Raw genomic sequence first — 56,768 nt, 5'->3', positions numbered from 1 at the left:
GCGACGTGACGAGGGTCGCCCTGCAGCGATAAATCCCTGAACCAGCTGTGCAATACCCTGTTCCAGCGCCATGAAAATTCCCTTTTACTGTATGGATGAACAGTTTTATAGCCTGGTTTGATTCAAAAGAAAACAAGAATATTGTTGCGGATAACAATCTGGAAAGCAGCCCGCAAACAGAAGGCAAACTATTGGCTGGGGCTTTAACCCTACTGAGAGAAAGTGTATGTTGCCTTGAAAATAGACAATAATGATATACTGAGGTGATATATGAGTTTACTGGCGGAGCTTAACATGGGCAGAATTCTGATCGATTTGTCGGATGACGTTATTCAACGTCTCGATAACCTCAAGCAGCTGCGCAACCAACCTCGTGCCGAATTACTGCGTGAAGCAATTGAGCAGTATCTCGATCAGCAAAGCTCATCCGTTATCCGTGATGCGCTTGGTCTGTGGGGGAACCAGCAAGAAGACGGTTTAGAGTATGAACGCAAGCTGCGTGAGGAGTGGTAGCTATGGAACACATGGCGGTTTTTGATACCAATATCCTGATCGACCTTTTCAACAATCGCGTCGAGGCAGCAAATACGATCGAAAACACAGCGTCGCACCGGTCAATCAGTCTAATCACATGGATGGAAGTCATGGTGGGGGCACGCAAACATGGCCACGAAGCGAAAACAGCGTCGGTAATGGGCGCATTTGAGATTATCGATGTAACCCGAGAGATCGCTGAAAGAAGCGTCGTGCTCCGTGAGAAGCATGGCATGAAACTGCCGGATGCCATTATTTTAGCGACTGCCCAAAGCAGAAATTGCCCGTTAATCACCCGGAATACCAAAGACTTTCAGGGCATTCCTGGGGTTGTTTCACCGTACCAGCTGTAGGCCGGGCAAGCACGCGCCGCCCGGCACTGTCACAGGAAATTACTCCCCTTCACCCGGGAACAGGAACGGGTTGATCGAGCTGCGGGCAAAGCCCTCCTGCTCCATCTTCGCGTCCAGAATCAGCGAGGCGAGATCGTCGGCCACCGCTTCGACTTTCGGGTCTTTTTCCTGATACAGAATCTTCAGGTAAGTGCCGCAGTCGCCGCAGCTTTCGGCTTTCACCGCCGCGTCTTCATTTTCCAGCGACCAGTAGTTCAGATCGCGGGTCTGCTCGCAGTTGCTGCACTTGATGCGCACCACGTGCCACTCGGTTTCACACAGGTTGCAGTGCAGGTAGCGCAGCCCCTGCGTGGTGCCGATTTGCACCATGCTCGATACCGGCATGGAGCCGCAGACCGGGCAGAACTGGCGCGCTTCGCCGTATTCTGCGCGCGCTTTGCCCGGGATCAGGCTTGCCATTTGCGCCCAGTAGAGCGACAGGGCAGCCCAGATAAACGGCGCTTTATCGCTGCTCACCAGCGAGAAGTCAGAGGCAAACAGCGCGCTTGCCATCTCTTCCAGCTCTTGTTCGGACGCTTTTTCCAGATTCTCAATGACCGACAGCGCGGTACCGCTCATCTCGGGCTTCAGCTCGGCAATCAGCGAATGCAGCAGCTTCTGCCAGTGCTTGTCGCGCGGCAGGACGTGAATGTCCAGCGGCGGCTTGCCCTGCGCGTTGGCTTCTTTGATGCGCGCGGTCAGGTCCATTTGCAGGGGATGGTCGTACAGCACCACTTCCTGCGCGTGGGCGACCAGCGCGGCAAAGCGCAGAAAATCGCCCAGCGGGTTGTTCTCTGCCAGCTCGCGCAGACGCTCTGCGCGGCGGTTGTAGAGGTTCTTGAGTCTGGGGAATAACAACGGCGGAATATAATCCGCCGTGCGTTTCTCGCTCGACCCCAGCTCATCTTGCGGGATTATGCGAATACTCATTCAGATGACTTTTCCTGTTTCTGGCGGACTTCACGGTACCAGCGCGGGTGATGTTTCTTCGCCCACGTACTGGTTACCCATCCTTCCACCATCGCGGTAATGGTGCCTTTCACCCAAAGGGCGGCGTAGATATGCACCATGATAACCACAATTAACGCCACTGCGGCAAATGAATGCAGCATCAGCGCGAATCGGATCACCGGGATTGAGAAAGCAGGCGCAAAGTACGGACGCCAGATGATCACGCCGCTCACCAGCAACAGGACCAGGAAGATAATCGCCGCCCAGAATACGCATTTCTGGCCGAAGTTATAACGCCCGGTATCACCCACTTCCTCGTTGACGACGATCTTACGAATATTCTTCGCCCAAAAGATATCATCCCGATTGATTAGGTTATGGTGCCAGTAGCGGAAAAACATGATGATGAACGACGCGAACATGATGACGCCCACAAACGGGTGCAGGATGCGCGCCAGCTGTGGTGTCCCCATGATCTGCATCAGCCAGTTGAAGGACGGGAAGAAGAACCCCAGCCCGCTTATCGCCGCCAGCATGAAGCAGAAGGCGGTGACCCAGTGGTTGATGCGTTCCGGCGCGGTGTAGCGCACGATGGTGTCACGTTTTCTCATTTGCGCACCTCGTCTTTCTCTTCATGCAGGTTGTCGTCTTCCTCTTCCGCGCGGTTCGGACCAACGCCGACGTAGTGGAAGATGCTCGCTGCGAAGGTGGCAGCAAAGCCTACCGCTGCCAGCGGTTTCCAGATGCCTTTCCAGAACTTCACGGTAGCGCTGATTTCCGGGTTCTCCGGCAGGCCGTGATACAGATTCGGCTTGTCGGCGTGGTGCAGCACGTACATCACGTGCGTACCGCCAACCCCGGCCGGATCGTACAGGCCCGCGTTGTCGTAACCACGGGTCTTCAGCTCGCCCACGCGCTCTGCCGCCAGCGTTTTCATATCCTCTTTGGAGCCAAAGTGGATCGCGCCGGTTGGGCAGGTCTTCACGCATGCAGGCTCCTGGCCGACGGTGACGCGGTCCACGCACAGGGTGCATTTGTAGACGCGGTTGTCTTCCGGGTTCAGGCGCGGTACGTCGAACGGACAGCCCGCGATGCAGTAGCCGCAGCCGATGCACTGTTCGGACTGGAAGTCGACGATGCCGTTGGCATACTGAATGATAGCCCCTTCTGACGGACATGCCTTGAGGCAGCCTGGATCCGCACAGTGCATACAGCCGTCTTTGCGGATAAGCCATTCCAGTTTGTCGTTCTGCTCCACTTCCGAGAAACGCATCACCGTCCAGGACTTGGCGGTCAGGTCCGCTGGGTTGTCGTACACCCCGACGTTGTGACCCACTTCGTCACGCAGATCGTTCCACTCTGAACACGCCACCTGACAGGCTTTACAGCCGATACAGGTGGTCACGTCGATAAGCTTCGCCACTTCCTGCTGGTGGTCCCGCGCCTGAGGCGCGGGCGTGAAACCATTAGTCGCGGAACGACGGATAATGTCTTGAGATTGATAAGCCATAAGTCGTCTCCGTTACACCTTTTCCACGTTCACGAGGAAGGCCTTAAACTCCGGCGTCTGCGTGTTCGCATCGCCGACGAACGGCGTCAGGGTGTTCGCAATGAACCCTTTCTTCGCCACGCCCTCATAGCCCCAGTGAATCGGAATACCGATGGTATCCACCTGCTGACCGTGAACGTTCAGCGTGCGAATACGCTTGGTCACCACCGCCTTGGCTTTAATGTAGCCGCGGTTAGAGGAGACCTTCACGGTATCGCCATGGGCAATCCCGAGCTTGTTCGCCAGCTTCTCGCCGATCTCCACAAACTGTTCCGGCTGCGCGATGGCGTTAAGCAGCGCGTGCTTGGTCCAGTAGTGGAAGTGCTCGGTCAGACGGTAGGTGGTGCCCACGTACGGGAACTTGTCTTTTTTACCCAGCGCTTCGAAATCGCCCTTAAAGATACGGGCTGCCGGGTTAGAGACCACGTTCGGGTGCAGCGGGTTGGTGCCCAGCGGCGTCTCAAACGGCTCGTAGTGTTCCGGGAACGGACCTTCCGCCATCTTATCGATAGCAAACAGACGTCCCATCCCTTCAGGCTGCATGATAAACGGCCCAACGTCGCTGCCCGGTGCGGCAGTGCTGTAGTCCGGAATATCCACGCCGCCCCATTTCGCGCCGTCCCACTTCAGAAGCTGACGCTTCGGATCCCACGGGTTGCCCTGCGGGTCAGCGGATGCGCGGTTATAGAGGATGCGGCGGTTAAGCGGCCATGCCCATGCCCAGCCCAGCGTATTGCCGAGGCCCGACGGATCGGCGTTATCGCGGTTGGCCATCTGGTTGCCCTTCGGCGTCCAGCTACCGGCAAAGATCCAGCAGCCGCTTGACGTGGTACCGTCATCGCGCAGGTGGGCGAAGGTACTAAGCTGATCGCCTTTCTTCGCCAGCACGGTGCCGGTGGCCGGGTCGATAACGTCCGCCAACGCCTTACCGTTGCTCTCCATCGCCACTTCTTCTGGCGCAGGGTTTTCCGGCGTCGAGTAGTTCCAGGTCATGTTCAGGACCGGTTCCGGGTTCGCGCCGCCTTCTTCCGCGTACATCTTACGCAGGCGCAAGAAGATTCCGGCCAGGATCTCGCCGTCGTTCATGGCGATGCCCGGGGCGTCCGCGCCTTTCCAGTGCCACTGCAGCCAGCGTCCGGAGTTAACGATAGACCCGTTCTCTTCCGCGAAGCAGGTAGACGGCAGACGGAACACTTCGGTCTGAATCTTCGACGGATCGACGTCGTTCGATTCACCGTGATTCTGCCAGAAGGTCGAGGTCTCGGTATTGAGCGGGTCAATCGTCACCAGGAACTTCAGCTTCGACAGAGACTCAACAACCTTGTTCTTGTTCGGGAACGAGGCCACCGGGTTAAAGCCCTGGCACAGATAGCCGTTCACTTTGCCCTGGTGCATCATCTCGAAATACTGCAGAACGTCGTAGCCTTTGTCCCACTTCGGCAGCCAGTCAAAGCCCCAGCTGTTTTCCGCCGTCGCTTTATCGCCGAAGAAGGCTTTCATCATGGAGACGAAGAACTTCGGATAGTTGCCCCAGTAGTTTACCTGGCCTTCGAGCAGCGGTTTCGGCGTACTGGCCGTCAGGTAGGTTTGCAGGTCGGTCTGTTTTTCGCTTGGCAGGTTCATGTAACCCGGCAGGCTTTGAGACAGCAGGCCGAGGTCGGTCAGACCCTGAATGTTGGAGTGACCGCGCAGGGCGTTCACGCCGCCGCCTGCCATCCCCATGTTGCCGAGCAGCAGCTGAACCATCGCCATGGTGCGGATGTTCTGCGCGCCGATGGAGTGTTGCGTCCAGCCGAGGGCGTACAGGAACGACGCGGTTTTATCTTTCGCGCTGGTTTCGGCGATCAGCTCGCACACCTTCAGGAAGTCCGCCTTCGGCGTACCACAGATGTTTTCGACAACTTCCGGCGTGTAGCGGGAGACGTGCTCTTTCAGCAGGTTCCACACGCAGCGCGGGTGTTGCAGGGTGGTGTCGCGCTTCGCAAAGCCTTTCTCATCCAGCTCGTAGTTCCAGCTGGTTTTATCGTATTTGCGTTTTTCGGCGTCGTAACCGCTGAACAGGCCATCTTCGAAGTGGTAATCCTCACGCACGATCAGGCTGGCGTTGGTATAGGCTTCGGTGTATTCGCGGTTGTATTTTTCGTTGGTCATCAGGTACAGCAATACGCCTGACAGGAAAGTGATGTCAGTACCTGAACGAATAGGGGTGTAGAAATCCGCCACTGACGCAGTACGCGTAAAGCGGGGATCGATCACAATCAGTTTCGCACCGTTGTGGATTTTGGCTTCCATCGCCCAGCGGAACCCGACAGGGTGCGCTTCAGCGGCGTTACCGCCCATCACCACAATGAGGTTGGCGTTCTTGATGTCGACCCAGTGGTTGGTCATCGCACCGCGACCAAATGTTGGAGCAAGACTTGCTACCGTTGGTCCGTGTCAGACACGCGCCTGGTTGTCGACCGCGAGCATACCGAGTGCGCGCGTAAATTTCTGGGTTAAATAACCGGTTTCGTTGCTGGAAGCAGAGGCACACAGCATCCCGGTGGAGAGCCAGCGGTTGACCGTAACGCCGTCGGCGTTCTTCTCAACAAAGTTGGCATCGCGGTCTTCTTTAATGTGTTTTGCGATGCGATCAAACGCCTCTTCCCAGCTGATATGCTGCCATTTGTCGGAGCCAGGCGCGCGATATTCAGGGAATTTGAGGCGGCTTTCGGAGTGGATAAAGTCCACCAGACCGGCCCCTTTCGGGCACAATGCGCCGCGGTTGACCGGATGATCCGGGTCGCCTTCGATATGGAAAATAGACGCTTTGGCGTTTTTAGCACCGTCGCCGAGGCTATACATTAACAGCCCGCAACCGACAGAGCAGTACGTACAGGTATTACGGGTTTCACGGGTGCGCAGCAGTTTATACTGCCGCGTTTCCGCCAGCGCTACGCCGGGCGCAAAGCCCAGTGCCGCTGCCGTGGTGCCTGCCATACCGCCAGCGCAGATCTTAAAGAACTGCCTTCTGCTGACCTGCATGGGTCACTCCTTGTTTCGACATTGCTTACATATGTAGTTTTGACTTCGCGGTTGAAGAATGACCGCAAAGGAGAAAAATTTGCGTTAATCCCTCAATTCCACGAGGGATATCATCAGAATACCACATTGTCGGTACCGCTGTTCTAATGGCGTTAATACAAAGTGAACGTATTATCACCATGTTGATTATAAAGTGTGATATTGATCACATTAACAGCTCTGCATGTTAAAGCGGTGTAGCCGGTGGCAGGTTGCACCCCTGCTAAATGAGTAGGAGAATGGTTGTCGAAAAGTTGATCCATACTATGCGTAACGCCTGTGGATTATGCTGCAATAGCAGGCTCACCTCCGTGGTTGTTCAGGAATACCGCTGTGTCTAAACAAAACCGTGCTCCCCACTCGTCACCACTGCCTGCGGGCATTGTGGAACTGTCGGTACACAGACCGCCCCACATCACCCATGCCACGCCGGATTTTCTGGCGGAAGAGGTGCCCGTTGCGCTCGTTTACAACGGTATCTCGCATGTCGTGATGATGGCTTCGCCAAAAGATCTTGAGCTGTTCGCCATCGGTTTTTCCCTCTCGGAAGGCATCATCGAGCATCCGCAAGACATCTACGGCATGGACGTGGTGCAGGCCTGCAACGGTCTCGAAGTGCAAATCGAACTCTCCAGCCGCCGCTTTATGGGGCTGAAAGAGCGCCGCCGCGCGCTGGCCGGGCGTACCGGCTGCGGCGTCTGTGGCGTTGAGCAACTCAATGATATTGGTAAACCCGTTGCGCCATTGTCGTTTACTCAGACCTTTAATCTGGCTCACCTCGACCATGCGCTTGAGCACCTGAACGATGTACAGCCCATCGGCCAGCTGAGCGGCTGTACGCACGCGGCGGCATGGGTGTTGCCGTCGGGAGAGATTGCCGGTGGGCATGAGGACGTTGGCCGCCATGTGGCGCTGGATAAGCTGCTGGGGCGCCGGGCGCGTGAAAGTGACGTCTGGAAGCAGGGGGCGGCTCTCGTTTCCAGCCGGGCCAGCTACGAGATGGTGCAAAAATCCGCGATGTGCGGTGTGGAAATTCTGTTTGCGGTCTCAGCCGCAACGACGCTGGCGGTAGAGGTAGCGGAGCGCTGTAACCTGACGCTGGTGGGCTTCTGCAAGCCGGGAAGGGCAACCATTTATACCCATCCACAGCGATTAATACTCAATCAATAATTTTGAATGATAATAGCAAATCCTTCCGCTTTTAGTTGTTCATGATGAGGTCTAGTATTTATCTCATCAAGGCACGGTGCCTTACCTAAACAACTTAATGAAAGGGTTTATATTATGAAAAGCATCAAAACTTTTGTCTCTGTAATCGCTCTGGCTACTTCTTTCGGTTCTTTCGCTGCTCAGACCGTGACCGCAACCGCGTCAACCATTGACGGCGCAGAAGCGAAAATCGCGGCTCAGGCTCAGGAAGCCGGCGCGTCATCTTACAAAATTACCCAGGCGTTCTCAGGTAACCGCGTACACATGACCGCTGAACTGACGAAATAAGCTGTCACACCGTCGAAAGAGCGCCCCCGGGGCGCTTTTTTAGTTTATGCCCGCCACGCGCAGCAGTGCGGTTACCACTGCCGCCGCCACGATCACCACAATTAACGGCATTTTCCGCCAGGCCAAAAACACCGCAAACGCCACGCCCAGCACGCGCGCCATTCCTGCGAAATGTTCGCCTTCATAAAACGTGGTCGCCAGCGCCACGGAAAAAAGCAGCACTGTTGCCGCGTCCGAAAGCAGCGCCTGAGAGCGTTCTGACAGTGCCAGCCTGCTGCCCAGTTTCGCCCCGCCAAGACGCATCAGATACGTTCCCGCAGACAAAATGGCGATGCCGAGAATAAAAAACGTCATATTTCCCATTATTTTTTCCTCGCAGCAAGACCCAGTAAAGAGAGCAGCACCGGTAATCCTACCGGGGCAAACGGCACGGCAGCCAGTGATAGCGCGGCACCGCTGCAGGCGCGGATTAGCGTGGTACGGTTTTTAAATGCGGGAACCACCAGCGCCAGCAATATGGCCGGAAATACCGCGTCCAGCCCGATGGTTTCCGGGTCAGGTAACAGTTTGCCAACCATTGCGCCCAGCAGCGCGCCGAGCGGCCAGACGATGGCGACGCCTAAGCCGCACAGCCAGTAGGCGGCCTTACGCTGCTCGGCGGTTTTTTGCGACAGGCCAAACACCACGCTTTCGTCGTTCATAATGTGGCAGCCCAACAGGCTCAGACCGCGTTTGCCTACCAGTTCACGCACCGTCACGCCAAACGGCACGTGCCGCGCGTTGACCAGCAACCCCGCGGCCGCGGCCGCCAGCGGGTTACCGCCGCTTGCCACAATGCCTATAAACATAAACTCTGACGCGCCCGCGAGTACGGTGATGGAGAGTACAAACGGTACCCAGACCGGAAAACCGTAGGCCATCGCCAGGGAGCCGTATGACATCCCGACCACGCCCACCGCGAGGCAGACCAGGATGATTGCTTTTATGGTATCGCCTTTCAGGCAAGAGAGATGATGCTTCATACATTTTTAGCCATATCGAACGTGTATCCATTATAATGAACGCAACGAAACTGATTTTCAAGACGAACGATTCGTTCGTTTTATAGAACAAGAGGCCGTTATATGACGCAGCCGATCAGCCTGATCGCCAAAAGTCTGGTGCGAGAACGCCTGCGAACCGGGCTTTCACTGGCGGAAATTGCCCGCCGTGCCGGGATCGCAAAATCCACCCTTTCCCAGCTGGAGTCCGGCAACGGTAACCCTAGCCTGGAAACGCTGTGGTCGCTTTGCGTGGCGCTGGATATTCCTTTCGCCCGCCTGCTTGAGCCGCAGTTGCCGACCACACAGGTGATCCGCCGCGGCGAAGGGACGAAAGTGGTCGCCGGACAGGCTAATTACGAGGCTATTTTACTGGCCGCATGCCCCCCCGGCGCGCGCCGCGATGTTTATCTTCTGATGACCCAGCCGGGGGCAGACCGTATTTCCCAGCCGCATCCGCCAGGCTCGGTTGAGCATATCATTGTCACGCAGGGACGGGCGCTGGTTGGCCTGCTTGACGCGGCGGAAGAGCTCGGCGCAGGGGATTACATTTGTTATCCCGCCGACCAGCCGCACATCTTTAAAGCCCTGGAGCCAGACACTTACGCGCTGCTGGTGGCGGAACAAAACTAACCCGACAATGCTGTCGTCTTCGCGACAGCATCTTCCGTTAACCTCCTGAGTGAATTACCCATTTTGGCTTTTGTCAGAATGTGAATAACCTTATAAAAACTACGGCATTGATAATCATTTTCAATATCATTTAATTAACTATAATGAACCAACTGCTTACGCGGCATTAACAGCTGTGCCGCCCGACAATAATGGAGAGGATTATGAGTTATACACTGCCATCCCTGCCGTATGCCTACGACGCACTGGAACCGCATTTCGACAAGCAGACGATGGAAATCCATCACACTAAACACCACCAGACCTATGTGAACAACGCGAACGCCGCGCTGGAAAGCCTGCCAGAGTTCGCTAACCTGCCTGTTGAAGAGCTGATCACCAAGCTGGACCAGCTGCCAGCAGACAAGAAAACCGTTCTGCGTAACAACGCTGGCGGCCACGCTAACCACAGCCTGTTCTGGAAAGGCCTGAAAACCGGTACCACCCTGCAGGGCGACCTGAAAGCGGCTATCGAGCGCGACTTCGGTTCCGTGGACAACTTCAAAGCGGAATTCGAAAAAGCCGCCGCTACTCGTTTCGGCTCTGGCTGGGCGTGGCTGGTTCTGAAAGGTGATAAACTGGCGGTGGTTTCTACTGCGAACCAGGACTCCCCGCTGATGGGTGAAGCAATCTCTGGCGCATCCGGCTTCCCAATCCTGGGTCTGGACGTGTGGGAACACGCTTACTACCTGAAATTCCAGAACCGTCGCCCGGACTACATCAAAGCCTTCTGGGACGTGGTGAACTGGGACGAAGCTGCAGCACGTTTCGCCGCTAAAAAATAAGGTTGCGTTGACGCCTGTGAGAAGCGAGTCTTATGACTCGCTTTTTTTGTATCTGCGTAATGGAGGCAGCAATGCATTACCCGGTGAACGTGTTTACAGGCAAGGTAAGGGAGTACGACGGCAGTCGCCCGAGCGCCATCGCTAAAATTCAGGTCGACGGTGAGCTGACGCTTACCGACCTCGGGCTGGCGGGTGACGAGCAGGCCGAAAAGAAAATCCACGGCGGGCCCGAGCGCGCGCTGTGCCACTACCCGCGCGAGCACTATCAGCACTGGAAAGCCGAATTCCCCGAACTGGCGGATCTGTTTGTCGCGCCCGCGTTCGGTGAGAACCTCTCGACCGAAGGGCTGACCGAGCAAAACGTCTTTATCGGTGATATTTACCGCTGGGGCGATGCCCTGATTCAGGTGACGCAGCCACGCTCGCCGTGCTTCAAGCTCAACTACCATTTCGGCATTCATGACATGTCGGCTCAGATGCAAAACGCGGGTAAAACCGGCTGGCTGTACCGTGTGGTGCTGGCTGGGCAGGTTTCAGCGGACGCACCGCTTGAGCTGGCATCACGCCTGAGCGATGTGTCTGTTTATGACGCCTGCGCCATTGCCTGGCATATGCCGTTTGATGACGAACAGTATCACCGCCTGCTGTCAGCGGCGGGGTTGTCGACCAGCTGGACGCGCACCATGCAAAAACGGCGGCTCAGTAACAAAATTGAAGACAATGCCCGTCGGTTATGGGGTAAATAGGTTTCTCTTTCGTTCGTCTCCCCCGTGCTAACGGGGGATGCTCCCTTCTTTTACACCGTACTCAACCTTTCCTTGCTTCATTCCTGATACATGGCCCACAAAAAAAGTGTTGGCCATGTAAAAACACTTGAGAATTCTTCCGGCTCAAATATCTTATGATCAAATTGGTTTAAACCAGATGGTGTGGAATGAAAGAAAAAAACTACGTGGATGTGCTCAGGGAGCGTTTTGAACGCTGGCTGAGTGAACAAAACTTACCGGCTGGCTCGAAGCTACCGTCTGAGCGCGAGTTGTGCGAACTGCTGGATGCCAAACGCATGACCTTACGGCAAGTGCTGATTGAGCTGGAGGTGGGTGCACGGATATTTAGAAAGAACCGCAGCGGCTGGTTTATTTCTGCTAAGCGCTTTATCTATAACCCAAAATCCCTCTCCAGTTTTAATGCGGAAGCCCGTGCCCAGGGGCGAAATCCTTCCTGGGGCTATTTATCCCGTGAGAGCATGGAGAGCGTACCGCATCAGGTTGAGAGGGTGTTTCCCGCGTCTGAGAATTGCTATCGGGTAACAGGATGGTGTGGGCTCGATGAACATAAGGTCTTTTACCACGAGTCATATATTGATGCAGAAACCGCGCCGGGATATATCCATAAACTGGAGAACCAGTCGTTTGCCAGCGTCTGGGAAGATGAATTCGGTCATACCTTAACCATTAAAGAGATGATCTTCAAACCGGTCAATATGCCGGAGCTGGCCTGCAAAGAACTGGGTGTGGCACCGAATACTTACGGAATTTTGGTGGAAAAACACCGAGCGACACGGGATAAAAAAGTGGTGCAGGTCGATTTTGAATACTGGCGCCTTGAATCAGTGGAACTCGTTATTCATGATGAATGAGAAGAAAATGAAAAATATTGATAAAGTGCGGCTGGCAGAACGTGCGAGAAATATACCTCTCTATCTGCACGCCTACGCGTTTCATTTAAATATGCGCTATGAACGCGTATTGCCGGGTGATTTGTTAGATATAGCGTATCAGCAGAAATTAAAAGGGGTAAAAATTCATGTCGAAGACGGTGAAACGCAATCCCTGCAAAAATTAAATGACCAACAGTTACGCACGTTTAAAGAAAAAGCGCAAGGCTATCATCTGGATATTCATATTGAAACCAGCGCTTCGGATAAAGCGACGCTGGATGATGCGATCCGTATCGCCCTGGCGACGGGAGCGACCTCGGTGCGCTTCTACCCGCGTTATGAAGGGTATCTGAAAGACGTGCTCGATAAAATTGCCAGTGATATTGCGTACTTATCTCGTTATGACGATTGCGGCCTGAGTTTTACTATTGAACAACATGAAGATTTACAGGGCCATGAACTGGTGACGCTGGTGAAAAACAGCGGGATGAAAAACCTCTCCATTCTGTTCGACTTTGGCAATATGATTAATGCTAACGAAGAGCCGCTGGCGGCATTAGAGGTTATGGCCCCCTTGATTACCCAGGTGCATATTAAAGATGCGCGGATTATTAACGAGGGGAAAGGTTGGGGGCATGAAGCCTGTCGTACCGGATACGGTGATCTACCTGTGGAGGAGATGCTAAAAAGATTACTACTTTTAGGTGATGAGCAACCCCAGGTCACCTCTTTTGGCTTAGAAGAAGAGGTGGAATATTATGCTCCTGCGTTCCGTTTCGACGATGAAGGGAATAACCCCTGGATACCGTGGCGAAATGCGAGCTATACCCCATTGCCCGACAGCACGATGGTAGATACCCGTCTTGCGGAGGAAAAACATCACGCCCTTTCTCAAATTCAGTATATACGTAACGTGTGTCAAAAATTTATAACAATCTGACTAGTATTTAGGTCGTTAAAAAAGAACGTCAACATGAAGGCCATTTCATTTTGAGCTGGCTGAGGATTATTGCATTCATTTTCTGATTGAGAACGTTTTCTCAACCTACGCTAAGGGTGTTAATTATGTTCATGAATAAATGGGCACGACTCTGCTTTTTGATTTTAGGCGGCGGAACGATATTCAAACTTTCCAGTATGAAAGATGTCTTTTATGTACCTATGCAAAATGACTGGGGATTAACCAATACCCAAATTGGTTTAAGCTTTACGGTATATACTATTGTCCAGACAACGGGCCTGTTCCTTTCTCTGTATATTGCCGATCGTTACTCTAAAAAAATACTGCTGCCGTTTGGTTTAATCGGCGTGGGATTGTGCGGCCTCTACTTATCCACGCTGCCGTCATTTACCGGGTATCTGCTCTGTTTTGCGGCGATGGCCTTTTTCGCTGACGTAGTTTACTGGCCAGTATTGCTGAAAGCGGTGCGTCTGCTGGGAACGCAGGAGGAACAGGGGCGTATGTTTGGCTTTCTTGAGGCTGGCCGCGGCGTGGTGGACGTGGTTGTTGCCTCCGGGGCACTGTTCGTCTTTGTGCACTTCGGGGAAGGCAAAGCGGGCATGCAGGCGGGGCTGTTATACTACACGCTGATTACCCTGGTCGCAGGGGTGATCACCTACTTCATTGTCGATGACGACAAGGTCAAAGGCAGCGAAAAGGGGAATGCCAACATGGAGGTGCTCAAGGGGATCAAACATATCCTCTCCTGCGCCAACGTCTGGCTAGCCGCGTTTGGCATTTTCTTCGTGTACGCTGCCTACTGCGGGCTGACATACTTTATCCCTTTCCTCAAAGATATCTATATGCTTCCGGTTGCGCTGGTGGGTGCCTACGGCATTATCAACCAGTATGCCCTGAAAATGGTGGGGGGACCGGTGGGCGGTTTCCTGGCGGATAAAGTGGCAAAATCGCCTACTGTCTACCTGAAGTGGACCTTCCTGATTGCCGCCGCGGCGATGATTGTCTTTATGCAGCTACCCCACCAATCGATGAACGTCTATATCGGGATGGCGGCAACCTTAGGTTTTGGAGCGATTATTTTCTCGCAGCGCGCCATTTTCTTCGCGCCGATGGATGAGATAGGCACCCCGCGTGAGTATGCCGGCTCGGCAATGGCGTTTGGCTGCATCATCGGTTACATGCCCGCCATGTTTGCTTACACGCTTTATGGCTGGCTGCTGGATACCCACACCGGTATCGCAGGCTACAACTATGTTTTTAGCGTGATGATCGCGTTCAGCCTGATGGGATTCGTCTGCTCAACGCTGCTGGTGAAACGGATCAAAAAGCAGAACCGCGCGGCAGTCACCGCGGAGGTGTAAGGTAAGCTGTCCCCGGCAAACGCCGGGGACAGGGCGTTATGAACGTTTATACAGCGGCAGCCAGAGGGTCAATCGCAATCCACCCAGCGGACTGTCATCGGCTTTCACCCAGCCACGGTGCTGCTGCATGGCGGTTTCCACAATCGCCAGGCCCAGCCCCGTACCACCTGATTCCCGGTCACGCGCCTCATCGGTACGATAGAACGGACGGAAAATCTGCTCGCGGTCTTCCGGGCTGACGCCAGGACCGTCGTCGTCGACAATGACGGTGATCCCGTCTTTATCCACCGAGAACGCCACCTCAATCTTCGTGTGCGAGTAGCGCAGGGCATTACGCACGATATTCTCCAGCGCGCTTTCCAGCGTGTTGGGGTTACCGTACAGCGGCCATGGACCCGGTGGGAAGTTGACGGTGAAGGATTTACCCATCTGTTCCGCTTCGAACGCCGCGTTGTCCAGCACCTCGTGCCACAGGTGATTGGCTTTCACCGTTTCGCTGACCAGCGCGTTTTTCTGCTGATTACGCGACATGACCAGCAGGTCGTTGATCATGCTGTCCAGGCGGTGAGCTTCTGTTTCAATACGCTCCAGCTCTTTGCTCTCACCGCTGCGGCGGCGCAGCAGCGCGGTGCCAAGCTGCAGGCGCGTAAGCGGGGTACGCAGTTCGTGCGAGATATCCGACAGCAGACGTTGCTGTGCGGTCATCATGCGATCGAGAGCGCTCACCATCTGGTTAAAACTGGTCCCGGCGGCAAGGAATTCCTGCGGTCCGGCTTCCAGCTCAGGGTGTTGTCGCAGGTTACCCTGCGCCACTTCATCGGCGGCATTTTTCAGCTTACGCGCCGGTTTTGCCAGGCTCCACGCCAGCCATAACAGCAGCGGCGAGCTGACCAGCATGGTGACAATCAGCAGCAGGAGAGGGCGGTCAAACAGCAGGTTGATAAAATCAGACTGGGAGTTGCTCGCCGGACGGATCAGGTAGAGCTGATAATTATCCTCTCCGTCTCTGACGGAGAAAGGCCCTACCATTTCTACGCGGCCATATTTCTTCTTCTGGGGATGATCGGCGTTATCCGCCTGGCCAATGAAGTTGCGGATAATCTGCATTTCATTGCGATCGGCCCCAATGACGCGGCCTTCGCTGGTCACCAGCAGCAGGCGTTGTCCGGGCGGCGCCCACTTGTCGATAGCGCGAAATAATCTGCGCCACCACATTAAATCGTTCGGCGGGTCGTTTGCCAGCTCGGCTTCCACGTGCTGCTCGATCATCACGCCCTGACGTTGCTCGCTGTCGAGAAGCTCCGTCATCTGGCGTGAGTCGAGTTTTGGCAACATCAGTACGAGCATTAAAACCAGTGCCAGCGTCAGCCAGAAGATGGCGAAGATGCGGGCGGTTAAGCTTCCTATCATGAAGCGGAAACCATCAGATAACCGCGACCACGCAGGGTTTTAAACCATGGGTGACCGTCTTTACGCTCTGGCAGCTTACGGCGCAGGTTAGAGATGTGCATGTCGATGGCGCGGTCAAACGGGGTCAGACGTTTGCCCAGCACTTCCTGACTTAAATGTTCACGCGAAACCACCTGGCCGAGGTGCTGCGCCAGCAGATACAGCAGGGTGAACTCCGTGCCGGTCAGTTCCAGCGTCTGGCCATCAAAGCTCGCTTCCTGACGGCCCGGGTTCAGGCTCAGGGAGTCGACTTCAAGGGTAGGTGAGCTGTTGTCGGTATTCTGCTGCTGCTCGCTCCAGTGGGAACGACGCAGGATCGCGCGAATACGGGCGACCAGTTCGCGGTCGTTAAACGGCTTCGGTAAATAGTCATCCGCGCCCAGCTCAAGGCCGAGTACGCGATCGAGTTCGCTGCCGCGTGCGGTCAGCATGATAACGGGAGTCTGGTGTGTCTGGCGAAGCTCTTTCAACGTATCAATGCCGTTTTTCTTCGGCATCATCACGTCGAGCAAAAGTAAATCGATGCTGTCGTCAAGGAGACTCAGCGCCTGCTCGCCATCATGGGCAACCAGGACGTTGAAACCTTCCATGTCGAGCAACTCCTTTAAAAGGGATGTGAGCTCTCGGTCATCATCAACTAACAGGATTTTATTCATTGTTTAAATACCTCCGAGGCAGAAATTACGACATCAAGGCTGTCTAATCCATGACTTTACGTTGTTTTACACCCCCTGACGCATGTTTGCAGCCTGAATCGTAGACTGTCTCTCGTTGAATCGCGACACGAAAGATTTTGGGAGCAAGTGATGCGCAAAGTTACCGCTGCCGTCATGGCCTCAACGCTGGCGTTCAGTGCGTTTAGCCAGGCTGCTGAAGCTATCATCAGCGATAACAGTCCCTTACAAGAGGGCGCAACGCAGAACAGCAGCCAAAGCCATATGTTTGACGGCATAAGTTTAACCGAACATCAGCGTCAACAGATGCGAGATCTGATGCAGAGGGCGAGACACGACCAGCCCCCTGTTAATGTTAGCGAAATGGAGACAATGCATCGCCTTGTCACCGCAGAAAATTTTGACGAAAGCGCTGTACGCGCTCAGGCCGAAAAAATGGCACAGGAACAGGTTGCCCGCCAGGTCGAAATGGCGAAGGTCCGCAACCAGATGTTCCACCTGCTAACGCCCGAGCAGCAAGCGGTTTTGAACACCAGACATCAGCAGCGAATGGACCAGCTGCGTGAGGTTGCACGGATGCAGCGAAGCTCAGAAACGACGTTTTTCAGTAGCAATAGCAGTACCCGTAGTAACCAGTAAACCCTGTTTTCCTTGCCATAGACACCATCCCTGTCTTCCCCCACATGATGTGGGGGTTTTTTTTGCCCCGCATTCTGATTTGTTAACCGTTTATTCATCCTTCGACTCCACATGCTTCCGTTATACTAGCGGCATGACATGACAGGAGCGTTTATGAATCAATCCTATGGAAGACTGGTGAACCGGGCCGCCATGGCCGCGACGGTAATGGCGTCGTGCTTGCTGGTCATCAAAGTTTTCGCGTGGTGGTATACCGGTTCGGTCAGTATTCTGGCGGCGCTGGTGGACTCGCTGGTGGATATTGCCGCCTCGCTGACCAACCTGCTGGTGGTGCGTTACTCGCTGCAGCCAGCGGATGAAGAGCACACCTTTGGGCACGGTAAAGCGGAGTCGCTGGCCGCGCTGGCGCAAAGCATGTTTATATCCGGTTCTGCGCTGTTCTTGTTTCTCACCGGCATTCAGCATCTCGTCTCGCCAACACCGATGAACGATCCCGGCGTCGGCGTCGTTGTGACGATTGTCGCGCTTATATGCACACTTGTTCTGGTAACGTTCCAGCGCTGGGTTGTTCGCAAAACGCAAAGTCAGGCTGTACGGGCAGATATGCTTCATTATCAATCTGATGTTATGATGAATGGGGCTATTCTTATTGCGCTCGGTCTGGCCTGGTATGGCTGGCATCGGGCCGATGCGTTGTTTGCGTTAGGGATTGGTATCTATATTTTATATAGCGCCCTGCGGATGGGGTATGAAGCGGTGCAATCACTGCTTGACCGCGCCCTCCCGGACTCAGAACGTAATGAAATTTTTTCTATCGTGACCTCCTGGCCCGGCGTCAGCGGTGCACACGATCTTCGAACGCGGCAGTCAGGGCCGACCCGCTTTATTCAGATTCACATTGAAATGGAAGACAACCTGCCACTGGTTCAGGCTCACGTGATAGCTGAGCAGGTCGAGCAGGCGATTTTGCAGCGTTTTCCTGGTTCAGACGTCATCATTCACCAGGATCCCTGCTCGGTTGTACCCGGTCATGTTGGGCTTTCGTAATTCGTTGTAAAAAAGTGAGCCAGGCCAGCATTTTGTGTATAAATTACCGCCATTTGGTCTGACCTGAATCAATTCAGCTGGAAGGGATTGATATACTATTTGCAGTATTCGTTGGTCGATAAGTTTCTTCCGGCAACAGATTTCAATTTTGCATTCCTAAGTTCAGAGGTAGTCATGATTAAGAAAATCGGTGTGTTGACAAGCGGCGGTGATGCGCCGGGCATGAACGCGGCAATTCGTGGTGTTGTCCGTGCAGCGCTGACGGAAGGCCTGGAAGTTTTTGGCGTTTATGACGGTTATTTGGGCCTGTATGAAGATCGTATGGTTCAGCTCGACCGTTACAGCGTGTCTGACATGATCAACCGTGGCGGTACTTTCCTCGGTTCTGCGCGCTTCCCGGAATTCCGTGATGAACACGTTCGTGAAGTGGCTATCGAAAACATGAAGAAACGCGGCCTGGACGCCCTGGTGGTTATCGGTGGTGACGGCTCCTACATGGGTGCAAAACGTCTGACCGAAATGGGTTTCCCGTGCATCGGTCTGCCGGGCACCATCGACAACGACATCAAAGGTACTGACTACACTATCGGCTTCTTTACCGCGCTGGGTACCGTTGTTGAAGCGATTGACCGCCTGCGTGACACCTCGTCTTCTCACCAGCGTATCTCTATCGTTGAAGTGATGGGCCGTTACTGCGGCGACCTGACGCTGGCGGCAGCCATTGCGGGCGGTTGCGAATTTATCGTCGTGCCAGAAGTCGAATTTAGCCGTGAAGATCTGGTGGCTGAAATCAAAGCGGGCATCGCGAAAGGTAAAAAACACGCGATCGTGGCTATCACCGAGCACATCTGTGACGTTGACGAGCTGGCGAAGTACATTGAAGCCGAAACCAAACGCGAAACCCGCGCGACCGTACTGGGTCACATCCAGCGTGGCGGTTCCCCAGGCCCTTACGACCGTATTCTGGCGTCTCGTATGGGCGCGTACGCTATCGATCTGCTTCTGCAGGGTCACGGCGGCCGCTGCGTCGGTATTCAGAACGAAAAACTGGTTCACCATGACATCATCGATGCGATTGAAAACATGAAGCGTCCGTTCAAAGGTGACTGGCTGGACTGCGCGAAAAAACTGTACTGATCGGCGTTTGGTTTGTGCCGGGTGGCGGCTTCGCCTTACCCGGCCTACAAAAGCACGGTTCGTAGGCCCGGTAAGCGAAGCGCCACCGGGCTTTTTTCTCCGCACCATTTGCCTTTTTATTCCACTACGTTATAGCCAATCTTTTTTTATTCTTTAATCCTCGATTCGCTTTCTGGCACGCTGCATTCATCAAAACACTACACAAGAGAGCTGGGCGATGAATAAATGGGGCGTGGGTTTAACATTATTGCTGGCATCGACCAGCGTTCTGGCTAAGGACATCCAGTTACTGAACGTGTCATACGACCCGACGCGTGAACTGTACGAGCAATACAACAAAGCGTTTGCGGCACACTGGAAACAGGAAACCGGCGACAACGTCGTGGTTCGCCAGTCCCACGGTGGTTCTGGCAAGCAGGCGACCTCCGTCATCAACGGGATTGAAGCCGACGTGGTGACCCTGGCGCTGGCCTACGATGTTGACGCGATCGCCGAGCGTGGCCGTATCGACAAAAACTGGATCAAACGCCTGCCGGATAACTCCGCGCCATACACCTCGACCATCGTTTTCCTGGTACGTAAAGGCAACCCGAAACAGATCCATGACTGGAATGACCTGATTAAGCCGGGTGTGTCAGTCATCACGCCTAACCCGAAAAGCTCTGGCGGCGCTCGCTGGAACTACCTGGGCGCATGGGGCTACGCGCTGCACCATAACAATGGCGACCAGGCTAAAGCGCAGGAATTCGTGAAAGCGCTATATAAAAACGTTGAGGTGCTGGACTCCGGCGCACGTGGCGCCACCAACACCTTCGTCGAGCGTGGGATTGGCGACGTGCTGATCGCATGGGAAAACGAAGCCCTGCTGGCCACTAACGAACTGGGTAAAGACAAATTCGAGATCGTGACCCCAAGCGAATCAATTCTGGCTGAACCGACCGTCTCCGTGGTCGATAAAGTGGTTGAGAAGAAAGATACCAAAGCGGTGGCGGAAGCCTACCTGAAGTATCTGTACTCGCCAGAAGGCCAGGAAATTGCGGCGAAAAACTTCTATCGTCCACGCGATCCGGCCGTTGCGAAGAAATACGAAAGCGTATTCCCTAAACTGAAACTCTTCACCATTGATGACGAGTTCGGTGGCTGGACCAAAGCGCAGAAAGAGCACTTCTCTAACGGCGGCACCTTCGACCAGATCAGCCAGCGCTAACTCATTAGCCCATGACACGGTGACCCGGCGTGAGAAATCCGCCGGGTTTTTTATTTGGTCATCATTTTGCGTTACTCTTTTGCCTCTATTGAAAACAGGGAACGCGTTGTGAAAAAAATTATCTTATTGCTCCTCATTGTCATCGCCCTGGCCGCTGGCGGTGTGTACTGGATGAAAGCGGGTAATCCGAATGCGTTGCGACATATCGTTCTCGACCAGTGTGTGCCGAATCAGATCCAGAACCGTAACCCGGCACCGTGTGCGCAGGTGAAAACGGACGCAGGCTACGTGGTGTTTAAAGATCGCAACGGGCCGCTGCAGTACCTGCTGATGCCAACCTACCGCATCAACGGCACCGAAAGCCCGCTTTTGACCGAATCTCATACTCCGAACTTTTTCTGGCTGGCCTGGCAGTCACGCAGCTTTATGACTCTGAAGCGCGGCTCCGAGGTGCCTGACAGCGCCATTTCGCTGACGATTAACTCGCCGACAGGGCGCACGCAGAACCATTTCCATATTCATATTTCCTGCCTGCGCCCGGACGTGCGCGAGAAGCTCAACGCGGCACAGGGAGAAATCAGCACCCAGTGGCTGCCTCTTCCCGGAGGGCTGGAAGGACATGAGTATCTTGCTCGCCGGGTGACGGAAAATGAACTGGTGCAGCGCAGCCCGTTCATAATGCTGGCTGAAGAGCTGCCGGAAGCGCGCGACCATATGGGGCGCTTTGCCCTGGCGATGGCGCAGCAGTCGGATGGCTCGTTTGTGTTGCTGGCGACCGAGCGCAATCTGTTGATGCTCAACCGCGCGTCGGCAGAGGAATTGCAGGATCATCAATGCGCTATCCTGAAGTAACCCCACCATAAATCGCGTTTACTCGGGCTGCCTGTCACCGTAGACTTGCTGAAAAATTCTACAGGAGACAGGTATGTCGCTCTGGTTAACGTATCCTCTGCTGCTACCCTCACTGATTGTTGGCGTCACCATCGTTCTGTGGGCGACGTCGCTATTGCCGGAATTCATCACCGCGCTGCTGTTCTTCACGGCGGCGATGACCGCCAGAATCGCCCCGCCGGAGGTCATCTTCGGCGGTTTTGCCTCGTCGGCTTTCTGGCTGGTATTCAGCGGCTTTGTGCTCGGCGTGGCGATCCGTAAAACCGGACTGGCGGACAGGGCCGCCCGGGCGCTGTCGGCAAAGCTCACCGACTCCTGGGTATTAATGGTAGCGAGCGTGGTGCTGCTGAGCTATGCGCTGGCGTTTGTGATGCCGTCGAACATGGGACGTATTGCGCTGCTGATGCCGATTGTCGCGGCGATGGCAAAACGCGCCGGTATCGCCGACGGCTCCCGCGCCTGGTTTGGTCTGGCGCTGGCGGTAGGGTTCGGGACTTTCCAGCTTTCGGCGACGATTCTGCCCGCTAACGTCCCTAATCTGGTGATGAGCGGTGCGGCGGAAGGCTCGTACGGCATCCATCTGAACTATGTCCCGTATCTGCTGCTGCACACGCCGGTGCTGGGCATTCTCAAAGGCCTGATCCTGATTGGCCTGATCTGCTGGCTATTTCCCGGTAGCCCGAAACCGCCGAAGGAACAGGCGCCGTCTGAGCCTATGGGGCGGGACGAAAAGCGTCTCGCCTGGCTGCTGGCGGTGGTGCTGGGGATGTGGGTGACGGAGAGCTGGCACGGCGTGGGACCCGCGTGGACGGGGCTGGCTGCGTCGATCATCGTTATGCTACCGCGTATAGGTTTTATCACCGGGGAGGAGTTTTCTGCGGGGGTGAATATGCGCACCTGTATCTACGTTGCCGGTATTTTGGGGCTGGCGATCGTCGTGACCCAAACCGGCATCGGAACGGCGGTGGGCGAGGCGTTGCTCCGCATTATGCCGCTGGATGCAGACCGACCGTTCACCAGTTTCCTGGCGCTGACCGGTATTACCACCGCACTCAACTTCATTATGACCGCCAACGGCGTGCCGGCGCTTTACACCACCCTGGCGCAGAGCTTCTCGGACGCGACCGGCTTCCCGCTGCTGTCGGTGATCATGATTCAGGTGCTGGGCTATTCTACGCCGCTGCTGCCGTATCAGGCGTCGCCGATTGTGGTGGCGATGGGGCTCGGGAAGGTGCCTGCAAGGGCGGGGATGGTGCTTTGTCTGGCGCTGGCGGTGGCAACTTATCTGGTGCTGCTGCCGCTGGATTATCTGTGGTTTAGCGTGTTAGGTAAGTTGTAGCGTTTTTGTAGGGCGGGTAAGCGCAAGCGCCACCCGCCACAAAGGCAATTACGCCTGTTTAGCCGCTTCTGCCGCTTTAACGATCACCGCGAAAGCGTCCGCTTTCAGGGATGCACCGCCAACCAGTGCGCCATCGATGTCTGGCTGGGTGAACAGCTCAGCAGCGTTGGAGGCGTTTACGGAACCGCCGTACTGGATGATCACTTGCTCAGCGACTTTGGCGTCAGCTTTCGCAATGTGGTCACGGATGAATTTGTGAACCGCCTGAGCCTGCGCAGGGGTTGCTGATTTGCCGGTACCGATCGCCCAGACTGGCTCGTAAGCGATTACCGCGCCTTCGAACGCTGCCGCGCCCTGGGTTTTCAGCACGGCGTCGATCTGACGTGCGCACACTTCTTCGGTTTTGCCCGCTTCGTTTTCTGCTTCGGTTTCACCGATGCACAGAACCGGGATCAGACCCTGCTCTTTCAGCACGGCGAATTTCTTCGCGATGAACTCATCAGATTCTTTGTGATAGGTGCGACGCTCGGAGTGGCCGATGATGATGTATTTCGCGCCGATATCTTTCAGCATTTCAGCGGAGGTTTCACCGGTGAACGCGCCAGACAGGTTAACGTCAACGTTCTGCGCGCCCAGAATGATGTGGCTGCCGTCAGCGGCGTGTTTAGCCAGATCCAGGTACATATCCGGCGGAGCGATAGCAACCGCGCAGCCCGTCACGCCAGCCAGCTCTTTACGCAGGTTCGCAACCAGTTCGTTTACCATGTGGCGGCTGCCGTTCAGTTTCCAGTTACCCATCACTAAAGGATGTCGCATTTCAATTCTCCACGCTCAATAAGCGAATTAAGGAATATGGCCACCCTGTCGGGCAGCATGGTCTGTGAATCAGTATAGAGATTTTCCCTCGAAAGGCTTTGCTTTTTGTCATTAATTCGCCCCGTCGAGAGTGTCAGATAGTGCCAGCTTAATCGGTTCAACAGCGAAGGTCAGTCCTTTTTCGCCGTTGTCCGCTACAACATAGCGGATCGCGCCTTCGGTATCGGCGTAGTAACGCTTGTTTTTCCCGGCGGTAAGGAGTTTTTGCAGCTTTTGCTGACTTTGCTTTTTCGTCAGCGCAGGGGTAAAGGCCTGCAATACCGCGCTCATGTACTCCAGCGCTTTCGCCTTAGCGGCTTTCTGCTCTGGCCCCTGTATTGGCAGCCAGGTGATTTGCATGCTTTTGATTTTTAACGTCCCGCGCTCCAGCGCCGTGGAGGCATACAAATTCTCGTTAATCTTGCTTGCCGCACGGGTCAGGGTAGGCGTGTCGCGGGGGCCATCGATGGCGCGAAACTCATCCAGCGGCAGCGTAGGGTTGGCCTGATTGAAGGTTTCACGAAACTCGCTGATGGACTGATCGAATGACGGCGCGCCCGCCAGCAGATACGGAGCTGTGGTCGGGGCAGTGGTTTCGGCGGCGTGCAGGGGATAACCCACGCTGAGCAGCGCTAAACACAGGAAGAGAGAACGTGCCGAACTTTTCATCAACATTGCCCCTGGCCGTAAGTGCTCATGATTAAAACGATATCTGGTCGGCTTGTCAAAAGGTCACAACTCCAGGGTAAAATGCGCGCTATACGATAATAAGGAACCTTACATGACCATACAGCAGTGGCTGTTTTCGTTCAAAGGGCGTATTGGACGCCGTGATTTCTGGATCTGGATGGTGACGTGGATTGTCGCCATGCTGCTTCTGTTTTTCGTTGCCTATAACGCATGGCTAAGCACGCAAACGGCGGCCTTCGCGCTGGTCTGTCTGCTATGGCCAACGGCGGCTGTCGTCGTGAAACGGCTGCACGATCGCGGACGTTCCGGCGCGTGGGCATTTCTGATTATTCTGGCGTGGATGCTGGTGGCGGGAAACTGGGCGATGCTGCCGTCCATCCTGCCGTGGGTTGTGGGCAGGCTGCTGCCGTCGGTCATCTTCGTGATGATGATTGTCGATCTGGGCGCGTTTATTGGCACCCAGAGCGAAAACAAATACGGTAAAGACACCGTTGAGGTGAAGTACCGCTGATCACCAGTAGTGTTCGGCGGTCATATGGCCCGGTCGGCGGCGAAGATGTTTCGTCATCTGCCGGGTATCCTTCAGAAGCTGCTGCGTGTCGCGAACCATCTGCGGATTGCCACACAGCATGACGTGGCTGGTTTCAGCGTTCAGCGGCAAACCTACCGCGTCTTCCAGGGCTCCACTCTCAATTAACGCCGGCACGCGACCGGTCAGCGCTCCTGCTACGGTTTCGCGGCTGACCACCGTCTGAATCTTTAACTTTCCGCCGTACTGCTGTTCCAGCGCCCGCATCTGCGGCAGGTAGCTCAGGTCTGCAGCGTAGCGTGCAGCGTGCACCAGCACGATGTTTTTAAAGCGCTCCAGATCTTTGCCGTACTGCAAAATAGAGAGATAAGGGCCGATGGCCGTGCCGGTTGCCAGCATCCAGAGCGTGTCACAATCAGGGATCTCTTCGAGCACAAAGAAGCCTGCCGCTTCACTCACAATTTGCACGTCGTCGCCGGGCTTGAGGGCGGCAAGGCGCGGGCTGAGCTTACCGTCCGGAACGGTGACCAGATAGAACTCAAGATCCGGGTTATCAGGCGCGTTAACGTAAGAGTAGGCGCGCTGCACGCGTTCGCCGTCGACATCCAGCCCCAGCTTGGCGAATTGCCCGGCTTTAAACGGGTGTACGGGAGCATGGACGGTGAGACTAAATAGCGCATCGGTCCAGAACTCTATTTTCGTGACTTTACCTGTTACCCAGTCCGCCATGATCTTCTCCTGTGCTGTTTCTCTGTTCTATCTTCCGTACTTGTGGTGACAATTTCCAGCCCGTCAGGGCCGGAAAGCTCTATCGATCAAACGGTTTTACAGAATGTGCGTCTGTACGTCCGGGTCTTTGCGGTCGAGATAGTGGATAGACTGGATGCGGCGAATGGTGCGCGATTTACCGCGGATCAGCAGCGTTTCGGTCGTCGCCATATTGCCCTTGCGGGTGATACCGTTCAGCAGATCGCCTTTGGTGATGCCGGTCGCGGAGAAGACAACGTTATCGCTACGGGCCATCTCGTCCAGCGCGAGCACTTTATTGGCCTCGATGCCCATCGCTTCGCAGCGCGCCAGCTCGTTTTCTCCGATACGGCGGTTCTCTTCGCTGTCGCCTTTTACCTCGTGACGGGGCAGCAGACGAGCCTGCATGTCGCCATCCAGCGCGCGGATCACTGCCGCAGAGACGACACCTTCCGGCGCGCCGCCGATGCCGTACAGCACGTCTACTTCGCTGTCCGGCATGCAGGTCAGGATCGAGGCGGCAACGTCACCGTCAGGAATAGCAAACACGCGCACGCCGAGCTTTTGCATCTGCGCGATGGTGGCGTCGTGGCGCGGTTTGGCCAGAATCGTCACGGTCAGTTCGCTAAGGGGTTTGCCCAGGGCTTTGGCGATGTTGTGCAGGTTCTCTTCCAGCGGCAGGCTGAGGTCGATTGCGCCCTTTGCGCCAGGCCCGACAATCAGCTTTTCCATGTACATATCTGGCGCGTTAAGGAAGCAGCCCTTATCGCCTACGGCCAGCACCGCCAGGGCGTTGGCCTGACCCATTGCCGTCATGCGCGTACCTTCGATCGGGTCGACGGCGATATCCACGGCATCGCCTTTGCCGGTACCGACTTTTTCACCAATATAGAGCATTGGCGCTTCGTCGATCTCGCCTTCGCCGATCACGATGGTGCCGTCGATGTTGACCTGGTTAAGGACAATGCGCATGGCATGGACGGCTGCGCCGTCTGCGGTATTTTTGTCGCCACGACCCAGCCATTTATAGCCTGCAAGGGCGGCCGCTTCGGTGACGCGGGAAAACTCGATAGCAAGTTCACGTTTCATGAGGTACTCGTGCAATCAAAAGGAATTGCACGAAGTTTATCACAGAGTGGGGAGGGGGGTTTTAAGTCCCCTCTCCCCTTTGGGGGGCTTACTCGTCGTGCTCTTCCCACGCCAGGGCGCGTTTCACCGCTTTCTTCCAGCCGCTGTAGCGGAAGTTACGCTCGGTGGTTTCAATGCCCGGGCGGAATTCGCGTTCGATCACCGCTTTTTCCTGCAGCTCGTCCAGGTTCTGCCAGAAGCCTACCGCCAGACCGGCAAGATACGCCGCGCCCAGCGCCGTCACTTCACGCACTTCAGGACGCTCAACGCGGGTGCCCAGAATGTCGGACTGGAACTGCATCAGGAAGTTATTCGCGACCGCACCGCCGTCCACGCGCAGGGCGTGCAGACGAATGCCGGAGTCAGCCTGCATCGCTTCCAGCACGTCGCGCGTCTGGTAGGCGATGGATTCCAGGGTGGCGCGAATAATGTGGTTAGAGTTCACACCGCGCGTCAGGCCGAAAATTGCGCCGCGTGCATACGGATCCCAGTACGGTGCGCCCAGACCGGTGAACGCAGGTACCACGTACACGCCGTTGGTGTCTTTCACTTTGGTCGCGAAGTACTCGGAATCGAACGCATCGCTGATCAGCTTCATCTCGTCGCGCAGCCACTGGATAGACGCACCGGCCATGAACACCGCACCTTCCAGCGCATAGTTCACTTCGCCGCGTGGACCGCAGGCGATGGTGGTCAGCAGGCCGTTTTCTGATTTCACCGCTTTCTCGCCGGTGTTCATCAGCATAAAGCAGCCGGTGCCGTAGGTGTTCTTCGCCATCCCTTCTTTGACGCACAGCTGGCCGAACAGCGCCGCCTGCTGGTCACCAGCAATACCGGCGATAGGAATACGGGTGCCGCCTTTACCGCCGATGTTGGTCTGACCGTACACTTCTGAAGACTTGCGCACTTCAGGCAGCATCGCGCGTGGGATATCCAGGGCGTCCAGCATCTTGTCATCCCACTCCAGGGTGTTGATGTTGAACAGCATGGTGCGCGAGGCGTTGGTGTAGTCGGTGACGTGAACGCGTCCCTGGGTCATCTTCCAGATGAGCCAGGTGTCAACGGTACCGAACAGCAGCTCGCCGCGTTTAGCACGCTCGCGTGAACCTTCCACATGGTCGAGGATCCATTTCACTTTGGTGCCGGAGAAATACGGGTCAACCACCAGACCGGTGGCGCTGCGCACGTACTCTTCCATGCCGTCGCGCTTCAGCTGTTCGCAGATCTCAGAGGTACGGCGGCACTGCCAGACGATGGCGTTGTAAATAGGCTTACCGGTTTCACGTTCCCAGACAATCGTCGTTTCACGCTGGTTAGTGATACCAATCGCGGCAATCTCGTCGGAACTGATATCGGCTTTCGCCAGCACTTCGACCAGCGTGGAGCTTTGTGACGCCCAGATCTCCATCGGGTCGTGTTCTACCCAGCCTGGACGAGGATAAATTTGCTCAAATTCGCGCTGTGACACGCTGACGATGTTCGCGTCATGATCCATTACGACAGCGCGGGAGCTGGTAGTGCCCTGGTCGAGCGCAACGATATATTTTTTTTCGGTCATGGTATGTGTCCCGTAGTCAGATTACAGCGAAGCTTTTTGTTGTGCGGTAGAAGTCGTTTCCTTCTCCTCTTCCACACAGGTGTCGCACGGTAAATGGCGACCAATTAATTTGCGGTAGCTGAACGCACCCAGCGCAGCCCCGACAACCGGCGCAAACAGCGGTACCAGGAAGTAAGGAATGTCTTTGCCTCCGGTGAAGGCGACGTCGCCCCAGCCTGCGATGAAGGCGAACGCTTTTGGTCCGATATCACGTGCCGGGTTCATCGCGAAGCCGGTCAGCGGGCCCATGGAGGCGCCAATCACCGCAATCAGCAGGCCAATCAGCAGGGGGGCCAGCGGGCCGCGCGGAATGCCGTTTCCGTCGTCGGTCAGCGCCAGGATAACGCCCATCAGAATAGCGGTAATCACCATTTCAACTGCGAACGCCTGCACAAAATTGATATGCGGGTTTGGGTAGGTTGAGAAGATGCCTGCCAGATCCAGACTTTCGACGCTGCCGCGTACCATATGATGCGTCTGTTCGAAGTCGATGAAAAGATTGTAATAAAGCCCGTAAACTAACGCCGCTGCGCAAAACGCGCCGGCAAACTGAGAAAGAATGAAAGGAACAACTTTGCGTCCGTCGAAGCACGCGAACAGCCACAGTGCGATTGTCACCGCCGGATTAAGATGTGCACCAGACACTCCTGCGGTCAGGTAGATGGCCATCGCCACGCCCAGACCCCAGATGATACTGATTTCCCACTGACCAAAACTGGCACCTGCCACTTTCAGTGCAGCGACACAGCCCACTCCGAAGAATATCAACAACCCGGTACCAAGGAACTCGGCAATGCACTGGCCTTTTAAGGTTGATGTCTGACTCATAATCGGAATCCTGAAGAAATTGATGTTTATTGTTAGCATGGCCGCCCGTGACAGCCACGATGCCCTGTAGACATAGTGTTAATTTATCGTTAACGAGCAAAAACGAGAAATATCGAAATCAAAATGTGTGGTCTGCGTCAATAAAATGAGCGTTTTCGCGCCATAAAGCACATTTTTGCAGCAGTGCAGGATCGGTACAGGAATGTGAGCTGAATCATTTCATTAACGAATCAGTTAACAATTTAGGGGTATATGACGCGAACGCACCAGGACCAGACCTAAAAGTGTTGCAAACCGCGATCTGCGCGGTGTGTCGCTGGACACAGAGCGCCGCGCTCCATACAATCGACGGTATATGTCGTGCGCGTTTATGTTAAAGCGTCGCCTTGCAATTCAGGAGAGGTAGCATCATGTCTTTAGAAGTGTTTGAGAAACTGGAATCGAAAGTACAGCAGGCGATTGACACCATCACCCTGCTGCAGATGGAAATTGAAGAGCTGAAAGAGAAGAACAACAGCCTGGCGCAGGAAGTTCAGAACGCGCAGCACGGCCGCGAAGAACTGGAGCGCGAAAACAACCAGCTGCGCGAACAGCAGAACGGCTGGCAGGATCGCCTGCAGGCGCTGTTGGGACGTATGGAAGAAGTCTGATTCCCATTGGGATGAACTGAACAGGCCGGGTAAGGCGATGCCGCCGCCCGGCTTTTTTTATGGTTCTCGCTGACTGACATCCAACCATAAAAAGCCCTGGTGTTAGCCTGCTTTACGGTAGTGAATACACCTTTCCCTGGACCGATGCCCATTTGCGAGATGGCGGAAAGGGACGCTGTATCATAAAGAGCATCAACCATAGCGTTAAGGTTTTCATAGACAATTAGGATTTTATAAAGGTTCTGAGGGGTTGCCCAAGGTTTAGACGAGAGTATGATGAAGTTCCTTGGTGTTAGTCTGTAAGACTTCCCAACGGACCGCGAATCCCGAGGGACAAAAAAACCGCCACATTGCTGTTGGCGGTTTTTTTATGGTTCACGCTTACGGTTTTACTACTCGATATCCAGCGGATCTTCGGAAAGGATAATGCCGGTATTATCGGCGTAGAGATGGTCGCCGGAGAAGAAGGTCACGCCGCCGAAATTGACGCGCACGTCGCTTTCGCCGATACCGTCACCCGCCGCCCCTACCGGTATGGCCGCGATGGCCTGAATCCCGATATCCAGGTCTTCCAGATCGTCCACCTGGCGCACGGAGCCGTACACCACAAGGCCTTCCCATTCATTCTGGACGGCAATGCCGGCCAACTCAGCATCAATCAATGCACGGCGCACGGAACCGCCGCCATCGACCACAAGAACGCGGCCGCGGCCGTTCTGTTCGAGCAGATCGTACAGCAACCCGTTGTCCTCGAAACATTTCACCGTGACGATCTGTCCGCCAAACGACGACCGCCCACCAAAGTTGGAGAACAGCGGTTCAACGACGTTGACATCTTCCTGGTAGATGTCACAAAGCTCGGAGGTATCGTATTTCATAGGTTTAACGCTCAGTTGCTGCGAATGTGTTCAGTATATCGTGCGAAATGCGTTGTTGGCAAAATCATCAATTGTTAATTGATATTTGTCAGCTAACTGAGCGTCTGGCTTAAGACAATCCCGATGACGAACAACAGGTTAGTCAGCAGCGCGCCTTTTACCGTGCGCTCCAGCATCGGCGGCATGGCGGACGGGCTGAGCTCACGCATCACAAAGCGAGCCTGCTTAATCAGCAGCGGCGCGGCAAGCACAAACAGCCAGCCCCACACGCTCTGCAACGAAATCAGGTTAAACAGCGCCAGGCACACCAGCGCGCCAGTGAGCAGGCAGGCATGATAGCGGCGCGCATTCACCGGCCCCAGACGCACGGCCAGGGTATTTTTGCCATTCTCGCGATCGCTGTCGATGTCGCGCAGGTTGTTGATGTTGAGCACTGCCGTCGCCAGCAGGCCGCAGGCGGTCGCGGGCAGGAACAGGGCAGGGATCACCGTATGCGCCTGCAGGTACCAGCTTCCCATCACGCTCAGCCAGCCGAAGAAAACCAGTACGGAGATATCACCGAGCCCAATATAACCGTAAGGACGCGTGCCGACGGTGTAGGTGATGGCCGCGATAATGGCCAGTAAACCCAGCACCAGGAAGCCAATGAAATCGCTGGGAGTCTTAGACGCCACCGTCACCAGCGCCAGGCCGGATGCGCAGATCAACACCACGGTGATAATCAGCGCGCGCTTCATCTGCGCCTGGGTAATCACCCCTTTCTGCATTCCGCGCAGTGGCCCTATGCGGTCCGGCTTGTCGCTGCCTTTTACCGCGTCACCGTAGTCGTTGGCGAGATTGGAGAGGATTTGCAGCAGGCCGGCGGTAATCAATGCCAGCGCGGCGACCAGCGGATCAAAATAACCCTGCCACCAGGCAAGGGCGGTGCCGACGATAATCGCGGCAAAGGCCAGAGGAAGTGTTTTAGGGCGCAGACTTTCGAGCCACGCCTGAGTACGGCTGATGTCAGTCATAAGTATTTAGCCAATAAAAATGGGGGCATTAGCCCCCATTAAACGTGATGAGAATCCAGTAACCGCGATTATAGGATAAAACGGCTCAGATCTTCATCTGCCACTAACGCATCCAGATGTTTACTCACATATTCTGCGTCAATGGTAACGGTTTGACCGTTCAGGTCGCTCGCGTCGTAAGAGATATCTTCGACCAGGCGTTCCAGCACGGTATGCAGACGACGCGCACCAATGTTTTCGGTGGTTTCGTTCACCTGCCATGCAGCCTGAGCAATACGTTTGATACCGTCTTCGGTGAACTCGAGGTTCACGCCTTCGGTCGCCATCAGCGCTTTGTACTGTACGGTAGCAGAGGCGTTTGGCTCAGTCAGGATACGTTCGAAATCTTCGGTGGTCAGCGCCTGCAGCTCAACGCGGATAGGCAGACGGCCCTGCAATTCCGGGATCAGATCCGACGGGCTGGCAACCTGGAAGGCACCTGATGCGATAAACAGGATGTGGTCCGTTTTCACCATGCCGTGCTTGGTGGAGACGGTGCAGCCTTCTACCAGCGGCAGCAGGTCGCGCTGAACGCCTTCGCGGGACACATCCGGGCCGGAGCTGTTGCCGCCGCGCTTACAAATCTTGTCGATTTCGTCGATAAACACGATACCGTGCTGCTCAACCGCGTCGATAGCGTCCTGCTTCAGCTCTTCCGGGTTCACCAGCTTCGCGGCTTCTTCTTCAATCAGCAGCTTCATTGCGTCTTTAATTTTCAGCTTACGCGCTTTCTGCTTCTGGCCGCCCAGGTTCTGGAACATGGACTGCAGCTGGCTGGTCATCTCTTCCATGCCCGGAGGCGCCATGATTTCCACACCCATTGGTGCGGCAGCGAGATCGATCTCAATCTCTTTGTCGTCCAGCTGGCCTTCACGCAGTTTCTTGCGGAACGCCTGACGCGCAGCGGACGGTTCCGCCTGCTGTTCTGCCTGGCCCCAGTTGTTTTTTGCCGGTGGGATCAGCACGTCGAGAATACGCTCTTCGGCCATCTCTTCCGCGCGATAGCGGTTTTTCTCGATCGCCTGGACGCGCACCATTTTGATCGCCGAGTCGGTCAGATCGCGGATGATGGAGTCCACTTCTTTACCCACGTAGCCCACTTCGGTGAACTTGGTGGCTTCAACTTTGATGAACGGCGCGTTGGCCAGCTTCGCCAGACGACGGGCGATTTCGGTTTTACCGACGCCGGTCGGGCCGATCATCAGAATGTTCTTCGGCGTGACTTCGTGGCGCAGCTCTTCGTCAAGCTGCATACGACGCCAGCGGTTACGCAGGGCGATAGCCACGGAGCGCTTGGCGTTATCCTGGCCGATAATGTGTTTGTTCAGTTCGCTGACAATTTCGCGTGGGGTCATTTCAGACATGGGAGATCCTTACGCTTTGGAGGTCAATTCTTCGATGGTGTGGTTGTGGTTGGTATAGATGCAGATATCACCTGCAATATCCAACGCCTTCACCGCGATATCACGCGCGTTCATGTCGGTATTTTCCAACAGCGCGCGGGCTGCAGCCTGGGCATAAGGGCCGCCAGAGCCGATGGCAATCAGGTCATTTTCCGGCTGAATCACGTCACCGTTACCGGTGATGATAAGCGATGCGGTCTCATCGGCTACCGCCAGCAGCGCTTCGAGCTTGCGCAGCATGCGGTCGGTACGCCAGTCTTTCGCCAGCTCAACGGCAGCTTTCACCAGATGACCCTGGTGCATTTCCAGTTTGCGTTCAAACAGTTCAAACAGCGTGAAGGCATCCGCCGTGCCGCCTGCAAAACCGGCGATCACTTTGTCGTTGTAGAGACGGCGCACTTTCTTCACGTTGCCTTTCATGACGGTATTACCCAGCGTGGCCTGGCCATCACCGGCGATTACCACATGGCCGTTACGGCGTACACTTACTATTGTTGTCACGAGCAGACCCCCTGGTTACAGAATCGGGAAACAGAAGCCCTGAGCCTGTGCTCAGGGCTGAATTAAATGATAGATGGGGGGGATTTCGGGGGTTTCAACCCCCGGAGGCGAGTCGAATGCAGTTTGTGTGGCCGGCGACTTTCAAACGCGAAATGGTGCCATCGGCATTTTCTTTGCCTTTGACCGGACCAATCACCACGCGATTCCAGCCGTTATTGGTGGTAATACGCGAATCAAACCCTTCAAAGGCCAGCTGAGCACGTACCGTTTCCGCCTGCTCGGCACCTTTGAACGAACCGCACTGTACCATCCAGCGGCGCTCATCTTTTTTCTCGGTCGTCTGCTTCGGCGCTTCGGTCTCTTTGGTGACCGGTGCGGCCTGCTGCGTTTTCGGCTGCTGCGCGGTGGTATGCGCTGGCGTCTGGAGCAGATCCTGATACGGCTGAGCCGCCTGTTTCTGCGGCTGCGTTTTCGGCTGCTGTTGGACAGGCTGAGACTGCACCGTACGCGTCTGCTGCTGGTATGGTTGTTCCGTTACCCGCGGCTGCGCTTTAGGCTGCTGCACCGGCTGGGTTTGCGCCCACTGCTGCTGCTGTTGCTGCTGAATCTGCTGTTGTGCCTGACGTCGCTGCAGCGTTTGCTGGCGCTGCGCTGGCGTCTGTTCATTCCACGGCACTTCGTTCAGCTGCGTAGGCTGCTGGCGCATATCGGCCTGCATTTGTGCCAGCAGCTGACGCTGTTCATCCGTCAGCTGATTCGCATTCTGTACTTCACCACCCGCAGAAGGTTCGGTTGGCGCACGTACCCCAGGCTGACGGCTTTCCAGCTCTTTGATATAGCGCCAGCGCTCTTCAGGCTTCGGAGGAAGGCCGTTTCCGGCGACTTTACTGGCCTGAAGCGCCTCAGACTCTTCTTTTTTATGGTGCGTGATAAAGTACAGGCCACCAATAAAGGCGACGACTACAGCCGCAGCAATAGCGACCATTGCTGGCGAGACAGCAGGCAGGTTACGTTGCTTTTTCCTTGAGCTACTCTTTTTGCGTCGCGAAGGTGCCGGCTGGCCGCGACGTACATAATCTCGTTGTGCCACTATCGTTTCGCTGTATTTATTCGTTCGTCAGCCCGCCATGTTACTTAAGCGGCGGGGCTTTGACCAGATAAGGGTATCCGAAAGACGTTTACTTTAAGTCAATGCCTGGGTCGTGCCGCGAACAATCAGTTCGCAGTCCAGCAACCGCGAGCCGCTGCTAACTGTTTGACCGTGAAGCTGATCCAGCAGCAGAAGCATTGCTTCGCGGCCGATTTGATAGCGCGGCTGAGCGACCGTTGAGAGCGGCGGATCGCAAAATTCCGAAAGCGAAATATTATCGAATCCGATGATCGATAAATCTTTCGGTATGCGAAGGCCGCGGCGTTTGGCATACGATAATGCACCCAGCGCCATCACGTCGCTGTGACAAAATACGGCGGTTGGCGGCTCAGGCAGGTCCAGAAGTTTCTCCAGCGCCTGTCCACCCGCAGCGAAGGTAAAATCACCGCGCGCAATATAGTGTGGATCGACGGTGACGCCGGTACGGCGCAGCGCCTGAACGTAGCCCTGTAAGCGGTAGTGACACAGCGGCATCTCTTCCGGTCCGGCAATACAGCCAATACGCTTATGCCCCAGTTCCTGGAGATAGTTTACGGCGTTGAATGCGGCGGTGAGGTTATCAATGTGGACCGTCGGCAGCTCTAGCTCTGGCGCAAACTCGTTGGCCATGACCATCGGCGGTAAATTACGCTGCTCTTCAATGCTGGCATCAAACGGCAGGCGAGAGCCAAGCAGCAGCATGCCGTCGATCTGCTTGGTGATAATGAGATCGATGAAGGTTTTTTCCTGCTGGTTCTGGTGAGCACAGTCGCCAATCAGCACCAGATAACCCTGTTCCGCTGCGGTGACTTCAATACCGCGGATAATCTCGCTGAAGAAAGGGTCACAGATGTCCGGTACGATCACCAGGATGGTGCGCGACTCATTGCGTTTGACGTTACGCCCCATCGCCTGTGGGAAATAGCCCACTTCAAGCGCAGCCTGCTCCACCCGGTTCCGGGTCGCCTGGGAGACTTTATCCGGGTTCATTAATGCGCGGGATACCGTTGCCGTAGAGACCTGCGCTTTCTGGGCAACGTCTTTCATGGTCGCCGGTGCAACCTCTTTCCTGGACTTCAACGTCTTCTCCTCGCCTGAACACCGAACTTCTGACATCACCATTTTTACAGATAGTTAATGGAATCGGTTACAGAATTTTCATAAAAAGTGTGAGGAGCGTTAAATTTTTCGATCCGTCTTCAGCCTTCGATGGGATCGACGTCCAGTACCCACTTCACTTTTCGCGCTTCGGGCAGGGTGTTAATCAGCACCAGCGCGCCGCTGACGATGTGCTGAAGACGAACGCGAGAGGGGTGCTGGAGCAAAATTTGCCAGCGAAAACGTCCGCTGCGTTTTGGGGCGAGTGCCGGCACCGGGCCCAAAATCCACAGCTGATTATCCACCAGCGGACTGGCCTGCAGGAGGTTTCTCAGCTGCTGCAGGAAAAGCGGCGCCTGCTGGTTGTTGTGGTCTTCCGCGCGGATGATGACGTGGCTGGTCCACGGCGGCAGCTGCATGGTCTGGCGTTCGGCCAGCGCCTGCTCGGCAAAGGCGTCATAGCCTTTGTGCAGAAGGGTTTGCAGCAGCGGGTGCTCCGGGTGGTGCGTTTGCAATACCACTTCGCCCTGTTTACCAGCACGCCCGGCGCGCCCTGCCACCTGGGTATAAAGCTGAGCGAAGCGCTCGGCTGAGCGGAAATCTGCCGAGAACAGCGCGCCGTCCACGTCCAGCAGGGCGACCAGCGTCACGTCCGGGAAGTGGTGGCCTTTTGCCAGCATCTGAGTGCCAATCAGGATGCGTGCGCCGCCGCGATGCACTTCCGCCAGCTGCTGTTCCAGCGCGCCTTTGCGGCTGGTGGTGTCCCGGTCGATGCGGGACAGGGGCACGTCGGGGAAGAAGGGCGCAAGGGCCTGTTCCAGCTGTTCCGTTCCCAGCCCCACCGGCACGATATGCGTTGAGCCACATGACGGACACTGGCGCGGCACCGGACGCTGGCTGTCGCAGTGGTGGCAGCGTAAATGCCGCTGGGCCTGGTGGAAGGTATAGTAGTGGTCACAGCGCGGGCACTCGGCAATCCATCCGCAGTCGTGGCACAGCAGGGCAGGTGCAAATCCGCGACGGTTAAGAAACAGGATCACCTGATTGCCCGCCTGCAGGTGCTGGCGCATGCGGGTAATCAGTGCAGGCGCAAGCCCGGCCTGGACCTGCTGACCTTTCAGATCCAGTACGTGCTGAATGGCCGGACGGGCATTCCCCGCGCGACGCGTCAGGCGCAGCATATGGTATTTACGCTGGCGCACGTTGTGCAGCGTTTCGAGCGCAGGCGTGGCGGAGCCGAGAATAATAGGAATTTGCTCGCTGTGGGCGCGATAAACAGCCAGATCGCGGGCGTGATAGCGCCAGCCTTCCTGCTGTTTATAGGAGCTGTCGTGTTCTTCGTCGATCACGATAACGCCAAGATTTTTAAACGGCGTAAACAGCGACGAGCGGGTGCCGATCACAATCGCCGCTTCGCCGTTTTTCGCTTTCAGCCAGGCGCTGAGGCGTTCGCTGTCGTTCAGGCCGGAGTGCAGCACCTCAACCGGCGCGTTAAAGCGTTCGCGAAAGCGGGCGATGGTTTGCGGCGTCAGGCCAATTTCCGGCACCATCACCAGCGCCTGTTTGCCCTGCGCAAGCACGTTTTCCAGCACGCTCAGGTAGACTTCCGTCTTGCCGGAGCCCGTCACGCCCGCCAGCAGCCAGGCGGAGAAATGATCGGAGGCGCTATGAATCGCGCCCACAGCGGTGGCCTGTTCGGTATTCAGACGCAGGCGATCCCCTGAAACGGAGAAACTCTCGCGCCAGTCGTAAAGGGCAGGCGCTTCGCTTGCCAGGTCGCTCAACCCTTTCTTTCTTAATGCCTGTAGCGCCGTTTCGCTGACTTCAAGTTCGTCGATCTGATGCCGCCAGATTTTCCCCTGACGCAGCGCCGCCAGGGCCTGCTGCTGTTTCTGTGAGCGCTTGAGGCTGTTAATGTCGACGGCCTGTCCATCTTCCGTAGCAAACCAGTACCACATCGGCGCATGGCTGGCGCTTTTGCCCTGGCGCAGCATGATGGGCAGGGCGTGGAACAGGACGTCGCCAATGGGGTGATGATAATAATCCGCCGCCCACAGCAGCAGTCGCCAGGTGCTGGTGGAATAAACGGGCTCGCTGTCGAGCACCTCAACCACCGACTTCAGTTCATTGAGCGGCAGTTCGCTTCGATCGCTGACGGAGACAACAATTCCCACGCGCTGCTGTTTGCCAAACGGCACGGTCACGCGACAGCCCGCTTTGGCGCTCATGCTGTCGGGCAGCAGGTAGTCAAAGGTGCGGGGAAGCGGAACGGGAAGGGCAACGTGAGCGACGGGCATCGAATCTTCCTGACTTGAAAAGTGGCGCGTTAGTATACACATTAGTGAAAGCGGCGTGCGGATCAGTTTGCATACGTTGGTCAAATTCTGTATGATTCGCCGCCTTTGGTGTACTTTACGCCAAAGAACTTACAATCAACATCGCGTGGTGTCTGGCGTTAGGGCTGGAAGAGCGACGCGGCCTTAACTGAGGTTCTCCCATGAAAAAAGATATTCACCCGAAATACGAAATGATTACTGCAAACTGTTCTTGCGGTAACTCTATCCAGATCCGCTCTACCGTGGGTCACGATCTGAACCTGGACGTGTGCGGCAAATGCCACCCGTTCTACACTGGTAAGCAGCGTGATGTTGCAACCGGTGGCCGTGTTGACCGCTTCAACAAGCGTTTCAGCATCCCGGGCGCTAAATAAGTTTCCCGAAAAAAAGGCACCGCAAGGTGCCTTTTTTGTATCCGCTTCTCAGTATTCCCACGTCTCCGGGTCGATACCCAGTTCACGCATAATCACCTTCGCCTCTTCCGGGATTTCATCACTGCGCTCTTTACGCAGATCTTCATCGTTCGGCAACGGTTGACCGGTAAACGCATGCAGAAACGCTTCGCACAGCAGCTCGCTGTTGGTTGCGTGGCGCAGGTTGTTCACCTGACGACGCGTACGTTCATCGGTGAGGATCTTCAACACCTTCAGAGGAATAGAAACCGTAATTTTTTTTACTTGTTCACTCTTCTTACCGTGCTCAGCGTATGGGCTGATATATTCGCCGCTCCATTCAGCCATGAGATACCTTTAATCCTCTCAGTCATTTATCTAAAGGTGCAAAACCTGTAACCACTCGTTTTGAACCGCAATCTTGCCTAGTTTACCGTAGAGACGATACCGTGGCACGGATATTGCCGCTGCAGCGTGCACTAAAGCATATAATTTTAACGGCTATTTGCGCATTGCTCAATCTATACGCAAAGAAGTTTAGATGTCCAGATGTATTGACGTCCATAATTTCAATGTTTACTCTGGTGCCTGACTTTTCACCTCATTCGCCAGGAAGCCCTCACCATGACGCGTAAACAGGCCACTATCGCAGTGCGTAGCGGATTAAATGATGACGAGCAGTACGGCTGCGTTGTCCCGCCCATTCATCTTTCCAGTACCTACAACTTCACCGGATTTAATGAACCCCGCGCGCATGATTACTCGCGTCGTGGCAACCCTACGCGTGACGTGACCCAGCGCGCGCTGGCCGAGCTGGAATGTGGCGCAGGCGCCGTATTAACCAATACGGGGATGTCCGCCATTCACCTGGTGACCACTGTGTTCCTGAAACCAGGTGACCTGCTGGTTGCGCCGCACGATTGCTACGGCGGCAGCTATCGCCTGTTTGATAGCCTGGCAAAACGCGGCTGCTATCGCGTACTGTTTGTCGATCAAAACGATGAACAGGCGCTGAAACAGGCGCTGGCAGAGAAGCCAAAGCTGGTTCTGGTGGAAAGTCCAAGCAATCCATTGTTGCGCGTTGTCGATATTGCGAAAATTTGTCAGCTCGCAAGGGATGCGGGAGCGATAAGTGTAGTGGATAATACGTTCCTCAGTCCGGCCCTTCAGAACCCACTCGCACTGGGTGCCGATCTGGTATTGCATTCATGCACTAAATATCTGAACGGCCATTCTGATGTGGTCGCGGGCGTGGTGATTGCCAAAGATCCCGACGTTGTCACCGAACTGGCATGGTGGGCCAATAATATTGGCGTCACCGCGGGCGCCTTCGACAGCTATCTGCTGTTGCGCGGCATTCGCACGCTGTCGCCGCGCATGGAAGTGGCGCAACGCAATGCCCAGGCGATTGTCGATTTCCTGAAAACCCAGCCGCTGGTGAAGAAGCTCTATCACCCGTCGCTGCCGGAAAATCAGGGGCACGAGATTGCCGCGCGCCAGCAGAAAGGGTTTGGCGCGATGTTAAGTTTTGAACTGGACGGTGACGAGCAAACGCTGCGTCGCTTCCTGAGCGGGCTGTCATTGTTTACGCTGGCGGAATCCTTAGGTGGGGTTGAAAGCTTGATCTCCCACGCCGCGACCATGACGCACGCAGGTATGGCACCGGAAGCACGTGCCGCCGCCGGGATTTCTGAGACGCTGCTGCGGATCTCAACCGGTATTGAAGATTCTGAAGATTTAATTGCCGATCTGGAAAATGGCTTCCGGATCGCAGCCAAGGGGTAATCATGAGTGTGATAGCGCAGGCAGGGGCGAAGGGTCGTCAGCTGCACAAGTTTGGTGGTAGTAGTCTTGCTGATGTGAAATGTTACCTGCGTGTCGCAGGGATCATGACGGAATATTCACAGCCGGGTGACATGATGGTTGTCTCGGCGGCGGGCAGCACCACCAACCAGTTGATTAGCTGGCTGAAACTAAGCCAGACCGATCGCCTTTCTGCGCATCAGGTGCAACAGTCCTTACGCCGTTACCAGAGCGAGCTGATTGCTGGCCTGCTGCCTGCGGACGTAGCGGACGGGCTGATCAGCGCCTTTACCCATGACCTTGAGCGTCTGGCCGCCCTGCTGGACAGCGGGATCACCGATGCGGTGTATGCCGAAGTGGTGGGCCACGGTGAAGTGTGGTCCGCGCGCCTGATGGCCGCCGTGCTGCAACACCTGGGCGTGGAGGCGGCCTGGCTCGACGCGCGTGATTTCCTGCGCGCCGAACGCGCCGCGCAGCCGCAGGTGGATGAAGGCCTGTCCTACCCGCTGCTGCAACAGCTGCTGGTGCAGCATCCGGGCAAACGCATTGTGGTTACCGGCTTTATCAGCCGCAGCAACGCGGGTGAAACCGTGCTGCTGGGCCGTAACGGCTCCGACTACTCGGCAACGCAAATCGGTGCCCTGGCAGGCGTGTCCCGCGTCACCATCTGGAGCGACGTGGCCGGTGTTTACAGCGCAGACCCGCGCAAAGTAAAAGATGCCTGCTTGCTGCCGCTGCTGCGCCTGGATGAAGCCAGCGAGCTGGCGCGTCTGGCCGCACCGGTGCTACACGCGCGCACGCTGCAGCCGGTTTCCGGTAGCGATATCGACCTCCAGCTGCGCTGCAGCTACACCCCGGATCAAGGCTCTACCCGTATTGAACGCGTACTGGCGTCCGGCACCGGGGCGCGTATTGTCACCAGCCACGACGACATCTGCCTGATTGAGTTCCAGGTGCCTGCGGGCCAGGACTTCAAACTGGCGCATAAAGAGATTGACCTGGTGTTAAAGCGTGCTCAGGTACGCCCGCTGGCCGTTGGCGTTCACAATGACCGCCAGCTGCTGCAGTTCTGCTATACCGCTGAAGTGGCCGACAGCGCCCTGAAAATTCTGGATGAAGCGGGCCTGCCGGGCGAGCTTCGCCTGCGTCAGGGGCTGGCGCTGGTGGCGATGGTGGGCGCGGGCGTCACCCGTAACCCGCTGCACTGCCACCGCTTCTGGCAGCAGCTGAAAGGTCAGCCGGTGGAGTTCACCTGGCAGTCGGAAGAGGGCATCAGCCTGGTGGCCGTTCTGCGCAAAGGGCCAACCGAAAGCCTGATTCAGGGTCTGCATACCTCCCTGTTCCGCGCGGAAAAACGCATCGGCCTGGTGCTGTTTGGTAAAGGCAACATCGGTTCCCGCTGGCTGGAGCTGTTCGCCCGCGAACAGGTCACGCTCTCGGCGCGTACCGGGTTCGAATTCATTCTCGCGGGCGTAGTGGACAGCCGTCGCAGCCTGCTGAACTACGAAGGGCTGGACGCCAGCCGCGCGCTTGCCTTCTTTAATGATGAAGCCGTAGAGCAGGATGAAGAGTCGCTGTTCCTGTGGATGCGCGCGCACCCTTACGATGACCTGGTAGTGCTGGACGTGACCGCCAGCGAACAGCTTGCCGATCAGTATCTTGATTTTGCCAGCCACGGCTTCCACGTCATCAGTGCGAACAAGCTGGCGGGAGCAAGCAGCACCGATAAATACCGTCAGATCCACGACGCGTTTGAAAAAACCGGTCGTCACTGGCTCTACAACGCCACCGTTGGTGCGGGGCTGCCGGTTAACCACACCGTGCGTGACCTGATTGAAAGCGGCGACAGCATTCTGGCGCTGAGCGGTATCTTCTCCGGCACGCTCTCCTGGCTGTTCCTGCAGTTTGACGGCACCGTACCGTTCACCGACCTGGTGGATCAGGCGTGGCAGCAGGGCTTAACGGAACCCGATCCGCGCGTTGATCTCTCCGGTAAAGACGTGATGCGCAAGCTGGTGATCCTGGCGCGTGAAGCCGGTTATGACATCGAACCGGATTCCGTACGCGTCGAATCACTGGTGCCTGCCGGCTGTGAAGAAGGTTCTGTTGACCATTTCTTTGAAAATGGAGAAGAACTTAACGAGCAAATGGTGCAGCGTCTGGAAGCGGCGAACGAGATGGGGCTGGTGCTGCGCTACGTGGCGCGTTTCGAGGCCAACGGAAAAGCGCGAGTCGGTGTCGAGGCGGTGCGTCCTGAACATCCGCTGGCGGCGCTGCTGCCGTGCGATAACGTCTTCGCCATCGAAAGCCGCTGGTACCGCGATAACCCGCTGGTGATCCGCGGTCCGGGCGCGGGGCGCGATGTCACCGCCGGGGCCATCCAGTCCGACATCAACCGTCTGGCTAAGCTGCTGTAACCCCTCACCCTAACCCTCTCCCCAAAGGGGAGAGGGGACTGCTCAGTGCGGTCTTTTTCCCCCTCGCACCTTTGGGGGGAGGGCCGGGGTGAGGGGCCTTCTCACCCTCATCTTGAATTTTTCTCATATTCCCTGAGCAAACCTCACCGTTATTGTTGATTATTTCTATTGACGTCCCTCCGCTTTTCCGTCATTTTTGCATCTGGACGTCTAAACGTATAGAAGTTCACAACACAACAGACAATGACACGCGATTGATAGAGGTAAGGTATGAGCTTTTTTCACGCCAACCAGCGGGAAGCACTGAATCAGAGCCTGGCCGAAGTAAACGGCCAGATTAACGTCTCTTTTGAATTTTTCCCGCCGCGCACCAGTGAAATGGAGCAAACCCTGTGGAGCTCTATCGATCGTCTCAGCAGCCTGAAACCGAAGTTTGTCTCCGTGACCTACGGTGCGAACTCCGGCGAGCGTGACCGTACGCACAGCATCATTAAAGGCATCAAAGATCGCACCGGTCTCGAAGCGGCCCCACACCTCACCTGTATCGACGCCACCCGCGACGAGCTGCGCGCCATCGCCCAGGATTACTGGAATAACGGTATCCGTCATATTGTCGCATTGCGCGGTGACCTGCCTCCTGGGAGCGGTAAGCCGGACATGTATGCCGCCGATCTGGTGGGGCTGTTGAAGGGGGTGGCGGACTTTGATATCTCCGTGGCCGCTTATCCTGAGGTTCATCCGGAAGCGAAAAGCGCTCAGGCCGATCTGCTTAACCTCAAGCGTAAGGTGGATGCCGGCGCGAACCGCGCCATTACTCAGTTCTTCTTTGATGTGGAAAGCTACCTGCGCTTCCGTGACCGCTGCGTCTCCGCGGGCATCGACGTTGAAATTATCCCGGGTATTCTGCCGGTCTCTAACTTCAAACAGGCGAAGAAATTTGCTGATATGACCAATGTGCGTATTCCTCTCTGGATGTCTAAAATGTACGAGGGGCTGGACGATGACCCGGAAACACGCAAGCTGGTGGGCGCAAATATCGCGATGGACATGGTGAAGATCTTAAGTCGTGAAGGGGTGAAGGATTTCCACTTCTACACGCTGAACCGTGCTGAGATGAGTTACGCCATATGCCACACGCTCGGCGTTAGACCAGGCGTGTAACAAAAAAGAGCCCTCTTCGGAGGGTTTTTTGATTTATAAGGGTTTTATTTTCCTGCCATATCAGCAATGCTGCCTTTGACGTACAAAACTCATGTATTTTCCATGGGAAATTAAACGGATTTAACTATCGAATCTGTGGGTTATCTCAACTATACCTTATCAACAAGGGCGTATATCGTAACGGTAACACTGTAAAAGGGAGCATAGCGATGAGCACGTCAGACGAAACCAATAAAGCGGCATCAGTCGGCAAATGCCCGTTCCATCAGGGCGGCGTCGATCACAGCGCGGGCGCAGGTACAGGCAGCCGCGACTGGTGGCCAAAACAACTCCGCATCGATCTTCTTAACCAACATTCCAATCGTTCGAACCCGCTGGGTGAAGACTTTGACTACCGCAAAGAATTTAGCAAGCTTGATTACTCCGCGCTGAAAGGCGATCTCAAAGCACTTTTAACCGACTCCCAACCGTGGTGGCCTGCCGACTGGGGCAGCTATGCGGGCCTGTTTATCCGTATGGCCTGGCATGGCGCGGGTACCTATCGCTCCGTTGACGGACGCGGTGGCGCAGGACGCGGTCAACAGCGCTTTGCGCCGCTGAACTCCTGGCCGGATAACGTGAGCCTGGATAAGGCGCGCCGTCTGCTGTGGCCCATCAAGCAAAAATACGGACAAAAAATTTCCTGGGCTGACCTGTTTATCCTCGCGGGTAACGTGGCGCTGGAGAATTCGGGCTTCCGCACCTTTGGTTTCGGTGCCGGGCGTGAAGACGTCTGGGAACCGGATCTGGACGTAAACTGGGGTGATGAAAAAGCCTGGCTGACCCACCGCGATCCGGAAGCGCTGGCGAAGCGTCCTCTGGCCGCCACCGAAATGGGCCTGATCTACGTGAACCCGGAAGGGCCAAACGCCAGTGGTGAACCGCTGTCAGCGGCGGCAGCGATTCGCGCGACCTTCGGCAACATGGGCATGAACGATGAAGAGACCGTGGCGCTGATTGCAGGCGGCCACACCCTCGGCAAGACTCACGGTGCGGGTGAAGCCACCCACGTGGGTACCGACCCGGAAGCCTCACCAATTGAAGCGCAGGGCCTGGGCTGGGCGAGTACGCTCGGCACGGGCGTGGGTGCTGATGCCATTACCTCCGGTCTGGAAGTCATCTGGTCACAAACCCCGACGCAGTGGAGCAACTACTTCTTCGAAAACCTGTTCAAATACGAATGGGTGCAGACCCGCAGCCCGGCAGGGGCGATTCAGTTTGAAGCCGTAGATGCACCGGAAATCATGCCCGATCCGTTCGACCCGTCGAAAAAACGCAAACCTACCATGCTGGTCACCGACCTGACGCTGCGTTTTGACCCGGAATTCGAGAAAATTTCCCGCCGCTTCCTGAACGACCCGCAGGCCTTCAACGAAGCCTTCGCGCGTGCCTGGTTCAAGCTGACCCACCGTGATATGGGGCCAAAATCGCGTTACCTTGGCCCGGAAGTGCCGAAAGAAGATCTGATTTGGCAGGACCCGCTGCCGCAGGCGGTGTTCAACCCGTCGAAAGAAGACATTGAAAGCCTGAAGGCGGAAATTGCGGCCTCTGGTCTGTCCGTGAGCGAACTGGTTTCCGTTGCCTGGGCGTCAGCTTCAACCTTCCGCGGTGGCGATAAGCGTGGCGGCGCTAACGGCGCGCGTCTGGCGCTGGCGCCTCAGCGCGACTGGGATGTGAACGCCGCGGCGGTTCGCGCGTTGCCGGCTCTGGAAGCTATTCAGCGCACCACCAACAAAGCCTCACTGGCCGATATCATCGTGCTGGCGGGCGTGGTAGGCGTTGAGCAGGCCGCAAAAGCCGCAGGCGTGTACGTCACCGTACCGTTCGCCCCAGGCCGCGTGGATGCGCGTCAGGATCAGACGGATATCGAGATGTTTAACCTGCTCGAACCGGTTGCCGATGGTTTCCGCAACTATCGTGCGCAGGTGGATGTGTCTACCACGGAGTCACTGCTGATCGACAAGGCCCAGCAGCTGACGCTGACCGCACCGGAGCTGACGGTGCTGATCGGCGGCCTGCGCGTGCTGGGTGCCAACTTTGATGGCAGCAAGAATGGCGTGTTCACTGACCGCGAGGGCGTGCTGAGCAACGATTTCTTCGTGAACCTGCTGGACATGAACACGCAGTGGAAGGCGACCGACGAATCCAATGAGCTGTTTGCCGGAAGCGATCGCGCCAGCGGTGAAGTGAAATATACCGCCACCCGCGCCGATCTGGTCTTCGGTTCGAACGCCGTTCTGCGCGCGCTGGCAGAGGTTTACGCCAGCGATGATGCGCATGAGAAGTTTGTCCGCGACTTCGTTGCCGCATGGGCGAAGGTGATGGATCTGGACCGGTTTGATCTGCAGTAACCCTTGTGCCGGGTGGCGCTAACGCTTACCCGGCCTACGGGCAAAAAAATCCCCGCTGATGCGGGGATTTTTATTCACGCTATTTACTCCCACTCCTGCAGGAACCGTTGCCCATACTGGTCGGCTACCAGCAGTGCCGCATACACCTGATCCGGCGTTACGCCGCCGGGCATGTTGTGGATGGTTTCTCCTTCCGCACAGGACGCTTCCGCGATCAGACGCATTTTGGCCGGAATATCCTCTTTGATGTTCAGCTGTGCCAGGGTGATCGGCAGCCCAACGCTGTGACAAAGCGCGGCGACGGTCTCTATTTCTTCTACCGGCGCGTTTTCCAGTACCAGCTGCGTCAGCGTACCAAACGCCACTTTTTCGCCGTGATAGAAGTGATGCGCGTCCGGCACTGCCGTCATGCCGTTATGAATAGCGTGTGCTGCCGCCAGCCCGCCGCTTTCAAAGCCTACGCCGCTGAGATAGGTGTTGGCTTCGATAATGCGTTCCAGCGCCGGTGTAACCACATGCTGTTCCGCCGCCAGCATGGCTTTTTCACCCTCTTCAACCAGCGTGTTGTAGCACAGCTCGGCCAGCGCGAGTGCTGCCTGCGTACATTTGCCGCCCGCCATGGTGGTCGCACCGCTGCGTGAGCAGGCGCGTGCTTCAAACCACGTCGCCAGCGCATCGCCAATCCCGGCGGCCAGCAGACGTGCCGGCGCACCCGCCACCACTTTGGTATCGACGATAACCATGTTCGGGTTGTGCGGCAGCATCAGGTAGCGATCGAACTCACCGCTGTCGGTGTAAATGACGGAAAGGGCGCTGCATGGCGCATCGGTGGAGGCGATAGTTGGCGCAATGGCGACGGGTACGTCCATGAAATGGGCCAGCGCTTTGGCGGTATCCAGCGTTTTACCGCCGCCAATGCCCAGCACTGCCAGGCAGTCGGCGCTGTCGGCCAGCTTTTTCAGGCGATCGATTTCATTTTGTGAACATTCACCACCAAACGGCGCGATTTCAGCATGCAGTTCGGCTTTTTTAAAACTCTGACGCAGGGTCTCTTCGGCAAAACCCAGCACAAATTTATCGCCGACCACCAGCCAGCGATTGGCCAGGGGTTTCAGGTAGTCGCCGAGACGGGTAAGCACATCAGCGCCCTGGATATATTTCCCCGGCGATTGAATGATACGGTCCATAACAGTTCTCCCTTAGAGGTTGAGGTTACCAAACGCGTTTTTCCAGTCCTGCTCAAACTTCTCTATGGCTGACTCTACCGCTGGCGTGCCGAGCATGTGTTGCGCTACGTCTAAGGGAAGCGTGATTGCCTCGCATCCCGCCAACAGACAGTCCAGCGCCTGACGCGGCGTTTTGAAGCTGGCGGCCAGCATCTTGCTTTCCGGCGCGTGCAGTTCCAGCAGAGACTGCAGCTCCTGCACCATGCGAATGCCGTCACCGCCCTGCGCATCAACGCGGTTTACGTACGGCGCGACATATTTCGCCCCGGCCAGTGCGGCGAGCAACCCCTGTGCGGCGCTATAAACGGCGGTCCCCAGCGTGATTATCCCCTCTTTTTTCAACGCCTTGATCGCGGTAAGGCCCTCAGCCGTGACAGGGATTTTCACCACGATGTCCGGTATGGCATTACTCAAACGTTTGGCTTCCGCCACCATGCCTTCGGCATCGCGGCTCATGGTTTGAGCAAACAGCGTGCCTTCCGGTCCAATGGCTTTTTGCAGACGCGGCAGCACGTCCCAGATGGATTCGCGGCTGGCGGCGATAATGCTTGGGTTAGTGGTGACGCCCGCAATAGGAAAGATGCGCGCCAGACGTTCAACTTCCGCCACGTTGGCGGTATCCAGATACAGTTCCATTATTTTTCCTTAAGTCAGAAAGGTTGAATAAAGGATACGGCGCACCCAGGCGCGGCGAATACAGGTCAATTTTGCCAAATACTGGATAAATGTAATGTCCTTAGCGAAGTGAGAGAGCGATCACAATGCTACTTTTTGGCGATCAGCTGGCTGTGGTACTGGCGTCGATATTCGGAAGGGGAACGTTCGGTGTGCTTGCGAAACAGACGGCAAAAGTAGTTGCTGTCCGTAAATCCGCAGCGTGTGGCGATATCTTTAATTTTGAGATCGTAGCCTTTCAGCAGCTGACGCGCATGTTCCAGGCGCGTTTTTGTTAAATATTCATTGAATCCGACGCTGCCGACTTTCTGGAATAGATGGGAAAGGTAGTTTGGTGAGATGTAGAACGCCTGTGCCACGGATTCGCGAGTTAACAAAGAGGCATAATTTTCTTCGATATAGCTCCGAACGGCTTCGAACAGTGCCCGGCTGCGGCTGTCGGTGTGAATTTCGCTGCCAAGCAGATCCCGGCAGTGGCTGAGCAGGCTTAAAACCACCAGCCTTGCTGTGTCTTGTTCCTCAGGCTGCATCTGTAATTCGGTGAGCGTTTGCAGTAGAAAAGCCCCCGTTCGCGGACCACGTCGGGCAACCTGGAGTTGTTGTAAGAGCACATTGTCACGCTGTAACTCGATTGTAAGCTGCTGCTTACCGAAATGTATGCTCAGGACGTGAGGCGCAGGATGCGTGATTTGTCCAAAAAAAGAAAAAAACGCCTCGCAGGGAGTGCCAAGGGTAATGCCGAGGCAGGGAGAGGTTCGGGGATGCTGTTCAGCCAGCGCTGAGAAACGAATCTGACCCAGCGGTAACGTGCGGTTCACCAGGTCAGTCAAAATCTGGGTGATATCGGAATGCATAAGGAGGCTACCGAAATTTGCCGGGTGGCGCTAACGCTTACCCGGCCTACTTAACGTAGGCCCGTGCAAGCGCAGCGCCGCCGGGCATAAAGCATTAGCCGGTGTTACGCATACCCGCCGCAACGCCCGCAATCGTCACCATCAGCGCCTGTTCAACGCGTGGATCCGGTTCTTTCCCTTCTTCTTCCGCCAGACGCGAACGGTGCAGCAGCTCTGCCTGCAGGACGTTCAGCGGGTCGGTGTAAATGTTACGCAGCTGAATAGACTCGGCAATCCACGGCAGGTCCGCCATCAGATGTGAGTCGTTGGCGATGTCCAGCACTACTTTGATGTCGCCTTCCAGCAGTTCGCGCAGCTCTTTACCCAGCGCCCACAGTTCAGGTTTCACCAGACGCTGGTCGTAGTATTCCGCCAGCCACAGGTCAGCTTTCGAGAAGACCATCTCCAGCATCCCCAGACGGGTAGAGAAGAATGGCCAGTCGCGGCACATGGTTTCCAGCTCGTTCTGTTTGCCGTCTTCCACCACTTTTTGCAGCGCAGCACCGGCGCCCAGCCAGGCGGGCAGCATCAGGCGGTTCTGCGTCCAGGCAAAGATCCACGGGATCGCGCGCAGAGACTCTACGCCACCGGTTGGGCGACGCTTCGCAGGACGTGAGCCCAGCGGCAGTTTACCCAGCTCCTGCTCAGGGGTGGCTGAACGGAAGTAAGGGACGAAATCTTTGTTTTCACGCACGTAGCCGCGGTACAGATCGCAGGAGATAGCCGACAGCTCGTCCATGATATGGCACCAGGAGGCTTTCGGCTCCGGCGGTGGCAGCAGGTTGGCTTCCAGGATCGCGCTGGTATAGAGCGACAGGCTGCTGATGGTCACTTCCGGCAGGCCGTATTTGAAGCGGATCATCTCGCCCTGCTCGGTGACGCGCAGGCCGCCTTTCAGGCTTCCCGGCGGCTGTGACAGCAGCGCCGCGTGCGCCGGTGCGCCGCCACGGCCAATTGAACCACCGCGTCCGTGGAAAAGGGTCAGTTCAATACCGGCTTTCTCGCAGGTTTTGATCAGTGCGTCCTGCGCCTGATACTGCGCCCAGGATGCCGCCATCACGCCCGCGTCTTTCGCGGAGTCGGAATAGCCGATCATCACCATCTGCTTGCCCTGAATAAAGCCGCGGTACCAGTCGATGTTCAACAGCTGGCTCATGACGTCGTTGGCATTGTTCAGGTCGTCGAGGGTCTCAAACAGCGGGGCGACCGGCAGGGCGTAGTCGATTCCCGCTTCTTTCAGCAGAAGGTGAACGCCAAGCACGTCGGACGGGGTCTTCGCCATGGAGATCACATAGGCGGCCACCGATCCTTTCGGCGCATCAACGATCGCTTTACAGGTGTTGAGCACTTCGCGGGTTTCGTTGCTTGGCTCCCAGTTGCGAGGCAGCAGAGGGCGCTTCGAGTTCAGCTCGCGGATCAGGAACGCCTGCTTGTCAGCTTCGGACCAGCTTTCATAATCGCCGATGCCGAGATAGCGGGTCAGCTCGCCCAGGGCTTCGGTATGACGGGTACTTTCCTGACGTACGTCGATACGCACCAGCGGCACGCCGAAACACTTCACGCGACGCAGGGTGTCGAGCAGTTCGCCGTTAGCGATGATACCCATCCCGCAGGCCTGCAGTGATTTATAACAGGCGTAAAGCGGCTCCCAGAGCTGTTCGTTCTGGCTGAGCAGGCCTTCTGGTTTTGGCAGGCGCTGGCCTTTCAGGCGCGCTTCCAGCCAGGCCTGAGTGGCCATCAGCTGACCACGCAGCTTTTTCATCAGGAAACGGTACGGCTCGCTGGCGCCTTCTTCGCCGGCCAGCGCGCGCAGTTCCGGCGTCGCTTCTACCATCGACAGCTCGGAGATCAATACCTGAATGTCTTTCAGGAACAGGTCGGTCGCTTTCCAGCGGCTCAGCAGCAGGACGTGGCGGGTGATTTCCGCGGTCACGTTCGGGTTACCGTCGCGGTCACCGCCCATCCAGGAGGTGAAGCGCACCGGAACAAAATCAACCGGCAGGCGGTAGCCGAGGTTCTCTTCCAGCTGTTCGTTCAGCTCGCGCAGGTAGTTCGGTACCCCTTCCCACAGGCTGTTTTCCACCACCGCAAAACCCCATTTGGCTTCGTCGACCGGGCTTGGGCGATGCTTACGAATTTCATCGGTGTGCCAGGACTGGGCAATCAGCTGGCGCAGACGGCGCATCAGCTGGTTGCGTTCGTAGTCGGCAATGTCTTTGTTATCCAGCTGCTTGAGGCAGTTGTTCACTTCCACCATTTTGTGGATCAGGGTGCGACGGGTAATTTCGGTTGGGTGTGCGGTCAGCACCAACTCCAGCGAAAGCGACTCCACCGCTTTTTTGATGGTGGCTTCGTTGAGGTCTGGCTGGTCTTTCAGTTTACGAAGGGTGCGGGCAATGACTTCCGGGTTGCTGGCCGCTTCGCCGTTTGGCGAAATGCTGTGGTATTGCTCAGCGGTGTTGGCCAGGTTCAGGAACTGGCTGAATGCGCGTGCAACGGGCAGCAGCTCATCGTTAGAGAGGTTCTGCAAGGTGGTGAGCAGCTCCTGACGACTGGCCTCGTTACCGGCGCGGGAAGATTTAGACAGCTTGCGGATGGTTTCAACGCGGTCGAGGATGTTCTCCCCCAACGCATCTTTGATGGTATCTCCAAGCACTTTGCCGAGCATACTGACATTACTACGCAACGCGGAATATTGTTCGTTCATAAAAACCCAGTCACCCCATCATTTTTGTTTATGCCCAGGCGAAAATCTTCTGGACATTATTTTGTCATCTCCCTTTATAAAGCCACGTAAAACCCTCGTCGTCAATTGCTGCGAAAACGGTTCAGCAAACGAATAAATGCGGGCAATTTACGAAATTTAATTCGCATTGCGTCAGATAAGAGATGCTTATGGGAATGTGACGGAGATCATGCGATTTGTTGCCCTCACCCTAACCCTCTCCCACAGGGAGAGGGGACTCTTCGGTGCGGTTTTAATGCCAGCAGAAGTGATGCACAACCTGGGTAATCAGTTCACGGGTGGGTTTGATAAAGCGGGTTTCCAGATATTCATCCGGCTGGTGGGCCTGGTTGATGGAGCCAGGGCCAAGGACCAGGGTAGGGCACAGCGTCTGAATAAACGGCGCTTCGGTGCAGTAGTTCACCACGTCGGTTTTCTCACCGAGCAGTTTTTCCACAACTTCAACCAGCTGATGGTCCGGCGGGCATTCGTAACCCGGGATCGGTGGGTGCAGCTCGGAGACCGTCAGACGGCCCGGCCAGCGCTCGCTCACCGGGGCCAGCGCCTCATTCAACAGGCCGTCAAGATCGCTCAGGGTCATGCCCGGCAGCGGGCGGATATCCATGTGCAGTTCGCAGCAGGCGCAGATACGGTTGGAGGCATCACCCCCGTGCAGGCTGCCGAGGTTCAGCGTCGGATACGGCACGGTGAACGCCTCGTAGTGATAGCGTTCTTTCAGATCGTCGCGCAGGGTCATGATGCGGCCGATGGCGTCATGCATCAGCTCGATGGCGTTCACGCCGCGCGCCGGATCGCTGGAGTGGCCGGACTGGCCGAGCACGCGCACGGCGGTAGAAATATGGCCTTTGTGCGCGCGGATCGGTTGCAGAGACGTCGGCTCACCGATAATGGCGCAATCCGGGCGAATCGCCGTGTTTTCAGAGAAGTAGCGCGCGCCCGCCATGCTGGTCTCTTCATCGGCGGTCGCCAGAATGTAGAGCGGTTTTTTCAGCTTCGTCACGTCCACGTCACGGAGCGCGTCGAGGATAAAGGCGAAGAAGCCTTTCATGTCGGCGGTGCCCAGACCGTAGAGCTTGTTGTCGTGCTCGGTCAGGGTGAACGGATCGCGCGTCCAGCGGCCATCGTCAAACGGCACGGTGTCGGTATGACCGGCCAGCAGCAGGCCGCCCGCACCGGTTCCGGTGCTGGCGAGCAGGTTAAATTTGTGGCGAGTTCCGGGGACGGGCTGAACCTCAACGTTAAACCCAAGATCGCTAAACCAACCCGCCAGCAGATTGATTAAAGACTCATTGCTCTGATCCAGCGCTTCTTCCGTTGCGCTGATGGACGGTGTGGCAATCAGGGCGCGGTAGATCTCGATAAATGGCGGTAAGTTCATTTTCATTGTTGACACACCTTAGGTCGTGATAGTATCAATATTCATGCAATAAATGTGAATAAAAATACATTAACGTTGAGCATAAAGGAACCCGATGTTGAATACGCTGATTGTAGGCGCTAGCGGTTATGCGGGCGCAGAGCTTGTAAGCTACGTGAATCGCCATCCACATATGACCATAACCGCTTTGACCGTGTCAGCGCAAAGCAATGATGCAGGAAAGTTAATTTCCGATTTGCATCCGCAGCTTAAGGGCCTGGTCGATCTGCCGCTACAGCCCATGTCTGACATCAGCGAGTTTACCGACGGCGTCGACGTGGTGTTTTTAGCCACCGCGCATGAGGTCAGCCACGACCTGGCGCCGCAGTTTCTGGCGGCCGGCTGCGTGGTCTTCGACCTCTCCGGCGCGTTCCGCGTTAACGACGGCGCGTTCTACGAAAAATATTACGGTTTCACCCATCAGCACCCTGATCTGCTTGAAAAAGCGGTGTACGGCCTGGCGGAGTGGAGCGCAGATAAACTGAAAGAAGCGGACCTGATTGCCGTTCCGGGCTGCTACCCGACGGCGGCGCAGCTTTCCCTGAAGCCGCTGATCGACGCGGGTCTGCTGGATCTGAACCAGTGGCCGGTGATCAACGCCACCAGCGGCGTGAGCGGTGCAGGACGCAAGGCGGCGATTTCCAACAGCTTCTGCGAAGTGAGCCTTCAGCCGTATGGCGTATTTAATCACCGTCATCATCCTGAAATCACGACGCATCTGGGCGCGGACGTCATTTTCACCCCGCACCTGGGCAGCTTCCCGCGTGGGATCCTCGAAACGATCACCTGCCGCCTGAAACCGGGCGTGACCAAAGAGCAGGTGAGCGAGGTCTTCACGCAGGCGTATGCGGATAAACCGCTGGTGCGCCTGTACGACAAAGGCGTGCCGGCGCTGAAAAACGTGGTCGGTCTGCCGTTCTGCGATATCGGCTTTGCCGTTCAGGGTGAGCATCTCATCGTGGTGGCCGCAGAAGATAACTTACTGAAAGGCGCTGCCGCACAGGCAATGCAGTGTGCAAATATTCGTTTCGGTTTCCCTGAAACGCAGGCTCTTATTTAAGGTGTGATGATGAACCCATTAATTATCAAACTCGGTGGTGTACTGCTGGACAGCGAAGAAGCGCTGGAGCGTCTGTTTACCGCGCTGGTGAACTATCGCGAATCACATCAACGTCCGCTGGTGATTGTGCACGGCGGTGGCTGCGTGGTGGATGAGCTGATGAAAGGGCTCAACCTGCCGGTGAAAAAGAAGAACGGCCTGCGCGTGACGCCTGCTGACCAGATTGACATCATTACCGGCGCGCTGGCGGGTACGGCGAACAAAACGCTGCTGGCGTGGGCGAAGAAACACCATATTGCGTCCGTGGGCCTCTATCTGGGCGATGGCGACAGCGTAAAAGTGACCCAGCTCGACGAAGAGCTCGGCCACGTTGGACTGGCGCAGCCAGGTTCGCCTAAGCTGATTAACACGCTGCTGGAAGGCGGTTTCCTGCCAGTGGTGAGCTCCATCGGCGTGACCGAAGAGGGCGAGCTGATGAACGTTAACGCTGACCAGGCGGCGACCGCGCTGGCGGCAACGCTGGGTGCGGACCTGATCCTGCTCTCCGACGTGAGCGGCATTCTGGACGGTAAAGGCCAGCGCATTGCGGAAATGACGGCTGAGAAAGCCGAGCAGCTGATTGCGCAGGGCATTATTACCGACGGCATGATCGTCAAAGTGAACGCCGCGCTGGATGCGGCACGCACGCTGGGCCGCCCGGTGGATATCGCCTCCTGGCGCCACGCGGAGCAGCTCCCGGCGCTGTTTAACGGCACGCCGATTGGCACGCGTATTTTAGCGTAATCGATTTAATGTTTTGTAGGCCCGGTAAGCGCAGCGCCACCGGGCAATGAAATTCAAAGATATTAAGGAAGCATGTTATGGCACTTTGGGGTGGGCGTTTTACACAGGCAGCGGATCAGCGGTTCAAACAGTTCAACGACTCTTTGCGCTTCGACTACCGCCTGGCCGAACAGGATATTGTCGGCTCTGTGGCCTGGTCCAAAGCGCTGGTAACGGTAGGCGTACTGACCGCAGACGAACAATTACAGCTGGAAGAAGCGCTGAACAATCTGCTGGAAGAGGTGCGTCTGGATCCGCAGCAAATCCTGCAGAGCGATGCCGAAGATATTCACAGCTGGGTGGAAGGCAAACTGATCGACAAGGTCGGCCAGCTGGGTAAAAAGCTGCATACCGGCCGGAGCCGTAACGACCAGGTCGCCACCGACCTGAAGCTGTGGTGTAAAGATACCGTTGGCGAACTGCTGGCGGCTAACCGTCAGCTGCAGAGCGCGCTGGTGGAAACCGCGCAGAACAACCAGGACGCGGTGATGCCGGGTTATACCCACCTGCAGCGCGCCCAGCCGGTGACCTTTGCGCACTGGTGTCTGGCCTACGTTGAGATGCTGGCGCGTGATGAAAGCCGTCTGCAGGATACCCTGAAACGTCTGGACGTCAGCCCGCTGGGCAGCGGCGCGCTGGCCGGTACCGCTTACGAAATCGACCGTGAACAGCTGGCAGGCTGGCTGGGCTTTGCCTCCGCCACTCGTAACAGCCTGGACAGCGTGTCCGACCGCGACCACGTGCTGGAGCTGCTCTCCAATGCCTCTATCGGGATGGTGCACCTCTCGCGCTTTGCCGAAGACCTGATCTTCTTTAACTCCGGTGAAGCCGGCTTCGTTGAGCTGTCCGACCGCGTGACCTCAGGCTCATCCCTGATGCCGCAGAAGAAAAACCCGGACGCGCTCGAGCTGATCCGCGGCAAATGTGGCCGCGTGCAGGGTGCGCTGACCGGCATGATGATGACTCTGAAAGGGCTGCCGCTGGCGTACAACAAAGACATGCAGGAAGACAAAGAAGGGCTGTTCGACGCGCTCGACACCTGGCTGGACTGTCTGCACATGGGCGCGCTGGTGCTGGACGGCATTCAGGTGAAACGTCCGCGCTGCCAGGAAGCGGCGCAGCAGGGCTATGCGAACTCTACCGAACTGGCGGATTATCTGGTGGCGAAGGGCGTACCGTTCCGCGAGGCGCACCATATTGTCGGTGAAGCGGTGGTCGAGGCGATTCGTCAGGGCAAGCCGCTGGAAGATCTGACGCTGGCCGATCTGCAGAAGTTCAGCGCGGTTATCGGGGATGATGTGTATCCGATTCTGGCGCTGCAGTCCTGTCTGGACAAGCGTGCCGCGAAGGGCGGCGTGTCGCCGAAGCAGGTGGCGCAGGCGATTGCGGATGCGAAAAACCGGCTGGTTTGAACCGTGCGGGCTGGTGCCCTCACCCCGGCCCTCTCCCACAGGGAGAGGGAGAAAAACGGAGCCTGGCTTAGCGCTGGGCTTTTTT

Annotated in this window: 54 protein-coding genes (1 of these 54 running past the window's edge); 26 read left to right on the top strand and 28 right to left on the bottom strand. The window is 56.3% G+C overall.

The genetic code is table 11. The features are described 5' to 3' along the window. Positions 1–72: the beginning of an alpha/beta hydrolase gene (locus tag DOU50_RS19505; RefSeq protein WP_148769957.1), read on the bottom strand. 843 nt of this gene lie to the left of the window's left edge; 72 of the gene's 915 nt are visible here — the first part of the coding sequence; the start codon lies at positions 70–72; its stop codon lies off the left edge, out of view. A 198-nt stretch (positions 73–270) separates the two neighbouring features. Here DOU50_RS19505 and DOU50_RS19500 point away from each other — a divergent pair, with 198 nt between their 5' ends. After that, positions 271–513: a ribbon-helix-helix protein, CopG family gene (locus DOU50_RS19500; protein ID WP_045909092.1), complete on the top strand. Its 243-nt coding sequence runs from the start codon at positions 271–273 to the stop codon at positions 511–513. A 2-nt stretch (positions 514–515) separates the two neighbouring features. Further along, positions 516–887, top strand: a complete 372-nt coding sequence (locus DOU50_RS19495) for a type II toxin-antitoxin system VapC family toxin (protein ID WP_032648446.1) — start codon at positions 516–518, stop codon at positions 885–887. Between the two features lie 39 nt (positions 888–926). Here the strand turns inward: DOU50_RS19495 and fdhE are convergent, their stop codons facing one another. From fdhE to fdnG, 4 genes are read right to left on the bottom strand one after another with little or no spacing between them, the layout of a single operon-like run. Next, positions 927–1,856 carry a formate dehydrogenase accessory protein FdhE gene (gene fdhE / locus DOU50_RS19490; protein ID WP_148769955.1) on the bottom strand — a complete coding sequence of 310 codons (930 nt, stop codon included), beginning with the start codon at positions 1,854–1,856 and terminating at the stop codon, positions 927–929. After that, positions 1,853–2,488 carry a formate dehydrogenase cytochrome b556 subunit gene (gene fdoI / locus DOU50_RS19485; RefSeq protein ID WP_008501832.1) on the bottom strand — a complete coding sequence of 212 codons (636 nt, stop codon included), beginning with the start codon at positions 2,486–2,488 and terminating at the stop codon, positions 1,853–1,855. The genes fdhE and fdoI overlap by 4 nt, the downstream gene beginning before the upstream one ends. Then, positions 2,485–3,387 carry a formate dehydrogenase subunit beta gene (fdxH, locus tag DOU50_RS19480; RefSeq protein ID WP_008501831.1) on the bottom strand — a complete coding sequence of 301 codons (903 nt, stop codon included), beginning with the start codon at positions 3,385–3,387 and terminating at the stop codon, positions 2,485–2,487. Before fdxH ends, fdoI begins: the two co-directional genes overlap by 4 nt. 12 nt (positions 3,388–3,399) lie before the next feature. Beyond that, complete coding sequence (fdnG, locus tag DOU50_RS19475) at positions 3,400–6,450, bottom strand: formate dehydrogenase-N subunit alpha (RefSeq protein ID WP_148769953.1); 3,051 nt, start codon at positions 6,448–6,450, stop codon at positions 3,400–3,402. 372 nt (positions 6,451–6,822) lie between these two features. Between fdnG and fdhD the strand changes: the two genes are divergently transcribed. Both fdhD and DOU50_RS19465 read left to right on the top strand, forming a co-directional pair. Continuing rightward, complete coding sequence (gene fdhD / locus DOU50_RS19470; protein ID WP_061716289.1) at positions 6,823–7,659, top strand: formate dehydrogenase accessory sulfurtransferase FdhD; 837 nt, start codon at positions 6,823–6,825, stop codon at positions 7,657–7,659. A gap of 114 nt (positions 7,660–7,773) precedes the next feature. Then, the gene (locus tag DOU50_RS19465; RefSeq protein WP_148769951.1) at positions 7,774–7,986 is read left to right on the top strand and encodes a DUF1471 domain-containing protein; all 213 of its coding nucleotides are present in this window, start codon (positions 7,774–7,776) and stop codon (positions 7,984–7,986) included. 39 nt (positions 7,987–8,025) lie between these two features. Here DOU50_RS19465 and DOU50_RS19460 read toward each other — a convergent pair whose 3' ends face one another. Next, on the bottom strand, positions 8,026–8,349 hold the full coding sequence (locus tag DOU50_RS19460; protein WP_024909205.1) for an AzlD domain-containing protein: 324 nt from the start codon (positions 8,347–8,349) through the stop codon (positions 8,026–8,028). After that, positions 8,349–9,008, bottom strand: coding sequence for an AzlC family ABC transporter permease (locus tag DOU50_RS19455; protein ID WP_023333870.1), 660 nt, complete (start codon positions 9,006–9,008; stop codon positions 8,349–8,351). The genes DOU50_RS19460 and DOU50_RS19455 overlap by 1 nt, the downstream gene beginning before the upstream one ends. A gap of 102 nt (positions 9,009–9,110) precedes the next feature. On the opposite strand from DOU50_RS19455, the gene DOU50_RS19450 reads away from it, so the two are divergent. The 6 genes from DOU50_RS19450 to DOU50_RS19425 all read left to right on the top strand — a co-directional run bounded on the left by DOU50_RS19450 (position 9,111) and on the right by DOU50_RS19425 (position 14,465). Continuing rightward, entirely contained in the window at positions 9,111–9,659 is a 549-nt protein-coding gene (locus tag DOU50_RS19450) for a helix-turn-helix domain-containing protein (protein WP_023309744.1), read from the top strand. 203 nt (positions 9,660–9,862) lie between these two features. After that, positions 9,863–10,483 (top strand): superoxide dismutase [Mn], encoded by a 621-nt coding sequence (gene sodA, locus DOU50_RS19445; protein ID WP_003861999.1) that lies wholly within the window; start codon positions 9,863–9,865, stop codon positions 10,481–10,483. Between the two features lie 71 nt (positions 10,484–10,554). Further along, complete coding sequence (gene yiiM / locus DOU50_RS19440) at positions 10,555–11,229, top strand: 6-hydroxyaminopurine reductase (RefSeq protein ID WP_148769949.1); 675 nt, start codon at positions 10,555–10,557, stop codon at positions 11,227–11,229. Between the two features lie 188 nt (positions 11,230–11,417). After that, entirely contained in the window at positions 11,418–12,122 is a 705-nt protein-coding gene (locus DOU50_RS19435) for a UTRA domain-containing protein (RefSeq protein WP_048989393.1), read from the top strand. Between the two features lie 7 nt (positions 12,123–12,129). After that, on the top strand, positions 12,130–13,083 hold the full coding sequence (locus DOU50_RS19430) for a sugar phosphate isomerase/epimerase family protein (protein WP_148769947.1): 954 nt from the start codon (positions 12,130–12,132) through the stop codon (positions 13,081–13,083). A 131-nt stretch (positions 13,084–13,214) separates the two neighbouring features. Then, positions 13,215–14,465, top strand: a complete 1,251-nt coding sequence (locus DOU50_RS19425) for an MFS transporter (protein WP_148769973.1) — start codon at positions 13,215–13,217, stop codon at positions 14,463–14,465. 36 nt (positions 14,466–14,501) lie between these two features. On the opposite strand, the gene cpxA is transcribed toward DOU50_RS19425, so the two are convergent. Further along, positions 14,502–15,875: an envelope stress sensor histidine kinase CpxA gene (gene cpxA, locus DOU50_RS19420; RefSeq protein ID WP_023309731.1), complete on the bottom strand. Its 1,374-nt coding sequence runs from the start codon at positions 15,873–15,875 to the stop codon at positions 14,502–14,504. After that, positions 15,872–16,570, bottom strand: a complete 699-nt coding sequence (cpxR, locus tag DOU50_RS19415; protein WP_006179159.1) for an envelope stress response regulator transcription factor CpxR — start codon at positions 16,568–16,570, stop codon at positions 15,872–15,874. Before cpxR ends, cpxA begins: the two co-directional genes overlap by 4 nt. Positions 16,571–16,720: 150 nt before the next feature. Here cpxR and cpxP point away from each other — a divergent pair, with 150 nt between their 5' ends. The 6 genes from cpxP (at position 16,721) to DOU50_RS19385 (ending at position 22,848) form a co-directional block, all read left to right on the top strand. Further along, positions 16,721–17,227, top strand: coding sequence for a cell-envelope stress modulator CpxP (cpxP, locus tag DOU50_RS19410; RefSeq protein ID WP_024909200.1), 507 nt, complete (start codon positions 16,721–16,723; stop codon positions 17,225–17,227). Positions 17,228–17,380: 153 nt separating this feature from the next. Continuing rightward, positions 17,381–18,274, top strand: coding sequence for a CDF family cation-efflux transporter FieF (gene fieF, locus DOU50_RS19405; protein WP_024909199.1), 894 nt, complete (start codon positions 17,381–17,383; stop codon positions 18,272–18,274). Between the two features lie 174 nt (positions 18,275–18,448). Further along, positions 18,449–19,411 (top strand): 6-phosphofructokinase, encoded by a 963-nt coding sequence (pfkA, locus tag DOU50_RS19400; RefSeq protein ID WP_023309696.1) that lies wholly within the window; start codon positions 18,449–18,451, stop codon positions 19,409–19,411. A 217-nt stretch (positions 19,412–19,628) separates the two neighbouring features. Next, complete coding sequence (locus DOU50_RS19395; protein WP_024909198.1) at positions 19,629–20,618, top strand: sulfate ABC transporter substrate-binding protein; 990 nt, start codon at positions 19,629–19,631, stop codon at positions 20,616–20,618. A gap of 108 nt (positions 20,619–20,726) precedes the next feature. Next, positions 20,727–21,470, top strand: coding sequence for a CDP-diacylglycerol diphosphatase (locus DOU50_RS19390; RefSeq protein ID WP_024909197.1), 744 nt, complete (start codon positions 20,727–20,729; stop codon positions 21,468–21,470). Positions 21,471–21,543: 73 nt separating this feature from the next. Next, positions 21,544–22,848 (top strand): SLC13 family permease, encoded by a 1,305-nt coding sequence (locus DOU50_RS19385; RefSeq protein ID WP_148769945.1) that lies wholly within the window; start codon positions 21,544–21,546, stop codon positions 22,846–22,848. A 48-nt stretch (positions 22,849–22,896) separates the two neighbouring features. Here DOU50_RS19385 and tpiA read toward each other — a convergent pair whose 3' ends face one another. Together tpiA and DOU50_RS19375 are read right to left on the bottom strand one after the other, a co-directional pair. After that, entirely contained in the window at positions 22,897–23,664 is a 768-nt protein-coding gene (gene tpiA / locus DOU50_RS19380; RefSeq protein ID WP_014172206.1) for a triose-phosphate isomerase, read from the bottom strand. A 111-nt stretch (positions 23,665–23,775) separates the two neighbouring features. Beyond that, a complete protein-coding gene (locus DOU50_RS19375) occupies positions 23,776–24,372 on the bottom strand; it encodes a DUF1454 family protein (protein ID WP_024909195.1) in 597 nt (198 codons plus the stop codon). A 112-nt stretch (positions 24,373–24,484) separates the two neighbouring features. On the opposite strand from DOU50_RS19375, the gene DOU50_RS19370 reads away from it, so the two are divergent. After that, positions 24,485–24,904: a DUF805 domain-containing protein gene (locus tag DOU50_RS19370; RefSeq protein ID WP_023333860.1), complete on the top strand. Its 420-nt coding sequence runs from the start codon at positions 24,485–24,487 to the stop codon at positions 24,902–24,904. On the opposite strand, the gene fpr is transcribed toward DOU50_RS19370, so the two are convergent. The 4 genes from fpr to DOU50_RS19350 form a co-directional block, all read right to left on the bottom strand. After that, positions 24,905–25,651 carry a ferredoxin--NADP(+) reductase gene (gene fpr / locus DOU50_RS19365; protein WP_024909194.1) on the bottom strand — a complete coding sequence of 249 codons (747 nt, stop codon included), beginning with the start codon at positions 25,649–25,651 and terminating at the stop codon, positions 24,905–24,907. A 96-nt stretch (positions 25,652–25,747) separates the two neighbouring features. Then, positions 25,748–26,758 (bottom strand): class II fructose-bisphosphatase, encoded by a 1,011-nt coding sequence (glpX, locus tag DOU50_RS19360; RefSeq protein WP_024909193.1) that lies wholly within the window; start codon positions 26,756–26,758, stop codon positions 25,748–25,750. 88 nt (positions 26,759–26,846) lie between these two features. Continuing rightward, positions 26,847–28,355, bottom strand: a complete 1,509-nt coding sequence (gene glpK, locus DOU50_RS19355) for a glycerol kinase GlpK (protein WP_014885706.1) — start codon at positions 28,353–28,355, stop codon at positions 26,847–26,849. 21 nt (positions 28,356–28,376) lie between these two features. Then, on the bottom strand, positions 28,377–29,222 hold the full coding sequence (locus DOU50_RS19350; protein WP_014885705.1) for an MIP/aquaporin family protein: 846 nt from the start codon (positions 29,220–29,222) through the stop codon (positions 28,377–28,379). 410 nt (positions 29,223–29,632) lie between these two features. On the opposite strand from DOU50_RS19350, the gene zapB reads away from it, so the two are divergent. Further along, complete coding sequence (zapB, locus tag DOU50_RS19345) at positions 29,633–29,872, top strand: septal ring assembly protein ZapB (protein WP_010436935.1); 240 nt, start codon at positions 29,633–29,635, stop codon at positions 29,870–29,872. A 392-nt stretch (positions 29,873–30,264) separates the two neighbouring features. On the opposite strand, the gene rraA is transcribed toward zapB, so the two are convergent. From rraA to priA, 7 genes are all read right to left on the bottom strand, one after another. Further along, positions 30,265–30,750 carry a ribonuclease E activity regulator RraA gene (rraA, locus tag DOU50_RS19335; protein ID WP_023309687.1) on the bottom strand — a complete coding sequence of 162 codons (486 nt, stop codon included), beginning with the start codon at positions 30,748–30,750 and terminating at the stop codon, positions 30,265–30,267. Between the two features lie 92 nt (positions 30,751–30,842). Next, positions 30,843–31,763, bottom strand: a complete 921-nt coding sequence (gene menA / locus DOU50_RS19330; protein WP_032648463.1) for a 1,4-dihydroxy-2-naphthoate polyprenyltransferase — start codon at positions 31,761–31,763, stop codon at positions 30,843–30,845. A 68-nt stretch (positions 31,764–31,831) separates the two neighbouring features. Next, positions 31,832–33,166 carry an HslU--HslV peptidase ATPase subunit gene (hslU, locus tag DOU50_RS19325; protein WP_023309685.1) on the bottom strand — a complete coding sequence of 445 codons (1,335 nt, stop codon included), beginning with the start codon at positions 33,164–33,166 and terminating at the stop codon, positions 31,832–31,834. A gap of 9 nt (positions 33,167–33,175) precedes the next feature. Further along, positions 33,176–33,706: an ATP-dependent protease subunit HslV gene (hslV, locus tag DOU50_RS19320; RefSeq protein WP_008501802.1), complete on the bottom strand. Its 531-nt coding sequence runs from the start codon at positions 33,704–33,706 to the stop codon at positions 33,176–33,178. A gap of 94 nt (positions 33,707–33,800) precedes the next feature. Further along, positions 33,801–34,796 (bottom strand): cell division protein FtsN, encoded by a 996-nt coding sequence (ftsN, locus tag DOU50_RS19315; RefSeq protein WP_148769941.1) that lies wholly within the window; start codon positions 34,794–34,796, stop codon positions 33,801–33,803. A 93-nt stretch (positions 34,797–34,889) separates the two neighbouring features. After that, positions 34,890–35,915: a DNA-binding transcriptional regulator CytR gene (cytR, locus tag DOU50_RS19310; protein WP_023309683.1), complete on the bottom strand. Its 1,026-nt coding sequence runs from the start codon at positions 35,913–35,915 to the stop codon at positions 34,890–34,892. A gap of 119 nt (positions 35,916–36,034) precedes the next feature. Beyond that, complete coding sequence (gene priA, locus DOU50_RS19305) at positions 36,035–38,230, bottom strand: primosomal protein N' (protein ID WP_148769939.1); 2,196 nt, start codon at positions 38,228–38,230, stop codon at positions 36,035–36,037. A gap of 200 nt (positions 38,231–38,430) precedes the next feature. Here priA and rpmE point away from each other — a divergent pair, with 200 nt between their 5' ends. Further along, positions 38,431–38,643 carry a 50S ribosomal protein L31 gene (gene rpmE / locus DOU50_RS19300; protein WP_003862040.1) on the top strand — a complete coding sequence of 71 codons (213 nt, stop codon included), beginning with the start codon at positions 38,431–38,433 and terminating at the stop codon, positions 38,641–38,643. A gap of 48 nt (positions 38,644–38,691) precedes the next feature. On the opposite strand, the gene metJ is transcribed toward rpmE, so the two are convergent. Beyond that, complete coding sequence (metJ, locus tag DOU50_RS19295; protein ID WP_015966498.1) at positions 38,692–39,009, bottom strand: met regulon transcriptional regulator MetJ; 318 nt, start codon at positions 39,007–39,009, stop codon at positions 38,692–38,694. Positions 39,010–39,285: 276 nt separating this feature from the next. Here metJ and metB point away from each other — a divergent pair, with 276 nt between their 5' ends. The 4 genes from metB to katG all read left to right on the top strand — a co-directional run bounded on the left by metB (position 39,286) and on the right by katG (position 46,432). Then, positions 39,286–40,446, top strand: coding sequence for a cystathionine gamma-synthase (metB, locus tag DOU50_RS19285; protein WP_148769937.1), 1,161 nt, complete (start codon positions 39,286–39,288; stop codon positions 40,444–40,446). A 2-nt stretch (positions 40,447–40,448) separates the two neighbouring features. Beyond that, a complete protein-coding gene (locus tag DOU50_RS19280) occupies positions 40,449–42,881 on the top strand; it encodes a bifunctional aspartate kinase/homoserine dehydrogenase II (protein ID WP_024909187.1) in 2,433 nt (810 codons plus the stop codon). 270 nt (positions 42,882–43,151) lie between these two features. Further along, positions 43,152–44,042: a methylenetetrahydrofolate reductase gene (metF, locus tag DOU50_RS19275; protein ID WP_024909186.1), complete on the top strand. Its 891-nt coding sequence runs from the start codon at positions 43,152–43,154 to the stop codon at positions 44,040–44,042. Between the two features lie 209 nt (positions 44,043–44,251). Then, on the top strand, positions 44,252–46,432 hold the full coding sequence (katG, locus tag DOU50_RS19270; protein ID WP_090420868.1) for a catalase/peroxidase HPI: 2,181 nt from the start codon (positions 44,252–44,254) through the stop codon (positions 46,430–46,432). Between the two features lie 83 nt (positions 46,433–46,515). On the opposite strand, the gene gldA is transcribed toward katG, so the two are convergent. From gldA to argE, 5 genes are all read right to left on the bottom strand, one after another. Beyond that, positions 46,516–47,619 (bottom strand): bifunctional L-1,2-propanediol dehydrogenase/glycerol dehydrogenase, encoded by a 1,104-nt coding sequence (gene gldA, locus DOU50_RS19265; protein WP_008501794.1) that lies wholly within the window; start codon positions 47,617–47,619, stop codon positions 46,516–46,518. 12 nt (positions 47,620–47,631) lie between these two features. Beyond that, positions 47,632–48,294, bottom strand: a complete 663-nt coding sequence (gene fsa, locus DOU50_RS19260) for a fructose-6-phosphate aldolase (RefSeq protein WP_148769935.1) — start codon at positions 48,292–48,294, stop codon at positions 47,632–47,634. A 128-nt stretch (positions 48,295–48,422) separates the two neighbouring features. Continuing rightward, positions 48,423–49,187 carry a helix-turn-helix transcriptional regulator gene (locus tag DOU50_RS19255; RefSeq protein WP_048226862.1) on the bottom strand — a complete coding sequence of 255 codons (765 nt, stop codon included), beginning with the start codon at positions 49,185–49,187 and terminating at the stop codon, positions 48,423–48,425. Between the two features lie 94 nt (positions 49,188–49,281). After that, entirely contained in the window at positions 49,282–51,933 is a 2,652-nt protein-coding gene (ppc, locus tag DOU50_RS19250; protein WP_024909175.1) for a phosphoenolpyruvate carboxylase, read from the bottom strand. A gap of 271 nt (positions 51,934–52,204) precedes the next feature. After that, positions 52,205–53,356 (bottom strand): acetylornithine deacetylase, encoded by a 1,152-nt coding sequence (argE, locus tag DOU50_RS19245; protein ID WP_148769933.1) that lies wholly within the window; start codon positions 53,354–53,356, stop codon positions 52,205–52,207. 88 nt (positions 53,357–53,444) lie between these two features. Here argE and argC point away from each other — a divergent pair, with 88 nt between their 5' ends. From argC to argH, 3 genes are all read left to right on the top strand, one after another. Further along, a complete protein-coding gene (gene argC / locus DOU50_RS19240; protein ID WP_024909174.1) occupies positions 53,445–54,449 on the top strand; it encodes an N-acetyl-gamma-glutamyl-phosphate reductase in 1,005 nt (334 codons plus the stop codon). A 6-nt stretch (positions 54,450–54,455) separates the two neighbouring features. Further along, positions 54,456–55,232, top strand: coding sequence for an acetylglutamate kinase (argB, locus tag DOU50_RS19235; protein ID WP_090420882.1), 777 nt, complete (start codon positions 54,456–54,458; stop codon positions 55,230–55,232). A gap of 77 nt (positions 55,233–55,309) precedes the next feature. Beyond that, positions 55,310–56,683, top strand: coding sequence for an argininosuccinate lyase (argH, locus tag DOU50_RS19230; protein ID WP_148769931.1), 1,374 nt, complete (start codon positions 55,310–55,312; stop codon positions 56,681–56,683). Positions 56,684–56,768: the final 85 nt, after the last annotated feature.

It is taken from the genome of Enterobacter sp. C6 (assembly GCF_008122455.1).
Classification (GTDB): Bacteria; Pseudomonadota; Gammaproteobacteria; order Enterobacterales; family Enterobacteriaceae; genus Enterobacter; species Enterobacter pseudoroggenkampii.
The sequence above is the reverse complement of the archived record's forward strand: the minus strand, read 5'-3'. Positions and strand labels throughout refer to the sequence as shown.

What these genes read in the sequence shown, in the direction of transcription:
- DOU50_RS19500 (WP_045909092.1), top strand. Translation starts at nt 271, where the DNA reads ATGAGTTTACTGGCGGAGCTTAACATGGGCAGAATTCTGATCGATTTG.
- DOU50_RS19495 (WP_032648446.1), top strand. Translation starts at nt 516, where the DNA reads ATGGAACACATGGCGGTTTTTGATACCAATATCCTGATCGACCTTTTC.
- fdhE (WP_148769955.1), bottom strand. Translation starts at nt 1,856, where the DNA reads ATGAGTATTCGCATAATCCCGCAAGATGAGCTGGGGTCGAGCGAGAAA.
- fdoI (WP_008501832.1), bottom strand. Translation starts at nt 2,488, where the DNA reads ATGAGAAAACGTGACACCATCGTGCGCTACACCGCGCCGGAACGCATC.
- fdxH (WP_008501831.1), bottom strand. Translation starts at nt 3,387, where the DNA reads ATGGCTTATCAATCTCAAGACATTATCCGTCGTTCCGCGACTAATGGT.
- DOU50_RS19465 (WP_148769951.1), top strand. Translation starts at nt 7,774, where the DNA reads ATGAAAAGCATCAAAACTTTTGTCTCTGTAATCGCTCTGGCTACTTCT.
- DOU50_RS19460 (WP_024909205.1), bottom strand. Translation starts at nt 8,349, where the DNA reads ATGGGAAATATGACGTTTTTTATTCTCGGCATCGCCATTTTGTCTGCG.
- DOU50_RS19455 (WP_023333870.1), bottom strand. Translation starts at nt 9,008, where the DNA reads ATGAAGCATCATCTCTCTTGCCTGAAAGGCGATACCATAAAAGCAATC.
- DOU50_RS19450 (WP_023309744.1), top strand. Translation starts at nt 9,111, where the DNA reads ATGACGCAGCCGATCAGCCTGATCGCCAAAAGTCTGGTGCGAGAACGC.
- sodA (WP_003861999.1), top strand. Translation starts at nt 9,863, where the DNA reads ATGAGTTATACACTGCCATCCCTGCCGTATGCCTACGACGCACTGGAA.
- yiiM (WP_148769949.1), top strand. Translation starts at nt 10,555, where the DNA reads ATGCATTACCCGGTGAACGTGTTTACAGGCAAGGTAAGGGAGTACGAC.
- DOU50_RS19435 (WP_048989393.1), top strand. Translation starts at nt 11,418, where the DNA reads ATGAAAGAAAAAAACTACGTGGATGTGCTCAGGGAGCGTTTTGAACGC.
- DOU50_RS19430 (WP_148769947.1), top strand. Translation starts at nt 12,130, where the DNA reads ATGAAAAATATTGATAAAGTGCGGCTGGCAGAACGTGCGAGAAATATA.
- DOU50_RS19425 (WP_148769973.1), top strand. Translation starts at nt 13,215, where the DNA reads ATGAATAAATGGGCACGACTCTGCTTTTTGATTTTAGGCGGCGGAACG.
- cpxA (WP_023309731.1), bottom strand. Translation starts at nt 15,875, where the DNA reads ATGATAGGAAGCTTAACCGCCCGCATCTTCGCCATCTTCTGGCTGACG.
- cpxR (WP_006179159.1), bottom strand. Translation starts at nt 16,570, where the DNA reads ATGAATAAAATCCTGTTAGTTGATGATGACCGAGAGCTCACATCCCTT.
- cpxP (WP_024909200.1), top strand. Translation starts at nt 16,721, where the DNA reads ATGCGCAAAGTTACCGCTGCCGTCATGGCCTCAACGCTGGCGTTCAGT.
- fieF (WP_024909199.1), top strand. Translation starts at nt 17,381, where the DNA reads ATGAATCAATCCTATGGAAGACTGGTGAACCGGGCCGCCATGGCCGCG.
- pfkA (WP_023309696.1), top strand. Translation starts at nt 18,449, where the DNA reads ATGATTAAGAAAATCGGTGTGTTGACAAGCGGCGGTGATGCGCCGGGC.
- DOU50_RS19395 (WP_024909198.1), top strand. Translation starts at nt 19,629, where the DNA reads ATGAATAAATGGGGCGTGGGTTTAACATTATTGCTGGCATCGACCAGC.
- DOU50_RS19385 (WP_148769945.1), top strand. Translation starts at nt 21,544, where the DNA reads ATGTCGCTCTGGTTAACGTATCCTCTGCTGCTACCCTCACTGATTGTT.
- tpiA (WP_014172206.1), bottom strand. Translation starts at nt 23,664, where the DNA reads ATGCGACATCCTTTAGTGATGGGTAACTGGAAACTGAACGGCAGCCGC.
- DOU50_RS19375 (WP_024909195.1), bottom strand. Translation starts at nt 24,372, where the DNA reads ATGAAAAGTTCGGCACGTTCTCTCTTCCTGTGTTTAGCGCTGCTCAGC.
- DOU50_RS19370 (WP_023333860.1), top strand. Translation starts at nt 24,485, where the DNA reads ATGACCATACAGCAGTGGCTGTTTTCGTTCAAAGGGCGTATTGGACGC.
- fpr (WP_024909194.1), bottom strand. Translation starts at nt 25,651, where the DNA reads ATGGCGGACTGGGTAACAGGTAAAGTCACGAAAATAGAGTTCTGGACC.
- glpX (WP_024909193.1), bottom strand. Translation starts at nt 26,758, where the DNA reads ATGAAACGTGAACTTGCTATCGAGTTTTCCCGCGTCACCGAAGCGGCC.
- glpK (WP_014885706.1), bottom strand. Translation starts at nt 28,355, where the DNA reads ATGACCGAAAAAAAATATATCGTTGCGCTCGACCAGGGCACTACCAGC.
- DOU50_RS19350 (WP_014885705.1), bottom strand. Translation starts at nt 29,222, where the DNA reads ATGAGTCAGACATCAACCTTAAAAGGCCAGTGCATTGCCGAGTTCCTT.
- zapB (WP_010436935.1), top strand. Translation starts at nt 29,633, where the DNA reads ATGTCTTTAGAAGTGTTTGAGAAACTGGAATCGAAAGTACAGCAGGCG.
- rraA (WP_023309687.1), bottom strand. Translation starts at nt 30,750, where the DNA reads ATGAAATACGATACCTCCGAGCTTTGTGACATCTACCAGGAAGATGTC.
- menA (WP_032648463.1), bottom strand. Translation starts at nt 31,763, where the DNA reads ATGACTGACATCAGCCGTACTCAGGCGTGGCTCGAAAGTCTGCGCCCT.
- hslU (WP_023309685.1), bottom strand. Translation starts at nt 33,166, where the DNA reads ATGTCTGAAATGACCCCACGCGAAATTGTCAGCGAACTGAACAAACAC.
- priA (WP_148769939.1), bottom strand. Translation starts at nt 38,230, where the DNA reads ATGCCCGTCGCTCACGTTGCCCTTCCCGTTCCGCTTCCCCGCACCTTT.
- rpmE (WP_003862040.1), top strand. Translation starts at nt 38,431, where the DNA reads ATGAAAAAAGATATTCACCCGAAATACGAAATGATTACTGCAAACTGT.
- metJ (WP_015966498.1), bottom strand. Translation starts at nt 39,009, where the DNA reads ATGGCTGAATGGAGCGGCGAATATATCAGCCCATACGCTGAGCACGGT.
- metB (WP_148769937.1), top strand. Translation starts at nt 39,286, where the DNA reads ATGACGCGTAAACAGGCCACTATCGCAGTGCGTAGCGGATTAAATGAT.
- DOU50_RS19280 (WP_024909187.1), top strand. Translation starts at nt 40,449, where the DNA reads ATGAGTGTGATAGCGCAGGCAGGGGCGAAGGGTCGTCAGCTGCACAAG.
- metF (WP_024909186.1), top strand. Translation starts at nt 43,152, where the DNA reads ATGAGCTTTTTTCACGCCAACCAGCGGGAAGCACTGAATCAGAGCCTG.
- katG (WP_090420868.1), top strand. Translation starts at nt 44,252, where the DNA reads ATGAGCACGTCAGACGAAACCAATAAAGCGGCATCAGTCGGCAAATGC.
- gldA (WP_008501794.1), bottom strand. Translation starts at nt 47,619, where the DNA reads ATGGACCGTATCATTCAATCGCCGGGGAAATATATCCAGGGCGCTGAT.
- fsa (WP_148769935.1), bottom strand. Translation starts at nt 48,294, where the DNA reads ATGGAACTGTATCTGGATACCGCCAACGTGGCGGAAGTTGAACGTCTG.
- DOU50_RS19255 (WP_048226862.1), bottom strand. Translation starts at nt 49,187, where the DNA reads ATGCATTCCGATATCACCCAGATTTTGACTGACCTGGTGAACCGCACG.
- ppc (WP_024909175.1), bottom strand. Translation starts at nt 51,933, where the DNA reads ATGAACGAACAATATTCCGCGTTGCGTAGTAATGTCAGTATGCTCGGC.
- argE (WP_148769933.1), bottom strand. Translation starts at nt 53,356, where the DNA reads ATGAAAATGAACTTACCGCCATTTATCGAGATCTACCGCGCCCTGATT.
- argC (WP_024909174.1), top strand. Translation starts at nt 53,445, where the DNA reads ATGTTGAATACGCTGATTGTAGGCGCTAGCGGTTATGCGGGCGCAGAG.
- argB (WP_090420882.1), top strand. Translation starts at nt 54,456, where the DNA reads ATGATGAACCCATTAATTATCAAACTCGGTGGTGTACTGCTGGACAGC.
- argH (WP_148769931.1), top strand. Translation starts at nt 55,310, where the DNA reads ATGGCACTTTGGGGTGGGCGTTTTACACAGGCAGCGGATCAGCGGTTC.